Source organism: Pantoea eucalypti, from assembly GCF_009646115.1.
Classification (GTDB): Bacteria; Pseudomonadota; Gammaproteobacteria; order Enterobacterales; family Enterobacteriaceae; genus Pantoea; species Pantoea eucalypti.
This window is the reverse complement of the sequence record NZ_CP045720.1, coordinates 57,672-115,342: the sequence shown is the minus strand read 5'-3', so window position 1 is coordinate 115,342 and position 57,671 is coordinate 57,672. Positions and strand designations below refer to the sequence as shown.

Below are 57,671 nucleotides of genomic sequence, written 5' to 3'. Positions count from 1 at the left end.
GATTATTCATCCCGAGTACCGCATCCAGGGCGAGCAGAGCAATGTGACGCTGGAAGAGACCTTAACACCGGTTTATCCCACGACCGAAGGCATTCGACAGGCCACGCTGCGTAATCTCACTGACCAGGCGCTGACGCTGCTGGAAAGCTGCCCGATTGCCGAGCTGTTGCCGAAAGAGTTAAGCGGCGGCTTAATCAGCCTGCCAGATGCGCTGCGCACACTGCATCGTCCGCCACCCGATCTCCGGCTCAGCGAGCTGGAAAGTGGCCGTCATCCGGCACAACGCAGATTAATTCTGGAAGAGCTGCTGGCGCATAATCTCAGCATGCTGGCAGTGCGCGCCGGCGCTCAGCGCTATTATGCGTTACCGATGCCGCCGCGACACAATCTCAGTGACCAGCTGCTGGCCGCGCTGCCTTTCTCGCCGACCAATGCGCAGAAGCGCGTGGTGGCGGAGATAGAGAAAGATCTGGCCAATGATTTCCCGATGATGCGGCTGGTGCAGGGCGACGTCGGCTCGGGTAAGACACTGGTGGCTGCGCTCTCTGCACTGAACGTTATCGCCCATGGCAAGCAGGTTGCGCTGATGGCACCGACCGAACTGCTGGCTGAACAGCACGCCAGTAACTTCCGCCAGTGGTTTGCGCCGCTGGGGATTGAAGTCGGCTGGCTGGCCGGAAAACAGAAAGGCAAAGCCCGCCAGGCACAGCAGGAGGCGATAGCCAGCGGTCAGGTAGCTATGGTCGTGGGCACACACGCTCTGTTTCAGGAGCAGGTGCAGTTCAATGGTCTGGCGCTGGTCATTATTGATGAGCAGCACCGCTTCGGCGTCCACCAGCGTCTGGCCTTGTGGGAAAAAGGTGAGGAGCAGGGTTTCCATCCGCATCAGCTGATCATGACCGCCACACCGATTCCGCGCACCCTGGCGATGACCGCGTATGCCGATCTCGATACCTCAACCATCGACGAACTGCCGCCGGGACGTACCCCGGTGACCACCGTGGCTATCCCCGATACGCGACGCGAGGAGATTGTGGCGCGGGTTGAGCATGCCTGCCGGGAGGGACGTCAGGCCTACTGGGTCTGCACGCTGGTTGAAGAGTCAGAGCTGCTGGAAGCACAGGCGGCAGAAGCCAGCTGGGAATCCCTGAAAACCGCGCTGCCCGACTTAAATATCGGACTGGTGCATGGCCGCATGAAACCCGCTGAAAAACAGGCGGTCATGCAGGCGTTTAAAGCGAATGAACTCCAGCTGCTGGTAGCGACGACCGTCATTGAGGTCGGCGTGGACGTGCCGAATGCCAGCCTGATGATTATCGAAAACCCTGAGCGGTTAGGGCTGGCACAGCTGCATCAGTTGCGAGGCCGTGTGGGTCGTGGTGCCGTGGCATCACACTGCGTACTGCTCTATAAAGCGCCGCTGAGCAAGACGGCGCAGAAGCGTTTACAGGTACTACGCGACAGTAATGACGGCTTTGTTATTGCCCAGTTCGATCTGGAGATTCGCGGACCGGGTGAACTGCTGGGCACACGTCAGACCGGCAACGCCGAATTTAAAGTGGCTGACCTGCTGCGCGATGCAGCGATGGTGCCCGAAGTTCAGCGTGTGGCGCGCCACATCCACCAGCACTATCCCGAGCAGGCCAGCGCCCTGATTGAACGCTGGCTGCCAGAGAACACCCGTTTTACCAACGTCTGAATGAGACCCCTTCAAGTCGGCTTTTATATCCACGCCGGGCAAACGATTGCTTTTGCCCGGCGGATGATTACAATCGCCACATTATTTTTTGGGAAGAACAGAAGATGTCCACCAATCCTCAGCCAGACCAGCCTTCCGCCACGCAAAGCGAACTGATTTATCGTCTTGAAGATCGTCCACCTCTGCCGCAAACGCTGTTTGCCGCTGGTCAGCATCTGCTGGCGATGTTTGTCGCGGTCATCACGCCCGCCATTCTGATCTGTCAGGCGCTGGGCCTGCCCGCAGAAGATACCCGGCACGTTATCAGCATGTCGTTGTTTGCTTCAGGTGTGGCATCGCTGCTGCAAATCAAAACCTGGGGACCGGTGGGTTCGGGTCTGCTGTCGATTCAGGGCACCAGCTTTAACTTTGTGACGCCTTTGATCATGGGCGGGATGGCGCTGAAGAATGGCGGCGCTGACGTGCCCACCATGATGGCGGCGCTATTTGGCACGCTGATGGTGGCCTCCTGTACCGAAATGGTGCTGTCACGCGTATTGCATCTGGCTCGCCGGATTATCACGCCGCTGGTTTCCGGTATCGTGGTGATGATTATTGGGCTGTCGCTGATTCAGGTAGGACTGACCTCGATTGGCGGCGGTTTTAGCGCGATGAGTGACCATACCTTTGGCGCACCAAAGAATCTGATGCTGGCTGGCGCCGTGCTACTGGTGATCGTGCTGCTTAACCGGCAGAAAAACCCCTATTTGCGCGTCGCCTCCCTGGTGATTGCGATGGCCGTGGGCTATCTGCTGGCCTGGGCGATGGGCATGCTGCCGGCAGCCGGTATTCCTGCTGATCAGCCGCTGATCGTGGTGCCGACCCCGCTTTATTACGGGCTGGGCTTCGACTGGAACCTGCTCGTTCCGCTGATGCTGGTATTTATGGTGACCTCCCTGGAGACCATCGGCGATATCACTGCCACCTCGGATGTGTCGGAACAGCCGGTCAGCGGCCCGCTCTATATGAAACGCCTGAAAGGCGGCGTGCTGGCAAATGGCCTCAACTCCTTTGTCTCCGCGCTGTTTAACACCTTCCCTAACTCCTGCTTCGGTCAGAATAACGGTGTGATTCAGTTGACCGGCGTGGCCAGCCGCTACGTGGGCTTTGTTGTCGCACTGATGCTGATTGTGCTGGGGCTGTTCCCGGCGGTCAGCGGTCTGGTGCAGATGATTCCTGAGCCGGTACTCGGCGGCGCAACCATTGTGATGTTCGGCACCATTGCCGCCTCAGGTGTTCGCATCGTGTCACGCGAGCCGCTTAATCGTCGCGCCATCATGATTATTGCGCTGTCGCTGGCGGTGGGTCTGGGCGTGTCTCAGCAGCCACTGATCCTGCAGTTTGCCCCCGACTGGCTGAAAACGCTGCTCTCTTCCGGCATTGCCGCAGGCGGTATTACCGCAATCGTGCTCAACCTGATTTTTCCGCCAGAGAAGTAAGGCCACAGGCAGGCTTCGGCCTGCCTGCTAATTATTCGGATTTACATCCAGTCTGTTGAGCTGTAACGGTAATTCAGGCATAACAACCTCTCACCGGATTTAACTCGGGAAGGATGCTATGAAATTTATTGGAAAGTTTTTCCTCACCTTACTTTTACTGCTGCTTTTTACCCTGGTCGTGATCTATGTACTGCTGCAGACACAGTGGGGTGCAGGCTGGTTTAGCCGTTGGGTGAGCGACAAAACCGAATGGCATCTCTCCCTGAGTAAAATTGAACACAATTTCTCTTCTCCCTCTCATATCATTCTGGATGACTTCAGCTTTGGTCACGATGGTCAGCCTGCGGTGCTGGTCGCGAAACGGGTTGATCTCGGCCTGGCGCTGATTCAGTTCAGCGATCCGCTGCATTTCAGCAGCCTTGAGCTGCGCGATGGGGAAGTGAATCTGGCTAATCTGGCGCAGGGCAGCACGCTGCCGATTCAGGCCGATCGCCTGCAACTCAATAATATGCGTATCGACAGTCCCAAGAGCGCGTTACCGCTGTTTGCTCAGCAGGTTAATGGCGGCATCCTGCCGTGGAAGCCCACGGGGCTGGATATGCTGGGTCGCGATGCCCGCTTCCAGATGAGCGCAGGCAGCATGACGCTGAATAATGTGCCGGGTGAAAACGTCCTGATTCAGGGCAGTGTTTCCCAGGGTCGGATGCGCTTTGACAATATTGGTGCCGACCTGGCGCGTGGCTCCATGACCGGTAACGGTGAGCGCGATGCCCAGGGCAACTGGAAAATTAATCAGCTGCGACTGAACGACATCCGTCTGCAGACTACCAGCAGCCTGAAAGATTTCCTGCATAGCCTGCAGGTTGTTCCGTCAATTGCCATTACCCGCCTCGACATGACCGATGCCCGTCTGCAGGGGCCTGACTGGGCGGTGACAGATCTGGATCTGACGCTGAGAAACGTTAACTGGCAGGGAGATGACTGGCAGAGTAACGACGGTTCACTGGCGCTGAATGCCAGCAATTTTATCGACGGTGGATTCGAGCTTAATGACCCTATCCTTAACCTGGATTTCTCACCGCAGGGTGTGGCGCTGACACAATTCAGTTCACGCTGGGCGAACGGGGTGATTCGGGCTGACGGTGACTGGTCGCGCAGCAATAAGCGCCTGACGCTGAAAAATCTGGCCGTTGCCGGACTGGAATACACGCTGCCGCAGGACTGGCGTGACCGCTGGCAGGCGACACTGCCCGCGTGGCTGGAGAGTGTAGAGGTAACGCGTTTCACCTCTAACCGTAACCTGATTATCGATATTAATCCGGCGTTTCCCTTCCAGCTGACTTCACTGGATGGCGCTGGCGAAAACCTGCTGCTGGCTCAGCAGCATCAGTGGGGGATCTGGTCGGGTAAGCTCAGCCTGAACGCGGCAGAATCGACCTTTAACCGCACCGATCTGCGTCATCCGTCGATTGCGCTAAGTGCTGACCCGCAGCAGATTCAGGTTACTGAACTGAGTGCGTTCAGTAACAAGGGCCTGCTCGAAGGAACCGCCACCGTAGGTCAGCAGCCAGCGCGTCCTCTGACACTGCAACTGACGGGTCGGGCAGTGCCGGTGAATGTGTTGCAGAACTGGGGATGGCCCGTATTGCCGTTAACCGGTGACAGTAATATGCAGCTGCAACTAAGCGGTGCATTACCCGCAGGCCAGCCACTGCGCCCGACCGTGAATGGCACTCTGTCGGTGACGACGGACAGTCAACAGTTACAGCAGACAATGCAGGCCGGTCAGGTGCGTTAACAGGATCAATAAGGGCCGCGGAGGCGGCCCTTATGATTAGTTGATACGTGCGCCGGAACCGCCCTCTTCCAGCGGCCCGTCAGGATCGGCAGGCAGAACAATATAGACCCCCTCAAACACAGCGCCACACTCATCGTCGCCAAAAAGCTCAACTTCAAGCTGCACACGTGCTTTACGTCCGCGCGCCAGACGGTCGAGATCGCCGCTTAATGAGCCGAGGTCAGCAATCGCGCCAGGCCGGCCACTAATCGGGTGGCTGTAGCGAATGTGCGCATCCGCCAGAATAATGGTGCCGCCCAGATGGCGCTCGCGCAGCAGTAACCAGATCAATCCCCAGCCGGTCAGCGTGGCCAGCGAGAACAGACTGCCAGCAAACAACGTCTGATGTGGATTCTGATTTCCCGCTTCCGGCATGGTGGTGATAAATTTCTGCCCGGTAAACTGCAGAATACGGACACCCATCTTCTCGCTGAGCGGAATATGATCATACCAGGCCTGCTGCAGCTGTCCGCACCAGTCGGCACGATGCAGGATATCATCGAGCGTAACGACAGGCTTGATCATCAGAAAGTGGCGAACCGGCGTCGTCTGGGGCGCGGTAATCTCGCCCTGGTTGACGTAGCCGAGCTTAGCGAAGAATGCGACAGCATCTTCGCGGGCACTACAGGTTACCCGTTTAGCTCCTTCCTGACGCGCTACCGACTCCAGCGTCATCGCCATTAGCGTTCCCAGCCCTTTACCCTGCACCGAAGGATGAACGGCCATGAAGCGGATAGCAGCCTCATTGTCGGCATTAATGTAGAGACGGCCGATAGCGACCGGATTTCCCTGTTCATCAACCACCATCTGATGATGTGCCAGGGCATCCCAGGCGTCACGTTCTGACCCCTGCGGTTGACGCAGAGGTTTACGTAACATCTCCCAGCGGAACTGATAATAGATATCCAGCTCTTCCGCCGTCTGTGGCACGCGAAGGTGATACATGTAATGTTTCTCCCGCTCGGATGTATGGCCTGTTCCCTGCCGCTCAGCTGACGATCTCACACCTGCAACCAGAACGTCACAGGACCATCATTCACCAGCGAGACCTGCATATCTGCAGCAAAACGGCCATTCGCCGTAGTAATCCCCTGCTGGCGACAGCAGTCGCTGAAGTATTCATACAGACGTTCGGCTTCAGCAGGTTCAGCGCCACCCGAAAACGAGGGGCGCATCCCTTTTTGCGTATCCGCGGCCAGCGTAAACTGCGACACCACCAGCACACTTCCGCCCGCCTGGCGGACACTCAGGTTCATCTTGCCCTGCTCATCGCTAAAGATGCGATAGCCCAGTACACGTTCTGCGAGACGTTCCGCTCGCGCGTTGTCATCGCCTTTTTCTACGCCCAGCAGAACCAGTAAACCCGCGCCAATTTCACCGGTCACTTCCTGATCGACGCTGACGCTGGCGCGCTGCACGCGCTGAATCAATGCAATCATGTTTCCTCGCGTTGCTCTTCTTGTTGGTGTTGCTGCTTCAACTGCCGATAGTCAGCTAACGCGACGGTTATTTCAGCGCCCAGCAACACAATACACCAGGTCCAGTAGACCCAGAGAAACAGAATGGGGATCACGGCCAGTACGCCGTAGATCAACTGATATGAAGGGAACATAGTAACATAGAGCGCAAAGCCCTTTTTACCCAGCTCAAACAACGCCCCGGCAACGAGCGCGCCAATCAGCGCATCACGCGGTGGCACCCGTTGAGTGGGAACAATGCTGTAGAGTAACCAGAAGGCGAACCACGACAGCAGAAGCGGGAAAATGCGCAGCATCTGATCGACCAGACTGGTTACGCCAGTGGCATTAATCCAGCGCAGGGAAAGCAGATAAGAGCTGATTGCCAGGCTGGCACCGGCCAGCAGCGGACCGAGCGTCAGGATCATCCAGTAGACGGCAAAGGAGTAAACCATCGGTCGCTTTTTGTTGCTGCGCCAGATGGTGTTTAACGCCGTATCGACCGAATGCATCAGCAGTAAGGCGGTCACGATAAGACCGACTGCCCCGACCGCCGTCATCCGGTTTACGTTAGCAACAAACTGTTCAAGATAGCGTTGCAACGTGTTACCTGCAGCAGGCATCAGATTGTTGAAGACAAACTGTTTTAACTGCACGCTGATGTCAGAGAAAACCGGAAACGCCGCAAACAGGGCAAAGACCACTGCAATAAGCGGCACTAACGCCAGTAATGAGACATAAGCCAGATTACCGGCCTGGGTCGTCATGCCATCCTCATCAATGCGTTTCCATAACAGCCTGAGCCACAACCAGAACGCATGCAGCCTGGGGCGAAATTTACGTGACATCATGAGTTACTGTAGACCCGCAAACCAGTTGGGTACCGTTTTACTGTCAGTAACCAGTACACTTTCAATACCCAGGGCACGGGCCGCCTCAATGTTCTCTGGATTATCATCAAAGAACACCGCCTGATCGGCAGTCACACCTTCTGCATCCAGCACATGCTGATAAATCCGCGCTTCCGGTTTGCGCATACCTATCTCCTGTGACAGGTAGATTTTATCCGCTGCCTGCTGCACGTCCGGATACTGCGTTGGCCAGAATTCGCAATGCAGCTTGTTCGTGTTAGAGAGGATTACCACCCGATGACCTTCCAGCCGCAGCCGGTTCATTAGCGCCAGGGTTTCCGGACGCACGTCAACGAAGACCGCCTGCCAGCCAGCCGCAAACTGCTCATAGCTCAGTGCGATCTCCAGCTTTTCGCACAGCGCCAGTGCGAAATCTTCATCACTGATCTCGCCACGTTCGTGTTGCTCAAACGCTTCGTCCATCTGGAAATGGCCTTGTAGCGAAGCCAGCGGTACACGACTAAAATCACTCCAGACACCCAGCACGCGGTTGAAGTCGATATCAATAATCACATTGCCCAAATCAAAGATATACAGCATGGTGTGTCTCCTTCTGTTCCCTGGAGTATTCACTCTAGCGGCAAAAGTGCAGGCTGAACAGGCACGGGCTGAGAGAAAAGCGTAAACGCCAGAAGGTGAGTAAAGCGCGACATCATTCACACAAATATTCGCTGGTCCGGCTGAGTAAATCCGAATTTCAGGCAAAAAAAAGCCCCGCATGCGGGGCTTTTTATTCTTTAAAGGCGCAATTATGCGTCTTTAGGACCACGTGAAGCACGTTTACGGTCGTTTTCAGTCAGGTGACGCTTACGGATACGCACTGACAGTGGAGTCACTTCGACCAGTTCGTCATCATCGATGAACTCGATCGCCTGTTCCAGCGTCATTTTCTGCGGTGGTACCAGTGTCGTTGCTTCATCAGTACCTGAAGCACGCATGTTGGTCAGCTTCTTACCGGTCAGACAGTTTACGGTCAGGTCGTTAGAACGGCTGTGAATACCGATGATCTGGCCTTCATAGACTTCTGCACCATGACCCAGGAACAGCTTACCGCGATCCTGCAGACCGAACAGAGCGAACGCTACAGCTTTGCCCTGACCGTTAGAGATCAGAACGCCGTTCTGACGCTGGCCCACTTCGCCTGGACGGATATCGTCGTAGTGGCTGAAGGTAGAGTAGAGCAGACCGGTACCGGAAGTCATCGTCATGAATTCGTTACGGAAGCCAATCAGGCCACGGCTAGGAATCACGTAGTCGAGACGTACGCGGCCTTTGCCATCCGGATCCATGTTTTTCAGATCGCCTTTACGCTCACCCATGGCTTGCATAACGGAACCCTGATGCGTCTCTTCGATATCCAGCGTAACGTTCTCGAATGGCTCTTGTTTACGGCCATCGATCTCGCGGAAGATAACTTTCGGACGGGATACCGCCAGTTCGAAACCTTCACGACGCATGTTTTCGATCAGAACTGACAGGTGAAGCTCACCACGACCTGACACGCGGAACGCATCAGAATCTTCGGTTTCTTCAACGCGCAGAGCCACGTTGTGAACCAGTTCTTTGTTCAGACGCTCAAGGATCTGACGTGAAGTCACGTACTTACCTTCTTTACCGCAGAACGGTGAGGTGTTGACGTTAAAGAACATGGTTACGGTTGGCTCATCAACGCTCAGTGCTGGCAGCGCCTGCACATTCTGTGGATCACAGATGGTGTCAGAGATGTTCAGCTCGCCCAGACCGGTGATAGCAATGATATCGCCCGCTTCAGCCAGATCGCTGTCGATACGCTCAAGACCCAGGTGAGTCAGGACTTTACCGACTTTACCGTTACGGGTTTTGCCTTCGCTATCAACGATAGTGACTTGCTGGTTCGGCTTAACTTTACCGCGCTTGATGCGGCCAATGCCGATCACGCCCAGGTAGTTGTTGTAGTCCAGCTGAGAGATCTGCATCTGCAGTGGCGCATCAGCCTCAACCTGCGGAGGCGCAACGTGGTCAACGATTGCCTGATACAGCGGGGTCATATCGTCAGCCATGTCGGTGTGCTCAAGACCCGCGATACCATTCAGCGCAGAGGCGAAAATGATAGGGAAGTCGAGCTGCTCGTCAGTCGCATCCAGGTTAACGAACAGGTCAAATACCTGATCCACAACCCAATCCGGACGCGCACCAGGGCGATCTACTTTGTTGATAACCACAATCGGCTTCAGACCATGCGCGAACGCTTTTTTGGTCACGAAGCGGGTTTGCGGCATAGGGCCATCCATCGCATCTACAACCAGCAGCACCGAGTCCACCATGGACATGACGCGCTCAACTTCACCACCGAAGTCGGCGTGTCCTGGGGTATCAACGATGTTGATACGGTAGTCATTCCACTTAATGGCGGTGTTTTTTGCGAGGATGGTAATCCCACGCTCTTTCTCCAAATCATTGGAGTCCATCACGCGCTCTGTTGCTTCGGTACGGGCATCAAAAGTACCGGATTGTTGCAGCAGTTTGTCAACCAGGGTGGTCTTTCCATGGTCAACGTGCGCGATGATGGCGATGTTACGCAAATTTTCGATCACAGCTTTGCCTCAGGCATTAGAAATAGCGCGTTATTGTACACTGATTAAGCGGAAGACTGAACACCATCACACTTTTCACTGAAAGTTTATTAGATAGGTGCAAATTTGCCCTGTTCCCGGTGCAGAAAATGCACTAAGTTGGTCTTATGCACCAAAATGGTGCTAATAAATCGTCACAAAGCACCACTTTAGTGCACCAGGACCATCCTGGTGCAGGTGCTTTATGACAAAAAGGTGCATCACAAGGCGATTTAAGCAGCATCAGAAAAGTTGGCACAGAATTCGCTTTATCTAAATCAAGCGTAATCGCCAGTCAGATGTCGGTTGAAGAGCGTGCCGGAAGCGGGTAGTCAGGGAGTTGTTTTCCCGCTGCGAATTCCGGAAACGACGTTTCCTCGCCATGTAGATAATGAAAGACCATTTCCAGGAGAGTTGAGTATGTCCGCTGAACACGTTCTCTCGATGATGAACGAGCATGAAGTTAAGTTTGTTGACCTGCGTTTTACCGATACCAAAGGTAAAGAACAGCACGTTACTATCCCTGCTCACCAGGTTAACGCTGACTTCTTCGAAGAAGGCAAAATGTTCGATGGTTCGTCTATTGGCGGCTGGAAAGGCATTAACGAATCAGACATGGTGCTGATGCCTGACGCTACCACGGCAGTCATGGATCCTTTCTTCGAAGATTCTACGCTCATTATCCGTTGTGACATCCTTGAGCCAGGCACTATGCAGGGCTACGACCGCGATCCACGTTCTATCGCAAAACGCGCTGAAGATTACCTGCGCTCTTCCGGCATCGCGGATACCGTGCTGTTTGGACCAGAACCAGAATTCTTCCTGTTCGATGACATCCGTTTCGGTTCATCGACTTCCGGTTCACATGTGGCTATCGACGATATCGAAGCGGCATGGAACACCGGTAAAGAGTACGAAGGCGGTAACAAAGGTCACCGTCCAGGTCTGAAAGGCGGCTACTTCCCGGTTCCACCAGTCGACTCATCACAGGACATCCGTTCTGCCATGTGTCTGACCATGGAGCAGATGGGCCTGGTTGTTGAAGCGCATCACCACGAAGTGGCGACTGCGGGTCAGAACGAAGTGGCTACCCGCTTCAATACCATGACCAAAAAAGCTGACGAAATTCAGATCTACAAATATGTCGTCCATAACGTTGCTCATGCTTACGGCAAAACCGCGACCTTTATGCCGAAGCCAATGTTTGGCGACAACGGTTCAGGCATGCACTGCCATATGTCACTCTCTAAAGGTGGCCAGAACCTGTTTGCCGGCGATAAGTACGGCGGCCTGTCTGAAATGGCGCTGTTCTACATCGGCGGCATCATCAAGCACGCTAAAGCAATTAACGCACTGGCGAACCCGACCACGAACTCTTACAAGCGTCTGGTTCCGGGTTATGAAGCACCGGTTATGCTGGCTTACTCTGCCCGTAACCGTTCAGCTTCAATCCGTATTCCGGTGGTTGCCAGCCCGAAAGCCCGTCGTATCGAAGCGCGCTTCCCGGACCCAGCGGCTAACCCATACCTGGCGTTCACCGCACTGCTGATGGCTGGCCTGGATGGCATCATCAACAAAATCCATCCTGGTGATGCGATGGACAAGAACCTGTATGACCTGCCACCGGAAGAAGAAGCTGAGATTCCAAAAGTTGCGGGCTCTCTGGAAGAAGCGCTGAATTCACTGAACGAAGATCGCGAGTTCCTGACCCGCGGCGGTGTATTCACTGACGAATCGATCGATGCTTACATCGAACTGCGTAAAGCAGAGATGGATCGCGTTCGCATGACGCCACACCCGGTTGAGTTCGAGCTTTACTACAGCGTTTAACTGGTCAAACGATTTTGTTGCCGTGGAAACTTTTAGCCCATCTTCGGATGGGCTTTTTTCTCCGCGAATTTACCGTTCATTCGCCCTCCTTACGGCTTTAAGACTAAAATGCACCTGATTGGTGCAGAGGTACGTTTTATGGCAACTGGCTCTCTGCCCGATGCAGGGCAGATTCTCAATGCTTTAATCAACAGTATTTTGTTGGTGGATAACGATCTGGTTATCCATTACGCCAACCCGGCGGCGCAGCAATTACTGGCGCAAAGCTCACGCAAGCTGTTCGGCACGCCGTTACCGGAATTGACCGGCTACTTTTCGCTGAATATTGAGGTGATGCGCGAGAGTCTTGAGGCTGGCCAGGGATTCACTGACAGTGAGGTTACGCTGGTCGTTGATGGTCGCGCACACATTATGTCGCTGACCGCCCAGCGATTACCCGATGGCTTAATTCTGATGGAAATGGCGCCGATGGATAATCAGCGTCGGCTCAGTCAGGAGCAGTTACAGCACGCTCAGCAGGTGGCCGCTCGCGATCTGGTTCGTGGTCTGGCTCATGAGATTAAAAATCCGCTGGGAGGGTTGCGCGGCGCGGCACAGCTTTTATCCCGCGCCCTGCCCGATCCCTCGCTGAACGAATACACCAAAGTCATTATTGAACAGGCCGACCGGTTGCGGAATCTGGTGGATCGTCTGTTAGGGCCGCAGCAGCCGGGTATGCACATCACGCAGAGCATTCATCAGGTGGCTGAACGCGTAGTTAATCTGGTCTCGATGGAGCTGCCGGAGAATGTCTCGCTGGTACGGGATTATGACCCCAGCCTGCCGGAACTGCCGCACGACCCCGATCAGATTGAACAGGTACTGCTTAACGTGGTGCGCAATGCGCTTCAGGCGCTGGGAGACGATGGCGGCACCATCATTATCCGCACCCGCACCGCTTTCCAGCTCACGCTGCACGGCACGCGTTATCGCCTGGTAGCACGTATTGATATTGAAGATGATGGCCCCGGCATTCCGGCCCAGCTGCAGGATACGCTGTTTTATCCGATGGTCAGCGGACGTGAAGGCGGAACCGGTTTAGGCCTCTCCATCGCCCGTAGCCTGATTGATCAACATTCAGGAAAAATAGAATTTAACAGTTGGCCGGGACACACCGAATTTTCGGTTTACCTGCCTATTCGCCAGTGAGGTTTCTATGCAACGAGGGATAGTCTGGATCGTCGATGACGATAGCTCCATCCGCTGGGTGCTTGAACGCGCGCTCACTGGAGCCGGTTTGAGCTGCGCGACTTTTGACAGCGCAAGCGAGGTGCTGGATGCCCTCTCAACCAAGACCCCGGACGTTTTACTGTCAGACATTCGCATGCCCGGTATGGATGGCCTGGCGCTACTGAAGCAGATTAAACAGCGTCATCCCATGCTTCCGGTCATCATAATGACGGCGCATTCGGATCTGGATGCTGCCGTCAGCGCCTATCAGCAGGGCGCATTTGATTACCTGCCTAAGCCGTTTGATATCGACGAAGCCGTTGCACTGGTAGAGCGAGCGATCAGCCACTACCAGGAACAGCAGCAGCCACGTAATCAGCCGGTCAGCGGACCAACTACCGATATTATTGGTGAAGCGCCTGCGATGCAGGATGTGTTTCGTATCATCGGGCGCTTATCGCGCTCTTCGATAAGCGTGCTGATTAACGGTGAGTCCGGAACCGGTAAAGAGCTGGTGGCCCATGCGCTACATCGCCACAGCCCACGCACCAAAGCGCCCTTTATCGCACTGAACATGGCTGCAATACCCAAAGATTTGATTGAGTCAGAGCTGTTTGGTCACGAGAAAGGGGCCTTTACCGGCGCGAACCAGATCCGTCAGGGCCGTTTTGAGCAGGCGGATGGCGGCACGCTGTTTCTGGATGAGATCGGTGATATGCCGCTGGATGTGCAGACCCGACTGCTGCGCGTGCTGGCCGATGGTCAGTTCTATCGCGTCGGTGGTTATGCACCCGTCAAAGTGGATGTGCGTATTATTGCGGCAACCCACCAGAACCTGGAATTGCGTGTGCAGGAAGGCAAGTTCCGTGAGGACCTGTTCCACCGCCTGAATGTGATTCGTGTGCATCTGCCGCCGCTGCGTGAGCGTCGTGAGGATATCCCACGTCTGGCGCGTTATTTCCTGCAGGTGGCGGCTCGTGAGCTGGGTGTGGAAGCGAAGATTCTGCACCCGGAAACCGAAACAGCCTTAACCCGGCTGCACTGGTCCGGTAACGTACGTCAGCTGGAAAACACCTGTCGCTGGCTGACGGTCATGGCTGCGGGTCAGGAAGTGCTGATTCAGGATCTGCCCAGCGAACTGTTTGAGTCCAGCACCCCGGAAAATCCGGTGCAGTCGCTGCCTGACAGTTGGGCAACGCTGCTGGCACAGTGGGCCGACCGCGCACTGCGTTCCGGTCATCAGAATCTGCTGTCGGAAGCACAACCGGAGATGGAGCGAACGCTGCTCACCACTGCGCTGCGTCATACGCAAGGCCACAAACAGGAAGCCGCTCGTTTGCTGGGCTGGGGACGAAACACGCTGACACGCAAGCTGAAAGAGCTTGGCATGGAATAAGCGTTTCGGTGCGGGCTGGCATGTCATGCCAGCCCGTTTCGTCAGATAACGCGGGAGAATTGCTGCTGACGCACTTTCTGACGCAGATAGCGATCAAAGCACATGCAGATATTGCGGATCAGTAACCGGCCAATGCCGGTCACCTCAAGCCCTTTAGCAGTTTGTACCACCAGCCCGTCAGCAATTAACGGTTTCAGCAGCGCCATGTCCTCAGCAAAATAGTCGCTAAAGCGAATGCCCCATCGCGCTTCAGTCGCGGCAAAATCCAGCGAGAAGTTACAAATCAGCGTTTTAATCACGTCACGCCGCAGGCAATCATCGTCGGTTAAGGCGATGCCGCGCCACAGGCCATTTCCCTGCTGTTCCACACATGCATACCAGGTGTTGAGGTCTTTCTGATTCTGCGCATAACTGTCGCCAGTCATGCTGATGGCTGAGACGCCAAGCCCCAGTAAGTCACTGTCGCCCTGCGTCGTGTATCCCTGGAAATTGCGATGCAACTGCCCTTCACGCTGCGCGATGGCCAGCTCATCCTGCGGCTTTGCAAAGTGATCCATCCCGATAAACTGGTAGCCCTGCTGAGTCAGCGTCACAATGGTCTGTTGCAGGATATCCAGCTTTTGCTGCGCGGAGGGCAGTTCATCCTCTTTAATTTTACGCTGAGCCGCGAACATTGACGGCAGATGCGCATAGTTAAATACACTAAGCCGGTCCGGGCTCAGTGCCAGTACCCGCTCCAGCGTCCAGGCAAAGCTGGCGGGCGTTTGCAGGGGTAAGCCATAGATCAGATCGATGCTGACAGAGCTGAAGCCCTGCTCACGGGCGCGCGCCATCAGGCCGAAAATCACCTCTTCATCCTGCACCCGATTAACCCGTTCCTGCACCGATTTATTAAAATCCTGTACGCCCATGCTCAGACGATTGAACCCCAGCGATCGCAGGTGATCAATCACATCCAGCTCAATTTCCCGCGGATCAACCTCGATCGACATTTCGGCGTCCTCAGCCACGCTGAAGTGCTGCTTCAGTAAACCCACCAACCGTGAAATCTGCGTATTGTCGAGAAAGGTTGGCGTGCCGCCGCCCCAGTGAAGCTGCGTGACTTTACGCTCGCGAAACAGCGGCGCGCGCTGAATGATTTCCTGCTCAAGCACGTCCAGATAGCGGTCCGCTTTGTGGCGCTGACGCGTCACGATCTTGTTGCAGCCGCAGAAGTAGCAGAGACGATGGCAGAAGGGAATATGAACATAGAGCGACAGCGGACGATCAGGATAACGCGCGACGGCACGCTGGAAATCAGTTTCCGCGTACTGCTCGCTGAACTCCAGCGCGGTGGGATAAGAGGTATAACGCGGACCAGCGTAATTGTACTTTTCAATTAACGCCTGATCCCACTCAATCTGCTGCGATGGCATGCTCACTCCTTCCGGTGACGGCGTCTGAGAGAAGGTCGCGAAGAAGAGGAGATGAAAGGTGAGCGGGTTGTGACCCGACGTAAACGTTGCTTCAGCCGCGACAGGCGTCGTAGTTTAAACAATAACCACAGCAGATAACATGTCGCCAGCAGCGCGAAAATTGATCCAGGCCAAAACATTGTCGTTTACCTGATAAGCGCGGCATGCGCAGACCGCATGCCGATCAAATTTGCTTAGTTGCCCTTCAGCAGACGGTACATATCTTCTTCAGCCTGCTCATCTTCAGCATCATCCATCACAATGCCTAACTGCTCCATCAGTTCGTCAATACGGTCCAGCGAGGCATCCAGCCAGCCCTGATCTTCAGCCGACAGGGTTTCGCCATTTTCCAGTCGATCCAGCAGCGCATCAAGACGCTCATCATTTTCCAGCTTTGCCAGCTCTTCTTCTGGCGTCAGGCGTGCTTTTTTCTCAGCTGCAGGTTTTTCCACGCTTTTCTTTGGCTTAACGGCTGCGGTTTTTCCGTCAGCGATCAGGGCCACCGGCTTTTTACTGCCGATGCGCGGATCTTTCACGTTATTAGCCTGACTCCCGCCATTGCTTTCGGACGCCGCTGGATTAGCACGGCTGCCAGAAGCATGTCCACGATGCTTTTTATCACGTTTGCGATCGCGTGCTTCGTTGTTGATATCATCACGCGATTTGCGTTTGGCTTTGGCGGCAGGTTTGCCGTGAACAGCTCGTGCAGGTTGCTTCATAGTATTCGGTCCCGGCTTTTTTATTCAGTATACAATTGCGGCGAAATCTAGCAGAAACCAGACAAAGAAAAAAGGCGACAGCTCAAGCTGTCGCCTTATTTCATACCTTCATAAGAAGGAATCATGTTTTAAATCCTTTTCGGCTCGTAACATCCCGGTCAATCCCGCGCCTGCTCAGCTCCTGAGCTTTTCCTTATCCCTGTCTGAGCGTATCCCTGACTCATTTCCATTCCATCGCTCTCTACCCTCCTGGTATCCCTGAGCGCATCATCCTGATGGGTGCTGCCGTGCACTGCACAATAATGTAGACCATCTGGTAAAAGCCTCAAGTCAGCGCCACAAATAGTTAGTTCAAAAAAAGAACCATTCTAGATAAGATATTAAATAATAAGATTTTTTATTTTTAGTAATTAAAGTAAAAAGCGAAATAACTCGCAGTGGTAATGGCAAATCTCTTACAAATCTGACTAATCAGACGCGGTTGAGCACTTTCGCGCCATAACGCGTATAATCGGCCGCATTGCCTTAATGCGTTTTCTGGAGTGTCACCTTGTCTGAATTGAATTATCACGTTACCCACTTTGTCATGAGCGCGCCGGATATCCGCCATCTGCCTGCCGATACCGGAATTGAAGTGGCTTTTGCTGGCCGCTCGAACGCGGGAAAATCGAGTGCGCTGAATACGTTAACCAATCAGAAGGGTCTGGCGCGTACCAGTAAAACGCCGGGACGTACGCAGCTGATTAACCTGTTTGAAGTGAAAGAAGGTAAGCGTCTGGTCGACCTGCCCGGTTACGGTTATGCCGAAGTCCCGGAAGAGATGAAGCTGAAGTGGCAGCGTGCGTTAGGTGAATACCTGCAAAAACGTCAGGCGCTGAAAGGCCTGGTGATCCTGATGGATATCCGTCATCCGCTGAAAGATCTCGATCGACAGATGATTAACTGGTCCGTTGAAAGCGGCATTCCGGTGCTGTTGCTCCTCACCAAGGCAGACAAGCTCGCCTCAGGTGCGCGTAAAGCACAGCTTAATGTTGTGCGTGAAGCTGCACTCGAATTTGTGGGTGATGTGCAGGTAGAACTTTTCTCATCGCTTAAGAAAATCGGCGTAGATAAGGTTCGTCAGAAACTGGACAGCTGGTTCACAACGTTTGAACCGGCAGAGGTGGATCAGGACGCGGAAGAGTGAGTGGCAGCCCTGTGCCGCTGAAACCGGCGGTGCAAAAAGCCCAATAAAAAACGCCCCAGTCACAGAATGACTGGGGCGGCTAAATTCAGCCAAATCCGATTACGTGAAGTAAAAGGTCTGAAAGATAGAACATCTTACCTCTGTACCCTACGCGACGAACTTTACCTGATTTTCTGTGCGTGACAAAGGCTTTTTTGTTGCTTACTTACATCAAACAAGGCTTTTTTTACCACGTGCGTCACAAAAACAACGTTGCAATGTAGTTAAATGACGGAAAAAGTGTTTAGCCGATAAGTAGTTAGAAAAACGCTTTATCTCAGTACCAGCATTGACCGCGCTGAGCCCGTTAACTAAACGATTTACTTATGCCTGATGACAGGCCAATTCCATTTTACGGAACCGGCCTCAGACGCTGAATCAGTGGGCTTCATCCCAGTTATTACCCACTCCGACTTCAACCAGTAAAGGCACGTCGAGCTGCACGCTACCTTCCATTAGCGCACGGATTTTCTGGCTGGCCTCTTCAACGGCCTCCGCTTTCACTTCGAATACCAGTTCATCGTGAACCTGCATGATCATTCTGACGGCATTGTCGTTTTGCTGTTCAAGCCATTCATCCACCGCAATCATTGCCCGCTTGATAATATCCGCTGCGGTTCCCTGCATTGGCGCATTGATCGCGGCGCGTTCTGCGGCTTTCCGGCGAATGGCGTTGCTGGATTTAATATCTGGCAGCCACAGCCGACGACCTTCCAGCGTTTCAACATAGCCGTTACTCGCCGCCAGCTGACGGGTGTTCTCCATATAGCGCAGTACGCCCGGATAACGTTCAAAGTAGAGATCCATATACTTTTTCGCTTCGCCCGCACCGATATTCAGCTGACGCGACAGGCCAAAGGCGCTCATACCATAAATCAGACCAAAGTTGATCGCTTTGGCACTGCGACGCTGTTCGCCGCTGACCTTATCCAGCGCCACACCAAACACTTCGGATGCCGTGGCACGGTGAATATCTTCGCCCTGGGCAAACGCGTCCAGCAATCCTTTATCCTGAGAGAGATGCGCCATGATACGCAGTTCAATTTGTGAATAGTCTGCCGCCACAATGCGATGGCCTTTGGCCGCGACAAATGCCTGGCGGATCCGGCGTCCTTCGTCATTACGCACCGGGATGTTTTGCAGATTCGGATCGGCAGAAGATAAGCGTCCGGTAGCGGTAACAGCCTGATGATAAGAGGTATGCACGCGCCCGCTTATCGGATTAATCATCAGCGGTAATTTATCCGTATAAGTCGACTTAAGTTTGGATAAACCGCGATGCTCCAGGATCACTTTTGGAAGTGGATAGTCGAGTGCCAGTTCAGCTAACACCTCTTCGCTGGTTGACGGCGCACCGCCTGGTGTTTTCTTTGTAGGTTTAATGCCCTGTTTTTCAAACAGGATCACCTGAAGCTGCTTAGTGGATGAGAGGTTAAAAGGCTCTCCCGCCAGCTCATGCGCTTTCAACTCAAGCTCAGCCAGTCGGGCAGTCAGCTCTTTGGAGTGTTGCGCCAGGATCGATTGATCGATTAGCACGCCATTGCGTTCTATCCGGGAGATGACGGTCAGTAACGGCATCTCAATCTGTTCGAACACTTTTTTCGGGCCCGCTTCTTTCTCCAGCTCTGGCCACATCTTCAGATGCAACTGCAGAGTCACATCGGCATCTTCGGCAGCATAATGAGCGGCCTGCTCTAACGCGATTTGATTGAACGTCAGCTGATTTTTGCCTTTACCGGCGATCTCCTGGAAGGTGACCGTTTTATGGTTAAGCCAGCGAGCGGCCAGGCTATCCATGTCATGTTTACCCACCACGCTGTTGAGAATATAGGACTCAAGCATGGTGTCGAATTTGATACCGGCCAGTTCAATATCGTAGTTCTTCAGTACGCCACGATCGTATTTCAGGTTCTGGCCCACTTTCCAGGCGTTTTCATCCTCAAGCAGAGGCTTGAGCTGTGCCAGAACGGCTGCACGATCCAGTTGATCAGGCGCATCAAGATAGTCATGAGCAACCGGCAGATAGGCGGCTTCACCGGGCGCTACTGCGAAGCTGATACCCACGATGTTAGCGCTCAGGGTATCCAGCGCGTCGGTCTCCAGATCAAAGGCAAACACTTCGCTGTTTTTCAGCTTCTCCAGCCAGCTATCAAAGTGTTCCTGATCCAGGATTGTGACATAACCTTCGCTCGGCAATACGCTGCTGGTTTCAACGACCACAGCTGGCTCATCAGACAACGCTTTTTGCGCCTGAGTATTGTTCTTCTTGCCCTGCAGCCATTTACCGTCCTGCAGGTCACTCAGCCAGCGTTTGAACTCATAGCGACTGAACAGGGTCTGCAGTGCCTCGACATCAGGTTCAGTAACGTTGAGCTCTTCACAGGGCAGCGCCAGCTCAACGTCCGTCTTGATGGTCGCCAGCTGATAGGAAAGAAACGCTACATCACGATTCTGCTCAAGTTTGGTCGCCATGGTTTTGGCACCCCGAAAGCCGAGATCGGCCACCTTGTCCAGATTGTCATAGATCGTCTGCATGCTGCCCAGTCCCTGCAGCAGAGCCTGCGCGGTTTTTTCACCCACACCCGGCACGCCTGGGATGTTATCTGAGCTGTCGCCCATCATGGCCAGAAAATCGATGATTAAGGCGGGCGGCACACCATATTTTTGCTCAACCTCTTCGGGGCCCAGAATGGTGTTGCTCATGGTATTTATCAGCGTGATAGCTGGGGTGACCAGTTGCGCCATATCTTTGTCGCCGGTGCTAATCAGCACTGAGAGGCCTTTTTTCTCTGCTTCCAGCGCCAGCGTACCGATGACATCATCAGCTTCAACGCCGCTCACCGCCAGTAACGGCAGCCCCATCGCCCGTACCATCTCATGCAACGGCTCGATTTGCGCACGTAAGTCATCAGGCATCGGTGGACGATGAGACTTGTAGTGTTCAAACAGCTCGTCCCGGAACGTTTTGCCTTTGGCATCAAACACCACAGCAACATGACTCGGATTGTATTGCGCCAGCAGGCTTTTCAGCATGTTGAGCACACCGTACATGGCACCAGTGGGTTCACCTGCACTATTGGTCAGCGGCGGAAACGCGTGATACGCGCGATAAAGATAGGATGAGCCATCAACCAGAATGAGGGGATTTTCTGCTATTTGCGCCATAAGTCTGTGTTGTCTTCGTTGCTATGGGTTGGTCTATAAGGATGCCACAACCTGGCAGAAAGGGTGAACTAAGGCGTAGGATATGTCGCGTTTTTGACGGTTCTGGAGATAAGATCGCAACGATCATTCTGTGGATAACTTTGTGCGTAAAAATTATAACGCGCTGTTTTTCAGGATCTTAAATGATTAAACCTCAAATAAAAACCATCTATTTCATAGACTTATTTAATTTCCGTGACCCGATCGGCAATTTTAATTATGTGATCCCTTGTGTGGATATTAAATTTATGCCCTGGAGATGGACAAAATTTATGTCTCTGTTCAATAGCATAAAAAAACGCCAGCTGAGCTGGCGTTGAATGAGATGACAAAGCCTGTTACTTCTGGCTTACAAGGAATTTAACCACGTTCGCGTAGTCAGCAACGAAATTGTCCATAGAGCTGGTATCAAGGCCGCCGTTGTTCACCATATATTTGCCATTAACGAACATCGCTGGTACACCGCGCAGATCAACATCCGCAGCCGCTTTCTGCTGTTGTGCAACCAGCGCTTTTACGGCGAAGCTGTTCCATGCAGCATCATAGTCAGCAGCGGAGATACCGGCCGCTTTGACAAACGTCTCTTTCAGACTGGCAGGATCGGTGATGGTCTGTGTTTTCTGGATGCCATCAAAGATCGGTACTGTCACCTTATCTTCAACGCCCAGCGCCATCGCCACAGCCCAGGCCTGGGTCACAACCGGTCCCAGATCGCCACCAAGGAAATCGACGTGGTATTTCACCAGTTTAGTGTCAGCAGGCAGATTCTTTTTCACCGCGTCATTGACGTGATAAATACGTTCAAACTGATAGCAGTGCGGGCAGAAGAAGGAGAAGAACTCCATCACCTGAGGTTCGCCGGCCACGGGTTTCGGCAGACTGACATATTGTTTACCTTCAGTGAACTGGGCAGCGGACGCGCTGAATGCCAGCACTAAACCCATCAGAGCAAACCAAATTTTTTTCATCGTGAAAAATTCTCCTGACTACGTCATTAATATTGCGGTGTCAGCTGCAGAGGAGGTTCCTGCAACAGCTTCTCCTGCTCGGTAAAGAGTGAAATTTGCCTGCGCCAGAAATCTTCATCTGTTATCCAGGGGAAAGCGCGAGGAAAAGCGGGATCCTGCCAGCGTCGGACAACCCAGGCCAGATAATAAACCATGCGCATAGCGCGTAAAGGCTCAATCAGTGACAATTCATTAATATCAAAATCACTGAATTCACTGTAAGCCTCCAGCAGAATATCCCACTGAATACGCTGTTCCTGTCGATCGCCGCTAATCAGCATCCACAGATCCTGTACTGCCGGGCCATTACGGGCATCATCCAGATCGACAAACAGCGGTCCGTCACGCCACAGAATATTACCCGGATGGCAGTCGCCATGTAATCGTAGCGGCTGCCACGTAGTGTGCCACCGTTGCTGCAGCGTATTGCCCAGCTTATCAAGCGCCTGCAGCAGTGCGGCCTTAAGTGATGCAGGCACTAAGAGTGATTGTTCCAGAACCTGACGGGGTTCATGCAGATATTCATCCAGGCCTATGGTCGGTCGATTGCCGAATAACGTTTTGCGCCCGGTCTGATGAATGCGCCCCAGGAAGCGGCCTACCCATTCCATCTGGTCTTCATTGTCTGTCTCATATTGTCGTCCGCCCAGGCTGGGAAAGACGGCAAAGAAGAAGCCAGCGTGGCTGTGCAGTGTTTCACCCTTTAACCGCAGTGGTGCTGCGATGGGCACCTCGTCAGCCAGCAGATCGAGTGCATACTGATGCTCTTCAGCAATCTGTTCGGCACGCCAGCGCTGTGGACGATAAAACTTCGCTACATAGCGTCGTTTTTCATCATCGCTGAACTGATAAACCCGGTTCTCATAGCTGTTCAGGGCTGTCAGACCCGACTCGACGCGAATTCCTGTCTCCCAAAGCGCATCAAGCAGCACATCGGGATTCAAGGTCTGGAAGTTAAAAGCAGCGTCGCTCATCATGTTACCTGTAGTCACCCTTACATTTAACTGCCAAGGATAACACTACTCGTCCTGTTTAATGACACCCCGTGCGCGGAGCAGTGCTGTTTTGAAATCAACTTCATAGTCTTTTTTAAGGCCGGGAATTTCATCATCGCTGGCAGAGTCACGCATTTTAAGATGGTAAATTAATACATCGTCGGTTAATTCACTTAACGGGCCACGGAATCCAGATTCCTGAGCCAGTTTCTGCAAAAATGTGACCAGATTAATGTCAGGTTCTTTTTGCCAGGCGGGTTGCAGCAACGCGATCAGCTCGTTTAAACGATGGCATTTCATTCAGGATTCTCCCGTATTCACAGTGCGTCATTAGCGAGGACACTCTCATGACAATATTAACCGGCGTCATTCTGGCCGGTGGTCAGGGCCGCCGCATGGGTGGTCAGGACAAAGGATTAGTGCACCTGAATGGCAGGCCACTTTATCAGCATGTGCTTGAACGGCTCAGGCCACAAGTGGACATTGTCATGATTAATGCCAATCGCAATATTGATCGCTATCAGTTAAGCGGGTGTCGGGTTGTTCAGGATGTTTTTGATGATTATCCGGGTCCACTGGCCGGTATCTACAGTGCGTTGATCGCCATTGACGGTGAATGGGCCGCTTTTTGCTCCTGTGATACACCTGCAGTGCCGCTTAACGTCGTGGAAAAACTGGTTGAGCAACGTGGAGACGCGCCAGCCGTCTGGGTTCGCTCACAGTCGCGCGATCACCCCACACTGGCTCTGATTCATCGTGATATGGCTGCACCTCTTTATGCCTATCTGCAGGCTGGTGAACGACGTCTTATGCACTTCCTGCGCGATCACGGTGGTCATGCAGTACTTCTGACTGACGATGAGTCTGCCTTTCGCAATATTAATACGCCCGATGATCTCAATGAGAGAGGTTGATATGTCCTTACCCTTACTTGCGATTGCGGGCTGGAGTGGAACCGGTAAAACGACGCTGTTACAGCAGGTGATACCGATTCTCAGCAGTAAAGGGATTCGTGCCGGGCTGATTAAGCACACACATCATCAGATGGATGTGGATACGCCAGGTAAAGATAGCTATCTGCTCAGAAAAGCGGGTGCCCATCAGGTGATGGTGGCCAGTTCGGAGCGATGGGCATTGATGTGTGAAACACCGGAAAAGCCGTCGATTGATCTGCCTTATCTGCTCAGCCGTATGGATCACTCTGCGCTGGAGATCGTACTGGTTGAGGGCTTTAAAGAGGAATCCGTACCTAAAATTATTTTATGGCGTGCAGGGATCAAGGGCGGAATTGATGAACTGCTTGATGAGCATGTGATCGCTGTCGCCAGCGACCAGAAACTGGCCCTGCACGTGCCGGTTCTGGATATAAATTGCCCAAATAGCGTTGCAGATTTCATTGTGGATTGGATGGGAAAGTGCTGAAGCCGGTAAATTCAGCGTGTTTTTCACGATCTGCAGACGTAAAAAAGCCCCGCACTTCCGTGCGGGGCTTCTTCACTTATTTAATGCCTGGCAGTTCCCTACTCTCGCATGGGGAGACCCCACACTACCATCGGCGCTACGGCGTTTCACTTCTGAGTTCGGCATGGGGTCAGGTGGGACCACCGCGCTAAAGCCGCCAGGCAGATTCTGTTCTCCGCGCCGCCCCTTAAGGCCGCGCAGATATATCCGGTACAGGCTGAAAATCGTGTCTCTCAAAAACGCCTCTGGCGTTGTAAGGTTAAGCCTCACGGGTCATTAGTACCGGTTAGCTCAACGCATCGCTGCGCTTACACACCCGGCCTATCAACGTCGTAGTCTTCAACGTCCCTTCAGGACTCTCAAGGAGTCAGGGAGAACTCATCTCGGGGCAAGTTTCGTGCTTAGATGCTTTCAGCACTTATCTTTTCCGCACTTAGCTACCGGGCAATGCCATTGGCATGACAACCCGAACACCAGTGGTGCGTTCACTCCGGTCCTCTCGTACTAGGAGCAACCCCCTCAATTCTCCAGCGCCCACGGCGAGATAGGGACCGAACTGTCTCACGACGTTCTAAACCCAGCTCGCGTACCACTTTAAACGGCGAACAGCCGTACCCTTGGGACCTACTTCAGCCCCAGGATGTGATGAGCCGACATCGAGGTGCCAAACACCGCCGTCGATATGAACTCTTGGGCGGTATCAGCCTGTTATCCCCGGAGTACCTTTTATCCGTTGAGCGATGGCCCTTCCATTCAGAACCACCGGATCACTATGACCTGCTTTCGCACCTGCTCGAGCCGTCACTCTCGCAGTCAAGCCAGCTTATGCCATTGCACTAACCTCACGATGTCCGACCGTGATTAGCTGACCTTCGTGCTCCTCCGTTACTCTTTAGGAGGAGACCGCCCCAGTCAAACTACCCACCAGACACTGTCCGCAGCCCGGATCACGGGCCTACGTTAGAACATCAAACATTAAAGGGTGGTATTTCAAGGTTGGCTCCACGCGAACTGGCGTCCGCGCTTCAAAGCCTCCCACCTATCCTACACATCAAGGCTCAATGTTCAGTGTCAAGCTGTAGTAAAGGTTCACGGGGTCTTTCCGTCTTGCCGCGGGTACACTGCATCTTCACAGCGAGTTCAATTTCACTGAGTCTCGGGGTGGAGACAGCCTGGCCATCATTACGCCATTCGTGCAGGTCGGAACTTACCCGACAAGGAATTTCGCTACCTTAGGACCGTTATAGTTACGGCCGCCGTTTACCGGGGCTTCGATCAAGAGCTTCTCCTTGCGGATAACCCCATCAATTAACCTTCCGGCACCGGGCAGGCGTCACACCGTATACGTCCACTTTCGTGTTTGCACAGTGCTGTGTTTTTAATAAACAGTTGCAGCCAGCTGGTATCTTCGACTGGCTTCGGCTCGGGGAGCAAGTCCCTCCACCTACGCGCCAGCGTGCCTTCTCCCGAAGTTACGGCACCATTTTGCCTAGTTCCTTCACCCGAGTTCTCTCAAGCGCCTTGGTATTCTCTACCTGACCACCTGTGTCGGTTTGGGGTACGATTCTGTGTTACCTGATGCTTAGAGGCTTTTTCACGGAAGCTGGGCATTTTATCACTTCAGCACCGTAGTGCCTCGTCGTCACGCCTCAGCGTTAATAAGGGACCGGATTTACCTGGACCCTCCGCCTACACGCTTAAACCGGGACAACCGTCGCCCGGCTGATATAGCCTTCTCCGTCCCCCCTTCGCAGTAACACCGAGTACAGGAATATTAACCTGTTTCCCATCGACTACGCCTTTCGGCCTCGCCTTAGGGGTCGACTCACCCTGCTCCGATTAACGTTGAACAGGAACCCTTGGTCTTCCGGCGAGCGGGCTTTTCACCCGCTTTATCGTTACTTATGTCAGCATTCGCACTTCTGATACCTCCAGCATGCCTCACAGCACACCTTCGACGGCTTACAGAACGCTCCCCTACCCAACAACACATAGTGTCGCTGCCGCAGCTTCGGTGCATGGTTTAGCCCCGTTACATCTTCCGCGCAGGCCGACTCGACCAGTGAGCTATTACGCTTTCTTTAAATGATGGCTGCTTCTAAGCCAACATCCTGGCTGTCTGTGCCTTCCCACATCGTTTCCCACTTAACCATGACTTTGGGACCTTAGCTGGCGGTCTGGGTTGTTTCCCTCTTCACGACGGACGTTAGCACCCGCCGTGTGTCTCCCGTGATAACATTCTCCGGTATTCGCAGTTTGCATCGGGTTGGTAAGCCGGGATGGCCCCCTAGCCGAAACAGTGCTCTACCCCCGGAGATGAGTTCACGAGGCGCTACCTAAATAGCTTTCGGGGAGAACCAGCTATCTCCCGGTTTGATTGGCCTTTCACCCCCAGCCACAGGTCATCCGCTAATTTTTCAACATTAGTCGGTTCGGTCCTCCAGTTAGTGTTACCCAACCTTCAACCTGCCCATGGCTAGATCACCGGGTTTCGGGTCTATACCCTGCAACTTAACGCCCAGTTAAGACTCGGTTTCCCTGCGGCTCCCCTATACGGTTAACCTTGCTACAGAATATAAGTCGCTGACCCATTATACAAAAGGTACGCAGTCACCCCCCATAAAGAGGGCTCCCACTGCTTGTACGTACACGGTTTCAGGTTCTGTTTCACTCCCCTCGCCGGGGTTCTTTTCGCCTTTCCCTCACGGTACTGGTTCACTATCGGTCAGTCAGGAGTATTTAGCCTTGGAGGATGGTCCCCCCATATTCAGACAGGATACCACGTGTCCCGCCTTACTCATCGAGCTCACAGCATATGTGCTTTTGTGTACGGGAGTATCACCCTGTACCCTGCGACTTTCCAGACGCTTCCACTAACACACATGCTGATTCAGGCTCTGGGCTGCTCCCCGTTCGCTCGCCGCTACTGGGGGAATCTCGGTTGATTTCTTTTCCTCGGGGTACTTAGATGTTTCAGTTCCCCCGGTTCGCCTTGCAGCACTATGTATTCATGCTGCAATGATGCACAGAGTGCACCGGGTTTCCCCATTCGGACATCGACGGCTGTAGCGGTTCATATCACCTTACCGTCGCTTTACGCAGATTAGCACGTCCTTCATCGCCTCTGACTGCCTGGGCATCCACCGTGTACGCTTAGTCGCTTAACCTCACAACCCACAGGCGTTTTACAACGCTGCGAGCTGCAAGCATTTGAGAGACTCGAACGTGTCGCGCTTTTCATTCTTATTACGGAGAATGAAAACGACACGTCGTTTCAATTTTCAGCTTGTTCCGGATTGTTAAAGAGCAAATATCTCAAACGCGCCACGGCTGCTTACGCAACCAGAACGGTTTTGAGATACTGTATGGAGACACCTTTCACCTGTCACCAAGCAGGTGGCGTCCCCTAGGGGATTCGAACCCCTGTTGCCGCCGTGAAAGGGCGGAGTCCTAACCGCTAGACGAAGGGGACACGATAGTGTCACGACTTCGCAGCCGTCCTGCTCATTACTTTTTATCAGACAATCTGTTGTGGACACTGCGCGGGAAGGTATCTTCAGGTAAGGAGGTGATCCAACCGCAGGTTCCCCTACGGTTACCTTGTTACGACTTCACCCCAGTCATGAATCACAAAGTGGTAAGCGCCCTCCCGAAGGTTAAGCTACCTACTTCTTTTGCAACCCACTCCCATGGTGTGACGGGCGGTGTGTACAAGGCCCGGGAACGTATTCACCGTGGCATTCTGATCCACGATTACTAGCGATTCCGACTTCACGGAGTCGAGTTGCAGACTCCGATCCGGACTACGACGCACTTTGTGAGGTCCGCTTGCTCTCGCGAGGTCGCTTCTCTTTGTATGCGCCATTGTAGCACGTGTGTAGCCCTACTCGTGAGGGCCATGATGACTTGACGTCATCCCCACCTTCCTCCGGTTTATCACCGGCAGTCTCCTTTGAGTTCCCGACATTACTCGCTGGCAACAAAGGATAAGGGTTGCGCTCGTTGCGGGACTTAACCCAACATTTCACAACACGAGCTGACGACAGCCATGCAGCACCTGTCTCACGGTTCCCGAAGGCACTAAGGCATCTCTGCCGAATTCCGTGGATGTCAAGAGTAGGTAAGGTTCTTCGCGTTGCATCGAATTAAACCACATGCTCCACCGCTTGTGCGGGCCCCCGTCAATTCATTTGAGTTTTAACCTTGCGGCCGTACTCCCCAGGCGGTCGACTTAACGCGTTAGCTCCGGAAGCCACTCCTCAAGGGAACAACCTCCAAGTCGACATCGTTTACGGCGTGGACTACCAGGGTATCTAATCCTGTTTGCTCCCCACGCTTTCGCACCTGAGCGTCAGTCTTTGTCCAGGGGGCCGCCTTCGCCACCGGTATTCCTCCAGATCTCTACGCATTTCACCGCTACACCCGGAATTCTACCCCCTCTACAAGACTCAAGCCTGCCAGTTTCAAATGCAGTTCCCAGGTTAAGCCCGGGGATTTCACATCTGACTTAACAGACCGCCTGCGTGCGCTTTACGCCCAGTAATTCCGATTAACGCTTGCACCCTCCGTATTACCGCGGCTGCTGGCACGGAGTTAGCCGGTGCTTCTTCTGCGGGTAACGTCAATCGGTAAGGTTATTAACCTCACCGCCTTCCTCCCCGCTGAAAGTACTTTACAACCCGAAGGCCTTCTTCATACACGCGGCATGGCTGCATCAGGCTTGCGCCCATTGTGCAATATTCCCCACTGCTGCCTCCCGTAGGAGTCTGGACCGTGTCTCAGTTCCAGTGTGGCTGGTCATCCTCTCAGACCAGCTAGGGATCGTCGCCTAGGTGGGCCATTACCCCGCCTACTAGCTAATCCCATCTGGGTTCATCCGATAGTGAGAGGCCCGAAGGTCCCCCTCTTTGGTCTTGCGACGTTATGCGGTATTAGCCACCGTTTCCAGTGGTTATCCCCCTCTATCGGGCAGATCCCCAGACATTACTCACCCGTCCGCCACTCGTCACCCAAGAGCAAGCTCTCTGTGCTACCGTCCGACTTGCATGTGTTAGGCCTGCCGCCAGCGTTCAATCTGAGCCATGATCAAACTCTTCAATTTAAGTTTGATTTGCTTAAACAAGTTAAGCGGTGCTCATCTGTAAAACGTCATAATGAATTTCATTATGTGTTCACTCGTGAGGCTTTGATATTTTTTTGCGTCCTAAGACGCTGATATCAATCCTGCGAGTGCCCACACAGATTGTCTGATAAATTGTTAAAGAGCAGTGCGAACAGTGCGTTAGCGTCCTGTCGCGAGGTGGCGTATATTACGCTTTCCTCCTGCAGAGTCAACCTCTATTTCAGAAGTTTTTCTCCGGCGGCGCAGTCCCCTGTGCCTCTCAACCCGCTTCCCGTTGCCGGTGTTCCGTGTCGATGGAGGCGCATTATAGGGAGTTTCCTCAGGCTGACAAGTGTTTCTTCGAATTAATTTACTGAGCGCCTCTTTTTTAAACGAACGGCTTAAAAAGAGACGTTTCATGGCCGAATAACGCACAAAAGTGGCAACGAAACGTTGTAAAGAGACCTGCCGTTGCCGATTGCGGGTGCTATTATTTTGCTTCTTCTCGCAGGATAACCCCAGGAAGGACACTCAATGATAAAATCCGCGCGCAGCATGGCTGGTTTGCCATGGATAGCTGCTATGGCCTTTTTCATGCAGTCACTCGACGCCACCATACTGAACACTGCCCTGCCCGCTATCGCCACCAGCCTCGACCGTTCTCCCCTTGCCATGCAATCCGCCGTCATCAGTTACACCCTGACTGTCGCTATGCTGATTCCGGTCAGCGGCTGGCTCGCCGATCGCTTCGGCACGCGCAAAGTGTTTATTGTGGCGGTATCGCTGTTCACCCTTGGCTCACTGGCTTGTGCACTCTCACCGACGCTTTCGGTGCTGGTCATGTCGCGCATCGTACAGGGCGTCGGTGGCGCAATGATGATGCCGGTCGCGCGACTGGCACTGTTACGTGCCTATCCACGCAGTGAACTGCTGCCGGTACTCAACTTTGTGACCATGCCAGGTTTAGTCGGGCCGATACTGGGCCCGATGCTGGGTGGCGTACTCGTCACTTACGCCACCTGGCACTGGATCTTCCTGATTAATATCCCGATTGGCATTCTCGGCATTATCTACGCACGCAAATATATGCCGGACTTCACCACACCTAAGCGCCGCTTCGACTTTTTCGGCTTCATATTATTCGGGGCTGGACTCGTGATGATCTCGATTGGGATTGAGCTGTTCGGTGAGCGGATTGTTTCTGCCTGGCTGGCCGGCGGGATATTACTCAGCGGGATCGTGCTTTTACTCCTCTATATAGTGCATGCCCGAAATCACCCTTCACCGCTGATCAACCTGCCGATGTTTAAAACCCGGACCTTCTCAGTCGGCATCGTCGGCAACATTGCCTCTCGTCTCGGCACCGGCTGTGTGCCCTTTCTGATGCCGCTTATGTTACAGGTTGGATTTGGCTTTTCCGCGATTATTGCAGGCTGCATGATGGCGCCAACCGCCCTGGGTTCGATTCTGGCGAAGTCGACCGTGACACAACTCCTGCGCTGGCTGGGCTACCGCCGTCTGCTGGTCGGCATTACCGCCATTATTGGCATCCTGATCGCCAGCTTCTCCCTGCAGTCACCCGCTGAAAGTATCTTCGTACTATTGCTTCCACTGTTTATTCTCGGCATGGCGATGTCTACGCAATTCACCGCCATGAACACCATTACGCTGGCCGACCTGAATGATGATAACGCCAGCGGCGGAAATAGCGTGCTGGCAGTAACGCAGCAATTAGCGATCAGTTTTGGTGTGGCCGTCAGCGCTGCGGTGCTGCGCTTTTATCAGGAGTTTGAAACCAGCACCATTTCACAGTTCCATGCCACGTTTCTGACTATGGGTATCGTTACCGTACTTTCGGCGCTGACCTTTATGCTGCTGAAAAACGGGGATGGACGTAATCTGATCAGCAATCGTGACAAGAAGAAAAAGCGCTAAACCGACCCCCGCACCACCAGTTCCGGCGTCAGCACCAGCGTTTGCTGACTGGCGTCGGGATCGCTGAGACGATGAATTAAGGTGTCTATCGCCAGTTCACCCAGCGCATCTTTCGGCTGATGGATGGTACTCAGTGGTGGAGTGAGATAACGCGCCAGTTCAATATCGTCATATCCCATCACCGCCATCTGCTGCGGAATCCGCATCCCGGCCTGATAGAGCGCGTGATAAACGCCAACCGCCATTGCATCGTTGCTGGTAAAGACGGCTTCTGGCGGCGTTTCCAGCGCCAGCAGTTCGACCATCCCGTTGTAGCCCCCCTGAAATTCAAAATCACCATTCACCACATAGCCGGGCAGAATCTCCAGGCCACTCTTTGTCATGGCGTTGCGATAACCTTCCAGGCGCATACGCGCAGGGGTTTTATCCTGTGGACCGGCGATACAGGCTATACGGGTATAACCGCAGTCGATGAGATGCTGAGTAGCCAGTTCGCCGCCCAGCAGCGCGTTATCCTGAATAATGTCACCGCGGCCTTCAAAGGGTGCCCAGTCCATCATCACCGTAGGTATAGAAGGATAACGGTTCAGAATATCTGCCGAAGGCAGGTGACTTTCAGTGCACATCATCAGCAAACCATCGACACGCTTCTGCATCAACGTTTCCAGGCTGCGATTCATTCGCTCCTCGTCACCCGCCGTGTTACAGAGAATCAGGCTATAGCCACGCTGATAGCAGCTCTCCTCCACACCGCGCACCACTTCGGCATAAAAGGGGTTACTACTGGTGGTCAGCAGCATACCGATGGTGTGGGTCTGATTAATTTTCAGACTGCGTGCCAGCGCAGAAGGGGCATAGTTGAGATGACGTATCGCCTGCTCAACTTTTTCGCGCACGCCATCACTGACAAAGCGATTGTTATTGATCACGTGCGAGACAGTTGAGGTAGAGACGCCCGCCAGGCGAGCAACATCTTTCATGGTGCTCAAATGCTTAGCCCTGCTGCTGCAAAAAATCATCGATCTCCGTGCGCCACGGCACGGAGGGCTGTGCACCCGGTCGCGTAACGGCAATAGCGGCGGCGGCATGGGCAAATCGCACCGCGTCGTACATTGGCTTCTGCTCCAGTCGCGCGGTAATAAAGGCACCGTTAAAGGTGTCACCCGCCGCGATGGTGTCGATAGCTTTAACACTGAAGCCTGCAATACGCTGACCTTCTCCCCGCTCGCTCAGCCAGACGCCGCGGCGACCAAGCGTAATCAGTACCGTGCCTATGCCTTTGGCATGCAGCACTTCCGCAGCGCGTGCCGCATCTTCATCGCTGTTGACTGCAATGCCGGTCAGGCTCTCGGCTTCGGTCTCATTCGGCGTAATAATATCGACTAATGCCAGCAGTTCATCTGAAAGAGAGGTAGCGGGAGCCGGATTGAGGATAACCTGCGTATGATGCTGCCGGGCAAGCGTCGCAGCGGCCAGTACGCTTTCCAGTGGTGATTCCAGCTGCATTAATAGTGCATCAGCATCGGCGATGACATGCTGATGACGCGCCACACAATCGGGTGTTAACGCCGCATTTGCACCAGAGTAAATGCCAATGTTGTTCTCACCGTCACCGTTGACGAAAATCATTGCCACACCGGTCGACTCGCCCTCGACCACCTCGACTGGCGTGGTATCAATATTGTCCTGCGTAAGCTGATCACGAATACGTTTACCCATGTCGTCAGCGCCCACACAGGCGATAAATGCGATATCGGCACCGGCACGACCAGCGGCTACCGCCTGATTTGCACCTTTACCGCCAAACGCAATCTGATAATTCTGCCCGATCACCGTTTCACCGGGACGAGGAAAATGCGCCAGATTAAGGATGTGGTCAGCGTTGATGCTGCCAAGAACGGCCAGTTTTGCGTTTTTGCTCATTAGGGGAGTCCGGAATAAGTGCGCCACCGGGAGGGTGGCGCGGTGCCCTGCATTTCTTTGAGTTATTGAGTGACCAGCTTCAGGTCGACCGGATTGACCGCCTGCACTTTTTCACCCTTCAGCACTTTATCAGCGGTATCCACGCCGATCATGCCAATTTTTTCTGGCATCTGTGCCACAGTCGCAGACAGTTTGCCAGCTTCTACGGCTTTAACGCCATCAGCCGTGCCGTCAAAACCCACCACGATCACACCCGTTTTTCCGGCGGTCTGCAGTGCACGCAGTGCACCCAGTGCCATTTCGTCGTTCTGCGCGAATACCGCCTGAACATCCGGGTGTGCCTGCAGCAGGTTCTGCATCACGTTCAGACCTTTAGTACGGTCAAAGTCAGCAGGCTGGCTGGCGAGGATCTGGAATTTATGCGCATCAGCGGCCTGTTTGAAGCCTTCGCCACGTTCACGGGCAGCAGATGTGCCGGCAATGCCCTGCAGTTCGATAATTTTGGCGTTTTCGCCCACTTTTTTGGCGATGAAGTCACCGGCCATTTTGCCGCCGAAGCGGTTGTCAGAAGCGACATGGCTGACAACGGTGCCCTGAGCTGCAACACGATCCAGGGTGATAACCGGAATCTTCGCCTGGTTAGCCATCTTCACGGCGTTACCCACGGCATCAGAGTCGGTCGGGTTGATCAGCAGCAGCTTCGTGCCGCGAACGGTCAGATCCTGCACGTTCGCCAGCTCTTTCGCCGGGTTATTCTGTGAATCCAGCACCACCAGGTTGTAGCCCAGTTTATCGGCTTCTTTCTGTGCACCCTCTTTCAGCGAAACAAAGAACGGGTTGTTCAGGGTTGAGACCACCAGCGCGATGGTATCTTTTGCCATGGCGCTGGTACTGAGTGTGGCGCCGAGGATCATGGCCAGTGCGGTTAACTTTTTCATCTTGTTATCCTGTGTAAGGTCAGAGTTATTTACTGCTTTTATTATCCACCAGCACCGCCAGCAGGATGACTACCGCTTTAACGATCATCTGGTAGTAGGAAGAGACGCCCATCAGGTTCAGGCCGTTGTTCAGGAAGCCGAGAATCAGCGCGCCAATCAGGGTGCCGAAAATACGGCCTTTACCGCCGGCCAGGCTGGTTCCACCCAGCACGACCGCAGCAATTGCATCCAGTTCATAGCCGGTGCCCGCTGTCGGCTGTGCCGAAGAGAGACGCGCCACTTCAATGGTGCCCGCCAGCGCAGCCAGCATGCCACTCAGTGAATAGACGATAATTTTGACGCGATTCACATTGATGCCAGAGAGACGCGTTGCCGCTTCATTACCACCCAGTGCATAGATATAGCGGCCCAGGCGGGTGTGTTGCAGCATGTACCATGCGGCAATAAAGACCAGCGCCATCAGCCAGACCGGCGCAGGGATACCCAGTGGGCGACCAATACCAAACCAGCCCAGCAGATCGGCATTGGCACTGAAGCCGGTGTTAATCGGGCTGCCGTCTGTGTAGACCATGGTCACACCGCGCAGCAATAACATCATGACCAGCGTGGCGATAAAGGCCTGTACCTTGCCGCGTGCCACAATGGTGCCGGTCAGGCCACCGATTGCCGCGCCCAGTGCCAGCGAAGCCGCCACCGCGACCAGCGCATTGACTTCCATGCCCACCAGCGATGCACCCACTGCGCCCGTCAGGGCCAGCAAAGAACCCACAGAGAGGTCAATGCCTGAGGTCAGGATCACCAGCGTCATCCCGACGGCCATAATGGCGTTAACCGAGGTCTGCTGCAGAATGTTGAACAGGTTCGCCACGGTAAAGAAGTTCGGACTCTGGCTGGCCACCACGGCGATCAGCACCATCAGCGCAATCAGTGACTTCTGTTCCAGCAGCCAGCTTTTGCTAAACCAGCGACGGCTGGCCGGTAAAGTTTGGGTCGTCATACCACTAAATCCTCGCTGTGTTGCTTGCCTACGGCGGCTGCCATCAGGCTTTCCTGAGTGGCCTCTTCTCGGGTAAATTCGCCGCTGATACGGCCTTCATGCATCACCAGAATCCGATCGCTCATGCCCAGCACTTCCGGCATTTCCGAGGAGACCAGGATGATGCTCAGCCCTTCGGCTTTAAACTGGTTAATCAGTTGGTAGATCTCTTTCTTCGCACCGACATCCACACCGCGTGTCGGTTCATCCAGAATCAGCACGTTGGGCCGGGTCATCAGACCGCGGGCAATCGCCACTTTCTGCTGGTTGCCGCCCGAAAGCAGGCCAATCGGCTGCTCCATAGACGGCGTTTTAACATTGAACAGACGGATAAAATCGCCCACCGCCAGCTGCTCTGCTGCATGTTTCAGCGTGCCGCTGCCGTGACTGAAATAGCGCAAGGCCGTCAGAGACATGTTCTCTTTTACTGACATGCCCAACACCAGGCCATCACGCTTACGATCTTCGGAGATATAGACGATGCCATTCGCCAGTCCATCCTGCGGAGAACGCGTCACGACTTCCCGGCCATTGAGCCACAGATTGCCTTCGCGACGCGGCAATGCGCCGTACAGCACCTTCATCAGTTCGGTACGCCCCGCACCCATCAGGCCAGAAACGCCGAGGATTTCACCTTTGCGCAGGCTGAAGCTGACGTTCTCTACACCTGGTCCGCTCACGTTCTCCACTTTCAGTCGCACATCGCCTGGCGCCTGATCGATATGAGGATATTGATCTTCCAGCTTACGTCCGACCATCATCTCGATGAGGCTCTCTTCGGTCAGCTCGCTGACCGGACGTTCAGCAATAAACTGGCCGTCGCGGAACACCGTGACGTCATCGCAAATCTCAAAGATCTCTTTCATGCGATGCGAGATATAGACGATGCCGCAGCCCTGCGCTTTCAGTTCGTTGATCACGCGGAATAGAGACAGCGTCTCGGTATCGGTCAGCGCATCGGTCGGTTCATCCATAATGATGACCTGTGATTCGAAGCTCAGGACTTTGGCGATTTCGACCATTTGCTGATCGCCAATCGACAGATCCCCGACCAGCTTGTGGCTGTTGAAGCGCAGATTAAGACGTTTAAGCAGCGCATCCGCTTCGGCATACATACGCGGCCACTGAATACGGCCAAAACGACCTACATATTCGCGACCGAGAAAGATATTCTCCGCCACGGTTAACTGAGGGATCAGGTTCAGTTCCTGATGGATGATGCCAATGCCCGCTTCCTGAGACGCTTTCGGTCCACTGAAACGGGTCTCTTTGCCGAGCCAGCGCAGCGTACCGGCATCATATTGATAGATCCCGGTCAGCACTTTCATCATGGTGGACTTGCCTGCGCCATTCTCGCCCACCAGCGCCATCACGCGTCCTGCCCGAACATTCAGCGATGCACCCTTGAGGGCTTTCACACCCGGAAAGGATTTTTCAATGCCGTCGAGTTGCAGTAAAGGTTGCATAGCGGCCTCAGAAGGTCACACCGGCGCTGAGGATGACATTCGCAAACGGAGAACACTCTCCGCTGCGAATGACCGCCTGACTACGCTGCGTTTGTTGTTTGAATTGTTCATGACTGATGTAGCTGATGGTGATGATATTCCCCTGGTGCTGTTGCAAGGCTTCGAGCACAGCGACAAGCGCACTATGAAGTTGCGGATTATGCTGCTTAATCTCTTCCGCGATCAGGGCGCTCTCTACCTGCATCTCCAGTGCGACAGCATTCACCACCTGCATAAAATCGGGCGTACCCGGCGTGAGCGCTAAGTCGATACGCTGCGGTCCTGCCGGAATCGGCAAGCCTGCATCGGCAATCGTCAGCGTATCCGTGTGTCCCAGGCGGGCAATCACATGAGAGAGTTCAGCGTTTAACAAGCGACCTTTTTTCATCTTTTCACTCCACAGCGAAACGTTTCGCTGATGGGAGTGTATGAAAAGGCGCCATCAACTCAACGGGCAAAGAAGAAATCTGTGATCGCCATCGAAACGTTTCGCTCACGCGAGGGGAAATTTGCATTAAGGCGGGGAACGGGCAGAAAAAAGGGCCGCAAATGCGACCCTGAAGCAAAAGATTAAGGCAGCTTTTTAACCTGCTTAACGTCCATCTCAATGCTGTTGAAATCTTTATCCAGTTCGCCCGTGAGCTCTACGTTATCTTTGGGCGTGATTGTCTGGCCGTTCCAGTGCTTGTGGTCGATTTCGACTTTCATGGTGCCGGTCTGGTCGCGGAACAGATAATCTTCTTTGCCGGTCTGTTTCTCCAGTTTGCCGCGCACGGTGATCCAGCTGTCATCTTTCATTTCTTCAGCCTGCTTCACGGTCACCACACTGGTGTGGTCTGCACTAAAGCCACCCTGTCCGGCTGCTGACTGTGTCTGCGTGGCTGGCGCGCTGGGATCAACAAATCCGCCCTGCTGCGCAGCGAAAACCGGGGCGGAAGCCAGCATAACGACGGCCAGAATTGCAGCATGCTTTTTCATGGTGTACCTCTTTTCAGTGGTGTTTTCGGTTTGAATACGCCCAGTTGACCACAGAGTTCTTAACAGCTTCTTAAGCGTTAAAAATAAGCGATTTTCGCCGAAATCAGCTGTACACCAGGGAAGTTGCTTCGTATAAAGCGCTATCGGAACAGGGAGACGTGATGCGTATTTTACTGATTGAAGACGATCGCTTAATTGGCGACGGTATCAAAGCGGGGCTAAGTAAGCTGGGCTTTAGCGTTGACTGGTTTATGTCTGGTGAGTCCGGCTTTAACGCGCTGGAGGCCGCCCCCTGGGATGCGGTGATTCTGGATCTTTCACTGCCCGAGCGGGATGGACTCGATATCCTGCGGGAGTGGCGACAGCAGGGCAACGATGTGCCGGTACTGATACTGACCGCCCGCGATGCGCTCGATCAGCGGGTCAAAGGCCTGCAGCTGGGCGCTGATGACTATCTATGCAAGCCTTTTGCCTTAACCGAAGTGGCCGCTCGCTTACAGGCGCTGATCCGCCGCCGTCACGGCCAGCTGCAGCCCGAACTCCGTCACGGTAACGTGGTGCTGATCCCCGGCAGCCACAGTGTGATGCGCGAGGGTGAGACGATTGCGTTGAAAAGTCGTGAACTGGCGCTGCTGGAACTCTTTATGCGCAATCCAGGCCGGGTGCTGACGCGTAGCCAGCTGGAAGAGAAGCTCTACAGCTGGGACGCCGACGTCTCCAGCAATGCGGTGGAAGTGCATATCCATCATCTGCGTAAAAAGCTGGGCAGCACATTTATCCGCACGTTGCATGGCGTCGGTTATACGCTGGGGGCCGCCGAATGCGATCAATGAGTCTGTTTCTGCGGCTGGGCATCGGTTTTGTGCTGCTGCTCGGCCTCTGCTGGGCCAGTGCCAGCCTGAGTGCCTGGCATCAGACGCGTGAAACCCTGGATGAGCTCTTTGATACCCAGCAGATGCTGCTGGCTAAGCGTCTGCTGACGCTGGATTTCTCCTCGCTGGACAATACCACACTGCCCAGAACCAAAGAGATGCTGCGCCACCATCGTGGCGAACAGGATGATGATGCACTGGCCTTTGCTGTCTTCACGCGTGACGGCAGGCAGGTGATGAATGATGGCGACAACGGCCGTTATCTGCCGTTTGAGGCGGAGCATCAGGGATTTCATGAAGGGCAGCTCACCAATGACGACGATAGCTGGCGATTTGTCTGGCTGACCACGCCTGATAAGCAGTTCCGGGTGGTGGTGGGCCAGGAGTCGGAATACCGCGATGACATGACGCGGGATCTGATGAAGGCCAGCATGTTGCCCTGGCTAATCGCGCTGCCTTTAATGTTGCTTCTGCTTATCGGTCTGGTCTGGTCTGAACTGCGGCCGCTGAAGACGCTGGCAAAACAACTGGCGCAGCGTTCGGCCGATGATGATACGCCGCTACAGCCAGACCGCGTGCCAAAAGAGGTGCAACCGCTGATGGTCGCGCTCAATGGTCTGTTCAGCCGCATTAGCGCCATGATGCAGCGTGAACGCCGCTTTACCTCCGATGCCGCGCATGAACTGCGCAGTCCGCTGGCCGCGCTGCAGGTGCAAAGCGAAGTGATCCAGCTGACTGCAGATGACGAAGTCATGCGAACCCATGCGCTGCAGCAGCTGGATGCCGGGATTGTCCGCGCAACGCGGCTGGTGGATCAGTTGCTGACGCTCTCGCGGGTTGAAGCCGATGATGTGCGCAGCGCCTTCGAACCTGTGTCGCTGAAACGCACGGTGCAGGAGACGCTCGCCGCACAGCTGCCTCTGGCGGACAAAAACGGTGTGACGCTGCGCCTTCTCGCAGAGGCCGATCCGCTGATTCAGGGGCATCCGCTGTTACTGTCACTGCTGGTGCGGAATCTGCTGGATAACGCCATTCGCTACACGCCAGCAGGCAGTGAAGTTGATGTGCGGTTGCAGGCAAACAGCCTGTCGGTGGAGGATAATGGCGAGGGTCTGAGTGCAGCAGATCTGCAACGGCTCGGAGAACGTTTCTGGCGACCGCCGGGCCAGGAGAAGAGTGGTAGCGGGCTGGGATTGTCGATAGTCCGCAACATTGCCCAGTTGCACGGAATGCAGGTCACCTTCAGCCAGCGATCCGGCGGCGGATTATGCGTCACGCTGCGCTGGTCAGCGCCCGCCCCGTAAGGCGGACGCTGCAGATCAAATCTCGACCTGAGTGCCCAGCTCGATCACCCGGTTTGGGGGGATCTCAAACTGGTCTGGCGCACGGAGCGCATTGCGCTGCAGCGCCAGGAAGAGTTTGCCGCGCAGGCGCAGATACCACGGACGTTTGCCGATGATCAGCGATTCATGTGACATGAAGAACGACGTCTCCATCATGCGGCAGTTAAGACCTTCCAGACCGCAGCGGTGGAAAATCTCCTCGACGTTTGGCGTTTCGCGCCAGCCGTAGCTCGCCACCACGCGCCAGAAAGTCGGCGACAGCTGCTCAATAGTGACGCGACGCACGTTGTGCACGTAAGGCGCATCTTCAGTTCGCAACGTCAGCAGCACCACCCGCTCATGCAACACTTTGTTATGCTTGAGGTTATGCAGCATGGCAAACGGAATCACATTCAGTGCACGTGACATATAGACCGCCGTGCCCGGTACGCGAACCGGCGGCGATTTCTCCAGTGACGCGATCATTGCCTCCAGGGAGTTGCCATGTTCGTGCATACGGCGCAGCAGGCGGAAACGCTCGCTTTTCCACGTCGTCATAATGATAAACATCACCAGGCCGAGACAGAGCGGCAACCAGCCACCGGAGAAGATTTTCACCAGGTTGGCGGTAAACAGCGGCACGTCAATGCAGAGCATCAATACCAGGATGACGGCAACCGCCAGCTTGTTCCAGTGCCAGTTTTTAACCGCCACGGTGCAGGAGAGCATCGCCGTCAGCACCATGGTGCCAGTCACCGCAATACCGTAGGCGGCAGCCAGATTACTTGAATGCTCAAAGCTGATAATCACAATCAGCACCGCGAAATAGAGCACCCAGTTGATTACCGGAATATAAATCTGACCCGATTCACGCTCAGAGGTGTGGATGATGCGCATACCTGGCAGATAGCCCAGTCGCACCGCCTGACGCGTCAGCGAGAAGACACCAGAGATCACCGCCTGCGAGGCGATAACGGTGGCCAGAGTCGCCAGAATCAGCATCGGGATCAGCGCCCATTCCGGCGCCAGCAGGAAGAAGGGGTTTTTAATCGCTTTAGGGTCGCTGAGTAACAGCGCACCCTGACCAAAATAGTTCAGTGCCAGCGACGGCAGTACCACCGAGAACCAGGCCAGTCGAATCGGCACTTTACCGAAGTGCCCCATATCGGCATAGAGCGCTTCAACCCCGGTAATCGCCAGCACCACCGCGCCAAGCGCGAAGAATGAGACAGATTTATAGTGCACGAAGAATTCGACCGCATAAGCGGGATTCAGCGCATGCAGCACTTCCGGATTTTTCATGATGCCGCTGACCCCAAGGATCGCCAGCACAAGGAACCAGACCAGCATCACCGGCGCGAAGAGTTTGCCCACCATGCCGGTGCCATGTTTCTGAATCGCAAACAGCAGCGTCAGCACCGCAATCGACATCGGCACGATAAAAGGATCCAGCGACGGCGCGGCAATCTCCAGGCCTTCAATAGCGGACATCACCGAAATGGCTGGCGTGATCACCACTTCCCCATAGAAGAAGCTGCCTCCAATCAGGCCCATGATCACCAGTACTGCCGTGGCCCGCGCACCGGTATGGCGTCCAGCCAGCGACATCAGTGTCAGTATCCCGCCTTCACCGGCGTTGTCGGCACGCATCACATAGCTGATGTATTTCAGTGAGACCACCAGCACCAGAAGCCAGAAAATCAGCGACAGAAAGCCAAACACCGCTTCCCGCTCAACGCCGAAGCCAAACTGTCCGGAGAGACATTCACGCAAGGTATACAGCGGACTGGTGCCGATATCCCCGTAAACAACACCAATGGCGGCCAGCGTTAATCCGCGAAGTGACTGCTTATTATCCGAGCTCATAGAGTTATCTTTTGTTGGAGTCTAAGAGGCGCGAAAACCCCTCGCTCAGGCCATCAAAAAGCGCACAGTATGCACGGTTTAGCGAAAATTCCTATACCCGCTTCGCCTCGCTGGCAGGGTAACGGGGTCACTTCTGGCGATAAAGCGTTAATTAGCGTTGCTTTTAATCCAGGCAAACCTTCTGAAACAAAAAAGCTGACAGCTATCAACGCTTTCACGCATGATGATCTATAGAGTAAAGCGCTTGCTTAAGCGCGGCGGCCCGACGATCGTAAGGACAGTGAAGTGATTATGGCTCAACCCCATCTTTTGGCAGAAAGAATTTCTCGCCTCAGCAATGCGTTAGAAAAAGGATTGTATGAGCGGCATCACGCCATACGCCTTTGCCTGCTCGCGGCGCTGAGTGGTGAAAGCGTGTTCCTGCTGGGACCGCCAGGCATCGCCAAGAGCCTGATTGCCCGTCGCCTCAAATATGCCTTTCAGCACGCCCGCGCTTTTGAATATCTGATGACCCGTTTCTCCACACCGGAAGAGGTGTTTGGTCCGCTCTCCATTCAGGCGCTGAAAGATGAAGGGCGCTATCAGCGTCTGACCAAAGGGTATCTGCCCGACGCCGAGATTGTTTTTCTGGATGAGATCTGGAAAGCGGGGCCGGCGATTCTCAATACGCTGCTGACAGCTATTAATGAGCGCCGCTTCCGCAATGGCGACAGCGAAGAGACCATCCCGATGCGGCTGCTGGTCACCGCATCCAATGAACTGCCGGAAGCGGATAGCGGTCTTGAAGCGCTCTATGATCGGATGCTGATCCGCCTGTGGCTGGATAATGTGCATGAGAAACAGAACTTCCGCAGCATGCTGACGCACCAGCAGGATGAGCACACCAATCCGGTCGCGGAGTCCCTGCGCATCAGTGATGAAGAGTATGCACAGTGGCAGCTCGGCATCAGCCAGGTCAGTCTGCCCGATGCGGTGTTTGAGCTGATTTATCAGCTGCGTCAGCAGCTGGAGAGCCAGCCCGCCGCGCCTTACATTTCCGATCGTCGCTGGAAAAAAGCGATTCATCTGTTGCAGGCCAGCGCCTTCTATAGCGGTCGCAACACCATTGCACCGATAGACCTGATCCTGCTGAAAGATTGTCTCTGGCATGACGTGGCGTCCATGCAACTGCTGGAGCGCGAAATCGACCTGTTAATGACGCAGCACGCCTGGCAGCAGCAACCGATGCTGATGAAACTGCAGCAGATCAAAGCTCGCCGCATGGCCCTCCAGCAACAGCAGAGCATCGCGCAGGCAATCACCCTGGAAAAACACAGCGGCATGTTCAGCCGCAAACCCCATTACGATCTGCCAGAAAGCTTTACCGATGAGCAACTGACGCTGATGCTGCAAAAACCGCTGATGCTGCATGACATGCAGGTAAGTCATCTGGTGATCGCGCGTGATGCCCTGAATCAGTGGCTGCAAAAAGGCGGCGAGGTTCGCGGCAGGCTCAATGGGATTGGCTTTGCGCAGAGCCTGGATTTACACGTGGATGCACAGCATTGTCTGGCTATCCGTGATGTCAGCCTGCAATCGTCGCGCCTGACACTGCCAGGCGTCAGCAGCAGCGAGCCGCTGCCCGGTGAAATCACCGACGCGCTGGATGCACTGGAGAGTGAACTGCGGTCGCAGCGACATCAGTTCAGTCAGCATCAGCGCTGCCTGTTTATCAGTGATGACTGGCTGGCGCGGGTTGAAACCAGTCTGCAGGATGTGGCGGAACAGCTGAAACAGGCGCGTAAATGATCTCAGTGGAGACGCTCAGCACACTGCTCTCAGTGGGGGAAACCGAACTGATTGAAGAGCTGATCATTGCTCTGCTGGCGTCGCCCCAGCTTGCGCTGTTTTTTGAAAAGTTTCCCGGGCTGAAGAAAGCGCTGCTGCGCGATATACCGCGCTGGCGAGCCGAAATCACAGCCGATCTCAAAGCCACACCGGTTCCGGCCACGCTGGCCGAAGAGTTTCAGCTGTTCCAGCGGGTACAACTTCTCAGCGATCGTGACTTCAGCCACCAGCTGAATGCCACACTTCAGGCACTTGAAAGCCTGCCGTCCCCCTTTCTGGATGAAGCTAACCGGCTGCTGCAACATACCGATATCGCTCATCTCAGCAGCGCGCAGCACCAACTTTTTCTGCAGCGCTGGCGGCTGAGCCTGACCTTACAGACGCTGACGCTGAATCAGCAGTTGCTGGAACAGCAGCGCGAACGTCTGCTGGCGGAACTGCAGCAGCGCATGGCACTGAGCGGCCAGCTGGCACCGATTCTGGGCGACGATGATGAAGCTGCCGCGGGTCGGTTGTGGGACATGAGTAAAGCGTCACTGCAGCCTGGCGACTATCAGTTGATGCTGCAATATGGTGACTTTCTGGCTCAGCAGCCGGAGCTGCTGAAACTGGCCCAGCAGCTGGGTCGCAGCCGCGAGGCAAAATCGGTGCCGTCGCAGGATGCCCCGATGGAAGCTTTTCACCATCTGGTGCAGGAGCCTGCGTCCGTGCCGGAAGAGGTCAGCGGCATTCATCAGAGCGATGACGTACTGCGTCTGTTGCCGCCGGAGTTAGCGGCGCTGAGCATCAGCGAACTGGAGCTGGAATTTTATCGGCGGCTGGTCGAGAAACGACTGCTGACCTACAAGCTGCAGGGCGATGCCTGGCATGAAAAGGTGACGATGCGCCCGGCCAGCCACCAGCAACATGAAGAGCAGCCGCGCGGGCCATTCATCGTCTGTGTTGATACCTCCGGGTCGATGGGAGGCTTTAATGAGCGTTGTGCCAAAGCGTTTTGCCTGGCCCTGCTGAAGGTCGCGCTGGCCGATCGCCGTCGCTGCTACATTATGCTGTTTGCTCATGAGGTGATTGGCTATGAGCTGACCGGAGATGATGGGCTGGAGCAGGCGATTCGCTTTCTCAGTCAGCGCTTTCGCGGCGGCACCGATCTGGCGGCCTGCCTCTCTTCTGTTGTTACCCGCATGGAAGGCGCACTGTGGCAGGAAGCTGATGCGGTGATCGTCTCCGATTTTATTGCCCAGCGTCTGCCGGAAGAGGTGATCGGGGCAATCAAAAAGCGTCAGCGACATAATCAGCAACGTTTTCACGCCGTGGCGATGTCGGCCCACGGAAAACCAGGCATTCTGCGCATCTTCGACCATATCTGGCGCTTCGATACCGGCATGAAAAGCCGTCTGCTGCGGCACTGGCGCCGTTAAGTCATCTGACAGAAAAACTTCTTTGCTATAGTAAATTACCGTTTTAATTACTCAGCAATCTGGAGCTTCCTGTGACGCTTGCTCAACCTCACCGCGATTTGCCTGCACCGACGCGGACGTTATTGCTCTCCGGCCAGAATAGCGAACAAAAACGTGCCGAATTGCTGGCCTATTTTCATCAGACCTGGGAACAGTATGAAAGTCTGTTCACCTGTCTGGCCGATTCAAAGGCCTGGTTTACTAAAGCTATTCCCCTGCGCCATCCGTTGATCTTCTATTTTGGTCATACCGCCACCTTCTACATTAATAAGCTGATGGCCGGACGTCTTATCGATGCGCGTCTGGACGATCGCATCGAAGCGATGATGGCGATTGGTGTTGATGAGATGAGCTGGGATGATCTCAACGACAGCCACTATGACTGGCCGACCATTGAGGAAGTCCGTGCATACCGCGGACGCGTTAAAGCGCTGGTCAGCGATCTGATTCAGACCATGCCGATCACGCTGCCGATCGGCTGGGAGAGCCCGGCGTGGGTGATCCTGATGGGGATTGAGCATGAGCGTATTCATCTGGAAACCTCCAGCGTGCTGATCCGCCAGTTACCCGTTGAGTGGGTCAGACCACAGGCCGCGTGGCCGGCATGCCCGATGGCACGCCACCAGCGCGAGGCTGTTCCGGCCAATACCCTGCTGCCGATGCCCGGTGGCACCCTTACGCTGGGGAAAACCGACGACACCTACGGCTGGGATGTCGAGTATGGCCGCCAGCAGGTTACGCTGCAGCCGTTCCAGGCGAGCAAAATGCTGGTCAGCAACGCGGAATTTCTGGCGTTCATTGAGGCAGGCGGTTATCAGGATGCCCGCTGGTGGGATGACGAAGGCTGGGGCTGGTGTCAGTTTGCCAAAGCAGAAATGCCCACCTTCTGGGTCGGCACGCCTGCGATGCCCGATCAGCTTAAACTGCGTCTGATGTGTGAAGAGGTCGCAATGCCATGGGACTGGCCTGCCGAGGTCAATCAGCTGGAAGCGGCGGCCTTCTGCCGCTGGAAAGCGAATCAGACCGGCATGAGTGTTCAGCTCCCCTGTGAAGCGGAGTGGGCTCAGCTACGCGAACAGGTCGCGGGCGATCAGCCAGACTGGGATCGGGCGCCGGGCAACATCAACCTGGCGTACTGGGCTTCCTCCTCGCCGGTCGACCTCTTCGCCCAGGGCGAGTTCTTCGATATCGTCGGTAACGTCTGGCAGTGGACGACCACACCGACCAATGGCTTTGAAGGCTTCAACGTTCACCTGCTGTACGATGATTTCTCTACTCCGACCTTTGATGGCAAACATTCGCTGATCAAAGGCGGCAGCTGGATCTCAACCGGCAACGAAGCGCTGAAATCAGCCCGCTATGCGTTCCGCCGCCACTTCTTCCAGCATGCCGGTTTCCGCTACGTAGTTTCCAGCCATCAGGAGACGATGGCGCCAAACCCGTATGAATCTGACGCGATGGTGTCGCAGTACCTCGACTTCCAGTATGGCCCGCGCTATTTCGGTGTGGACAACTATGCCGAAAGCCTGGTGAAGCTGGCGCTGGACTACACAACGGCACGTGGCGAAGCCCTTGATATCGGCTGTGCCACCGGACGCGCCAGTTTTGAGCTGGCTCGCCACTTTGAACGCGTCACCGGGATGGACTACTCGGCGCGCTTCATTGATGTGGCGCTGCAGCTGGCCAGCGGCGAAGACTTCCGTTATCTGCTGCCACAGGAAGGCGACCTGGTGGAGTATCGTCAGGTTCGCCTGAAAGATTTCGCACTGGAGAGCGAACTGGCGCAGCGGATTCAGTTTGTTCAGGGGGATGCCTGTAACCTCAAACCTCAGCCTGGCCGTTACGACCTGGTACTTGCCTCCAACCTGATTGATCGTCTGCGCCAGCCTGCGCGCTTCCTGCGTGATGTCACGCCGATGCTGCGTCAGGGCGGTATTCTGCTGCTCTCATCCCCTTATACCTGGCTGGAAGATTTCACACCGAAAGAGAACTGGCTGGGCGGTGTACGTGAGAACGGTGAGGCACTGACGACGCTGCAGGCACTGCAACGTCTGCTGGCGGCCGACTTCGACCTGGTCGATGAACCGCAGGATAAACCGTTTGTGATCCGCGAAACGGCCCGCAAGTTCCAGCATACGCTGGCGCAGGTCACCGTCTGGCGCAAACGCTAAGTGAACCGGCAGCGGCGCCCGTCGCTGCCGGGAGTTGCCTGAACCGTTATTTTGCTGCACATTCACCGTTGTTTACTTAAGCAGACCCATAACGAGGATGGCCATGGCCGAACATCTGCAGCTCGATAACCTGGATCGCGGCATTCTGAATGCCCTGCTGGATAATGCGCGCACCGCTTACGCCGAGCTGGCAAAACAGTTTAATGTCAGCCCGGGCACCATTCATGTGCGCGTGGAAAAAATGAAGCAGGCGGGCATCATCCTGGGAACACGGGTTGATATCGATCCGCGCCAGCTGGGGTTTGATGTCTGCTGCTTTATTGGCATTATCCTTAAGAGCGCGCGTGACTATCCGGCGGCGCTGAGCAAGCTGGATGCGCTGGATGAAGTGGTTGAAGCCTGGTACACCACCGGCCACTACAGCATTTTTATTAAAGTGATGTGCCGCTCAATTGACGCCCTGCAGCAGGTCCTGATCAATAAGATCCAGACCATCGATGAAATTCAGTCCACAGAAACGCTGATCTCCCTGCAAAACCCGATCATGCGCACCATCAAGCCCTGATCCTCTTTTCCTTGTGCATAATCTTATCCCTGACGAATGTGGCGGCTGACAACAGCTGCATTCGCTTCTTCTGATCTATTAACCCTGTTGTCCACAGGTGGATCACCGCTTGATCACAGCGTACAATGCTCGCCTTAATGTCCGGGAGAGCAAGATGGCCGATATTACCTTAATCAGTGGCAGTACTCTGGGTAGCGCAGAGTATGTGGCTGAACATCTCGAAGAAAAATTACAGGAAGCGGGCTTCTCAACCCAGATGCTGCATGGTCCGGCGCTGGATGAGGTGCCGCACGAGGGTATCTGGCTGGTGGTCTGCTCAACCCACGGTGCTGGCGATATTCCTGACAACCTTCTGCCCCTGTTCGAGGCCATCACGGAAAGCAAACCCGATCTCTCGCAGGTGCGGTTTGGTGCTGTCGGACTCGGCAATCATGAATATGATCTCTTTTGTGGCGCGATCCGCCAGATTACAGCGCTGTTAATTGCTCAGGGTGCCCGTCAGATCGGCGATCGCCTTGAGATCGACGTGCTGGAGCATGAGATTCCTGAAGATCCCGCAGAAGCCTGGCTGGAAAGCTGGAAAAACGCGATCTGAAGGGGGCTGGGGATCGCGAAATAGTCACGATCCCCAGTGGAAGATGCTGATTTTATCCTTTTCCCTCCTTTTATTTTGTGGATAACTACCCTGTTTTGTTGCGTATAACCGGTAGTTATCCAGATAACAACGGGAGAACGATTTTTGAGCTGTGGATAACAGTCCATTTTGATCCCAGCTTATACGGATCAGGATCACCGATCACTCACAGGTAGTGATCCTCTCTATCCTGTTGTTTCTGAGGTGCTTCTGGCACATATCCACAGAAAAGCGGGATCCTAATAAGAGATCTAACAGAAAGATCATATACAGATCTAAGATCCTTTCTTTTAAAACCGGACGATCCCGCGGCTTTCACCCCAGACGGAATTTGAGTAGAATCCACGCCCCAGGACGACGATCCTGCAAGTTCATCAACCGAGGTACCACTTCATGTTTTATCAGGATCCTTTTGACGTCATCGTAATTGGTGGTGGTCATGCGGGCACCGAAGCCGCAATGGCGGCAGCCCGAATGGGTCAGCAAACCCTGTTACTCACCCATAACATTGATACGCTTGGACAAATGTCCTGTAACCCGGCGATTGGTGGTATTGGCAAAGGACATCTGGTGAAGGAAGTGGATGCCCTGGGTGGTCTGATGGCCAGCGCAATTGACCAGGCCGGTATCCAGTTTAGGATACTAAACGCCAGCAAAGGCCCGGCGGTACGGGCGACCCGTGCTCAGGCTGACCGCGTGCTCTATCGGCAGGCGGTGCGAACGGCACTGGAGAACCAGCCTAATCTGATGATCTTCCAGCAGGCGGTTGACGATCTCATCGTGGAAAACGATCGTGTGGTCGGTGCCGTCACGCAAATGGGACTGAAGTTCCGTGCCAAAACGGTGGTCCTCACCGTCGGTACTTTCCTTGATGGCAAAATTCATATCGGTCTGGACAATTACAGTGGCGGTCGCGCTGGCGATCCCCCGTCCATTCCGCTGGCAAAACGACTGCGTGCGCTGCCGCTGCGGGTAAACCGCCTCAAGACCGGTACGCCACCGCGTATCGATGCGCGCACCATCGATTTTTCAGTGCTTAGCCCGCAGCATGGCGATGACCCCATGCCGGTGTTCTCGTTCATGGGCAATGCGTCTCAGCATCCACAGCAGGTGCCTTGCTGGATCACGCACACCAATGAGAAAACCCATGAAGTGATCCGCAATAACCTGGATCGCAGCCCGATGTATGCCGGGATCATCGAGGGGATCGGCCCACGCTACTGCCCGTCGATCGAAGACAAAGTTATGCGTTTTGCCGATCGTAACTCGCATCAGATCTTCCTGGAGCCGGAAGGGCTGACCAGTAATGAGATCTACCCGAACGGTATCTCAACCAGTCTGCCGTTTGATGTACAAATTCAGATCGTCCGATCGATGCAGGGCATGGAGAATGCAAAGATCGTGCGTCCGGGGTATGCCATTGAGTATGACTTCTTCGATCCGCGCGATCTAAAACCGACGCTGGAGAGCAAGTTTATTCATGGCCTGTTCTTTGCCGGACAGATCAACGGCACGACCGGTTACGAAGAAGCGGCAGCGCAGGGGATGCTGGCGGGTCTGAACGCGGCTCGTCAGTCTGCTGACAAAGAGGGCTGGGCACCGCGTCGCGATCAGGCTTATCTGGGCGTACTGGTTGACGATCTCTGCACGCTTGGCACTAAAGAGCCGTACCGGATGTTTACCTCCCGTGCTGAATACCGTCTGATGCTGCGCGAAGACAACGCCGATCTGCGTCTGACCGAAACCGGCCGTGAACTGGGTCTGGTGGATGATGCGCGCTGGGCGCGTTTCAACGAGAAGCTGGAAGCGATTGAACAGGAGCGTCAGCGTCTGCGGGATATCTGGGTTCATCCAAAGTCTGAGCACGTGACCGAAGTGAACACGGTTCTCAGCGCGCCGCTGACCAAAGAAGCCAGCGGTGAAGATCTGCTGCGCCGTCCTGAGCTGACCTATCTGAAGCTGATGACACTGGATGCCTTTGGTCCGGCTCTGGCTGATGAGCAGGCCGCTGAGCAGGTTGAGATTCAGGTCAAATATGAAGGTTATATTGCGCGTCAGCAGGAAGAGATTGATCGCCAGCTGCGTAATGAGAACACACTGTTGCCAGTGGAGCTCGACTACCGCCATGTGAACGGGCTGTCGAATGAGGTGATCGCCAAACTGAACGATCACAAACCCGTGTCAATTGGTCAGGCGACACGTATCTCCGGCATAACACCGGCGGCGATCTCAATTCTGCTTATTTATCTGAAAAAACAGGGTCTGCTGCGTAAAAGCGCCTGATCTGAAACGGGGCGTGGCGACACGCCCCCGCTGAATGGAATTATGTTGTGATCAACACACTCACATCGCTGCTAAAGGCAGCCAGTATTTCCCTCTCCGATCAACAAAAACAGCAGCTGGTTGCCTATGTCGGCCTGCTGGATAAGTGGAACAAAGCCTACAATCTGACATCTGTGCGCGATCCTGAGCAGATGCTGGTCCGTCATATCCTCGATAGCATCGTGGTGGCACCGCATCTGAAAGGCTCACGTTTTATTGATGTGGGAACCGGTCCCGGACTGCCGGGTATTCCGCTGGCTATCGTAATGCCTGATGCGCACTTTACGCTGCTCGACAGTCTGGGCAAACGGGTGCGCTTTCTGCGTCAGGTTCAGCATGAGTTAGGACTCACTAACATTACTCCGGTCCAGAGTCGGGTTGAAGCGTTCCTGGCTGAGCCGCCTTTTGATGGCGTTATCAGCCGTGCATTTGCGTCACTGACCGATATGGTGAACTGGTGTCATCACCTGCCAGGAAGGGAAGGGCGCTTCTTCGCGCTTAAAGGCGTGCGTCCGGACGATGAAATTGCGGAATTACCGGCTGGCTATGTTTCTGATGACGTCATTAAGCTGCAGGTGCCGCAGCTGGAAGGTGACCGTCATCTGGTCATCATTCGTCATCAGTAGCCCTTCAGTTAGCAGGGGCTTTTATCAGGGTTCTGATGAAAAAAGTGCAGATAATGCGCTATCGATAAAAGATTTTGTTTAAGCCCTGGCGGAATGAAGGTTAAAAACAGCGACGGAAATTATCCGAAAAGCTCTGTTACATTTAACGATTGGTTCACATTTAATTATCAGAAATATCACTTGTATAGGTGGGCCGCGGAATAAAAGTAGTCACGCCAGAAAATATATCGCGGTAATAACTTTGCGTGCGTAATATCAATTTCACGTTTCTTAAGCATACTTCGATGTCAATAGCGTGTTTTTGATGAAAATAGACTTGCACACGCAATTTTATATTTTCAAGACAATGATTTTTAAGGATTAATCTGTTTTACAGATTGTTCTTAAATAGGTTGAAGATAAAACTCAGTGTAGTGTGAGTGCTTATTATGTGATCTAAAGCACGCTTTAAAAGCAAGTTGCGCGTGAAATTTCAGTCAGATTAGTGCGAATCTCCGCAGGGTAATCTTTGGAAAAATAGCCCTCCGGAAAGAAATTTAAATAATTGTTCACCTTTTCGCTACTTACCGATTGAAATCGCAGGTGCGGCCCGTATAATTTGCACGGCTTTTGCTGCTTGACTCAACTGCGCAAAGGCAGTCTTATACGACACGCGACATACCCCTAACGGGGCAGGAGAGTATCAGCGTCATGTCAGTGTCTCTTTACAGTTTAAAATTCGCCCGAACGGTGCTGATGATTCAGCTGGTGACGATAGTCATCATCGGCGCACTCTTTACTGTTAAAGATGTCACCTGGGGTGTCTCTGCTCTTGCGGGTGGAGCGGCAGCCTGGCTGCCAAACGTAATGTTTTTGTTTTTAGCCTGGCGCCTGCAGGGGCAATCCCCCACTTCGGGGCGAGTCGCGTGGAGCTTCGCTTTAGGTGAAATAGCTAAAGTGTTTGCGACCATCATTTTGCTCATTGTGGCGTTGGGTCTGTTCGGCGCGGTTTTCTGGCCGGTCGGAATAACCTGGTTATCGGTGCTGGTGGTACATATTCTGGCACCGGCGGTAATTAACAACAAAGGGTAAGAGGCATCATGGCTGCAGGAGAAATCTCTACTCCGCAAGAGTACATTGGTCACCACCTGACACATCTTCAGTTGGACCTGCGTACCTTCGAGTTAGTGAATCCGCACGACGCTCCCGCGACGTTCTGGGTATTAAATATCGATTCCATGTTTTTCTCTATGGTGCTGGGAATCATCTTCCTGGTGTTGTTCCGTAGCGTGGCGAAGTCTGCCACCAGCGGTGTGCCAGGGAAAATGCAGGCGGCTATCGAACTGGTTGTCGGTTTCGTTGATAGTAACGTGCGCGACATGTATCACGGTAAGAGCAAACTTATCGCCCCGCTGGCTCTGACAATTTTTGTCTGGGTCTTCCTGATGAACTTCATGGATCTGCTGCCAATCGACCTGCTGCCATATATTGGTGAGCATGTGTTGGGGTTACCGGCGCTGCGCGTCGTACCGTCTGCAGACGTGAACATCACGCTATCTATGGCGTTGGGCGTATTTATTTTGATTCTGTTCTACAGCATCAAAATGAAAGGCATTGGCGGCTTCACGAAAGAGCTGACGCTGCAGCCTTTTAACCACCCGATCTTCATCCCGATCAACCTGATTCTGGAAGGTGTGAGCCTTCTGTCTAAACCTGTATCACTGGGTTTACGACTGTTCGGTAACATGTATGCGGGTGAACTGATCTTTATCCTTATTGCCGGTCTGTTGCCGTGGTGGTCGCAGTGGGTGCTGAATGTGCCGTGGGCCATTTTCCACATCCTGATCATTTCGCTACAGGCTTTCATTTTCATGGTCCTCACGATCGTCTATCTGTCGATGGCATCTGAAGAGCATTGATTTTTTTCTCAACACTACTTTCCCGCTTGATTCCGGGTGGCAGCGCACCACGCTAAGGCCCGGAAGATTAAGGGAGCATTTAACTGAAACAAACTGGAGACTGTCATGGAAAACCTGAATATGGATCTGCTGTACATGGCTGCCGCTGTGATGATGGGCCTGGCGGCAATCGGTGCTGCGATCGGTATCGGCATCCTCGGAGGAAAATTCCTGGAAGGCGCTGCTCGTCAGCCTGACCTGATTCCTCTGCTGCGTACGCAGTTCTTTGTTGTAATGGGTCTGGTGGATGCAATCCCGATGATCGCTGTTGGTCTGGGTCTGTACGTGATGTTTGCTGTCGCCTAAAGCCCTGTGTTCACTCAGCGCACAATGTGCAAGGGTGAACGGATTCTGCCGCTTATCACGTTGATAACGGCAGAAAAGTTAAATACTCAATCTAGAGGCATTGTGCTGTGAACATTAATGCAACAATCCTCGGCCAGGCTATCGCGTTCATCCTGTTTGTCGCGTTCTGCATGAAGTACGTATGGCCGCCGCTGATGGCTGCTATCGAAAAGCGCCAGAAAGAAATTGCTGAAGGCCTTGCTTCTGCTGAACGTGCCAAGAAAGATTTGGATCTCGCGCAGGCTAATGCGACCGACCAGCTGAAAAAAGCCAAAGAAGACGCTCAGGTCATTATCGAGCAAGCGAACAAGCGTCGCGCGCAGATTCTGGATGAAGCCAAAACCGAAGCTGAAAACGAACGTAATCGCATCGTGACACAAGCGCAGGCTGAAATTGACGCCGAGCGTAAACGTGCACGTGAAGAACTGCGTAAGCAGGTTGCGTTGCTGGCTATGGCTGGCGCCGAGAAGATCATCGAACGCTCCGTGGATGAAGCTGCTAACAGCGACATCGTTGATAAACTGGTCGCTGAACTGTAAGGAGGGAGGGGCTGATGTCTGATCTGATTACTGTAGCTCGCCCCTACGCCAAAGCAGCTTTTGACTTTGCTGTTGAGCATCAAAGTATAGAACGCTGGCAACAGATGCTGGCGTTTGCCGCAGAAGTGGCTCGCAATGAACAGATGGCTGATCTTCTCTCAGGTGCATTAGCCCCTGAAGCGCTGGCAGCGTCGTTTAACGCAGTCTGTGGTGATCAACTGGATGAACCCGCACAGAACCTGATTAAGGTGATGGCGGAAAACGGACGTTTGACAGCGCTTCCGGCTGTACTGGCTCAGTATATCGAACTGCGTGACGCTCATGAAGCCACCGCTGAAGTCGATGTTATTTCCGCCAGTACGCTGAGTGACGACCAGCTGAATAAAATCAGCGCCGCGATGGAAAAACGTCTGTCACGCAAAGTTAAGCTGAATTGCAAAATTGATAAGTCTGTGATGGCAGGCGTGATCATCCGTTCGGGTGATCTGGTTATTGACGGCAGCGTACGCGGCCGTCTTGACCGTCTGGCTGACGTCTTGCAGTCTTAAGGGGACTGGAGCATATGCAACTGAATTCCACCGAAATCAGCGAACTGATCAAGCAGCGCATTGCTCAGTTCAATGTCGTGAGTGAAGCTCACAACGAAGGTACGATTGTTTCTGTAAGTGACGGTATCATCCGCGTACACGGCCTGGCCGATGTCATGCAGGGTGAGATGATTGCCCTGCCGGGTAACCGTTACGCTATCGCCCTGAACCTCGAGCGTGACTCGGTTGGTGCAGTGGTGATGGGTCCGTACGCTGACCTCGCCGAAGGCATGAAGGTTAAGTGTACTGGCCGTATTCTTGAAGTACCGGTAGGCCGTGGCCTGCTGGGCCGCGTCGTGAACACCCTGGGTGCACCTATCGACGGTAAAGGCGCAATCGACAACGACGGTTTCTCACCGGTCGAAGTGATTGCACCTGGCGTTATCGATCGTCAGTCAGTCGACCAGCCGGTTCAGACCGGTTATAAGTCGGTCGATGCGATGATTCCAATCGGCCGTGGCCAGCGTGAGCTGATCATCGGTGACCGTCAGACCGGTAAAACCGCGATGGCGATCGATGCGATCATCAACCAGCGTGACTCAGGCATCAAGTGTGTCTACGTTGCGATTGGTCAGAAAGCCTCAACCATCTCTAACGTGGTTCGTAAGCTGGAAGAGCATGGCGCACTGCAGAACACCATCGTTGTTGTGGCGTCTGCTTCTGAATCTGCTGCACTGCAGTATCTCTCTCCGTACGCAGGTTGTGCGATGGGCGAATACTTCCGTGACCGTGGTGAAGATGCGCTGATCGTATACGATGACCTCTCCAAGCAGGCTATCGCTTACCGTCAAATCTCTCTGCTGCTGCGCCGTCCACCAGGCCGTGAAGCATTCCCTGGCGACGTGTTCTATCTCCACTCTCGTCTGCTGGAACGTGCATCACGCGTAAGCGCTGATTATGTTGAGCGTTTCACCAATGGCGCAGTGACAGGTAAAACCGGTTCACTGACCGCGCTGCCGATCATCGAAACCCAGGCGGGCGACGTTTCTGCGTTCGTTCCGACCAACGTAATCTCGATTACTGATGGTCAGATCTTCCTGGAATCGAACCTGTTCAACTCCGGTATTCGTCCGGCTGTTAACCCAGGTATTTCGGTATCCCGCGTAGGTGGTGCTGCACAGACCAAGATCATCAAGAAACTGTCCGGTGGTATCCGTACCGCGCTGGCACAGTATCGTGAACTGGCGGCGTTCTCGCAGTTCGCCTCTGATCTGGACGATGCAACCCGCAAACAGCTGAGCCATGGTCAGAAAGTGACCGAGCTGCTGAAGCAGAAACAGTATGCGCCGATGTCTGTCGCGCAGCAGGGTCTGGTTCTGTTCGCTGCAGAGCGTGGCTACCTGAACGACGTTGAACTGGCAAAAATTGGCAGCTTCGAAGCTGCGCTGCTAGCCTTCGCCGATCGCGACCACGCTGAGCTGATGGCTGAAATCAACCAGTCGGGTAACTTTAACAACGATATCGAAGCGAAGCTGAAAGGCCTGATCGATACGTTTAAAGCAACCCAGTCCTGGTAATGTCTGGCGGCTTGTCTGAAAAGGCAGGCCGCAAGGCTTTGAGGAGAAGCTAATGGCCGGCGCAAAAGAGATACGAAGCAAGATTGGAAGCGTGAAAAACACGCAGAAGATCACCAAAGCGATGGAAATGGTCGCCGCCTCCAAGATGCGTAAAACGCAGGAACGCATGGCGGCCAGCCGTCCGTATGCAGACACCATGCGCAAAGTGATTGGTCACCTTGCGTTGGGTAATCTGGAATACAAGCACCCTTACCTGGAACAGCGCGACGTGAAGCGCGTCGGCTACCTGGTCGTTTCTACAGACCGCGGGCTTTGTGGTGGTTTGAACATTAACCTGTTCAAAAAATTACTGGCGGATATGAAGTCCTGGTCCGATAAAGGCGTGCAGAGCGATCTGTCGATTATCGGTTCAAAAGGGGCGTCATTCTTCAGTGCAGTAGGTGGCAACATCGTGGCGCAAGTCAGCGGCATGGGCGATAAACCTGCCCTGTCTGATCTGATTGGCCCGGTAAAAGTGATGTTGCAGGCGTATGATGAAGGCCGCATCGACAAACTGATGATCGTCAGTAACAAGTTCAATAACACCATGTCTCAGACTCCGACCATCACCCAACTGCTGCCGTTAGCGCCAGCGGAAGGTGAAGAAGAGATGAAGGCGAAGACCTGGGATTACCTGTACGAACCCGATCCGAAAGCGCTGCTGGATACCCTGCTGCGTCGTTATGTCGAATCGCAGGTTTATCAGGGTGTGGTGGAAAATCTGGCCAGTGAGCAGGCCGCACGTATGGTAGCGATGAAAGCCGCAACCGATAACGGCGGAAATCTGATCAAAGAGCTGCAGTTGGTTTACAACAAAGCTCGTCAGGCCAGCATCACCCAGGAACTTACCGAGATCGTCTCGGGGGCCTCCGCGGTTTAACCAGGTTTGGAATTAGGTAGAGGATTCAAGATGGCAACTGGAAAGATTGTCCAGATTATCGGCGCCGTTGTTGACGTCGAATTCCCTCAGGACGCGGTACCGCAAGTGTACAGCGCCCTCGAGGTTATGAATGGTGATGCGCGTCTGGTGCTGGAAGTACAGCAGCAGCTGGGCGGCGGCGTAGTACGTACCATCGCAATGGGTACGTCTGACGGCCTGAAGCGTGGTCTGAACGTCAACGACCTGCAGAAACCGATTCAGGTACCGGTCGGTAAA

General features: G+C 54.2%; 47 protein-coding genes, 1 tRNA gene and 3 rRNA genes (2 of these 51 cut by a window edge). 27 read left to right on the top strand and 24 right to left on the bottom strand.

Translation table 11 applies throughout. From position 1 onward, the window contains the following. The 3 genes from recG to EE896_RS00490 form a co-directional block, all read left to right on the top strand. Window positions 1-1,699, top strand: partial view of an ATP-dependent DNA helicase RecG gene (gene recG / locus EE896_RS00500; RefSeq protein ID WP_003851349.1) — the 3' portion only. It extends 380 nt beyond the left edge of the window; the window shows 1,699 of its 2,079 coding nt (coding positions 381-2,079); its start codon lies off the left edge, out of view; the stop codon is at window positions 1,697-1,699. Between the two features lie 104 nt (window positions 1,700-1,803). Then, window positions 1,804-3,177: a nucleobase:cation symporter-2 family protein gene (locus tag EE896_RS00495; protein ID WP_008926968.1), complete on the top strand. Its 1,374-nt coding sequence runs from the start codon at window positions 1,804-1,806 to the stop codon at window positions 3,175-3,177. Between the two features lie 118 nt (window positions 3,178-3,295). After that, entirely contained in the window at window positions 3,296-4,975 is a 1,680-nt protein-coding gene (locus EE896_RS00490; protein WP_008926969.1) for an AsmA family protein, read from the top strand. 36 nt (window positions 4,976-5,011) lie between these two features. Here the strand turns inward: EE896_RS00490 and fabY are convergent, their stop codons facing one another. The 5 genes from fabY to typA all read right to left on the bottom strand — a co-directional run bounded on the left by fabY (window position 5,012) and on the right by typA (window position 9,955). Further along, window positions 5,012-5,959 (bottom strand): fatty acid biosynthesis protein FabY, encoded by a 948-nt coding sequence (fabY, locus tag EE896_RS00485; RefSeq protein ID WP_003851352.1) that lies wholly within the window; start codon window positions 5,957-5,959, stop codon window positions 5,012-5,014. A 56-nt stretch (window positions 5,960-6,015) separates the two neighbouring features. Beyond that, window positions 6,016-6,453 carry a D-aminoacyl-tRNA deacylase gene (gene dtd / locus EE896_RS00480; protein ID WP_003851353.1) on the bottom strand — a complete coding sequence of 146 codons (438 nt, stop codon included), beginning with the start codon at window positions 6,451-6,453 and terminating at the stop codon, window positions 6,016-6,018. Beyond that, window positions 6,450-7,322, bottom strand: a complete 873-nt coding sequence (locus EE896_RS00475; protein ID WP_003851355.1) for a virulence factor BrkB family protein — start codon at window positions 7,320-7,322, stop codon at window positions 6,450-6,452. Before EE896_RS00475 ends, dtd begins: the two co-directional genes overlap by 4 nt. A 3-nt stretch (window positions 7,323-7,325) precedes the next feature. Beyond that, the gene (gene yihX, locus EE896_RS00470) at window positions 7,326-7,922 is read right to left on the bottom strand and encodes a glucose-1-phosphatase (protein WP_003851357.1); all 597 of its coding nucleotides are present in this window, start codon (window positions 7,920-7,922) and stop codon (window positions 7,326-7,328) included. A 209-nt stretch (window positions 7,923-8,131) separates the two neighbouring features. Further along, complete coding sequence (gene typA / locus EE896_RS00465; protein WP_003850742.1) at window positions 8,132-9,955, bottom strand: ribosome-dependent GTPase TypA; 1,824 nt, start codon at window positions 9,953-9,955, stop codon at window positions 8,132-8,134. Window positions 9,956-10,393: 438 nt separating this feature from the next. Here typA and glnA point away from each other — a divergent pair, with 438 nt between their 5' ends. The 3 genes from glnA to glnG all read left to right on the top strand — a co-directional run bounded on the left by glnA (window position 10,394) and on the right by glnG (window position 14,408). Then, window positions 10,394-11,803 (top strand): glutamate--ammonia ligase, encoded by a 1,410-nt coding sequence (glnA, locus tag EE896_RS00460; protein WP_003850740.1) that lies wholly within the window; start codon window positions 10,394-10,396, stop codon window positions 11,801-11,803. 138 nt (window positions 11,804-11,941) lie between these two features. Further along, the gene (gene glnL / locus EE896_RS00455; RefSeq protein WP_008926971.1) at window positions 11,942-12,991 is read left to right on the top strand and encodes a nitrogen regulation protein NR(II); all 1,050 of its coding nucleotides are present in this window, start codon (window positions 11,942-11,944) and stop codon (window positions 12,989-12,991) included. Window positions 12,992-12,998: 7 nt separating this feature from the next. After that, window positions 12,999-14,408 carry a nitrogen regulation protein NR(I) gene (gene glnG / locus EE896_RS00450; protein WP_008926972.1) on the top strand — a complete coding sequence of 470 codons (1,410 nt, stop codon included), beginning with the start codon at window positions 12,999-13,001 and terminating at the stop codon, window positions 14,406-14,408. Between the two features lie 41 nt (window positions 14,409-14,449). On the opposite strand, the gene hemN is transcribed toward glnG, so the two are convergent. Together hemN and yihI are read right to left on the bottom strand one after the other, a co-directional pair. Further along, on the bottom strand, window positions 14,450-15,823 hold the full coding sequence (gene hemN, locus EE896_RS00445; RefSeq protein WP_003850737.1) for an oxygen-independent coproporphyrinogen III oxidase: 1,374 nt from the start codon (window positions 15,821-15,823) through the stop codon (window positions 14,450-14,452). A 233-nt stretch (window positions 15,824-16,056) separates the two neighbouring features. Beyond that, window positions 16,057-16,581 carry a Der GTPase-activating protein YihI gene (yihI, locus tag EE896_RS00440; protein ID WP_039660549.1) on the bottom strand — a complete coding sequence of 175 codons (525 nt, stop codon included), beginning with the start codon at window positions 16,579-16,581 and terminating at the stop codon, window positions 16,057-16,059. 550 nt (window positions 16,582-17,131) lie between these two features. Between yihI and yihA the strand changes: the two genes are divergently transcribed. Beyond that, window positions 17,132-17,767 carry a ribosome biogenesis GTP-binding protein YihA/YsxC gene (yihA, locus tag EE896_RS00435; RefSeq protein ID WP_039660548.1) on the top strand — a complete coding sequence of 212 codons (636 nt, stop codon included), beginning with the start codon at window positions 17,132-17,134 and terminating at the stop codon, window positions 17,765-17,767. Between the two features lie 85 nt (window positions 17,768-17,852). On the opposite strand, the gene spfP is transcribed toward yihA, so the two are convergent. The 5 genes from spfP to EE896_RS00415 all read right to left on the bottom strand — a co-directional run bounded on the left by spfP (window position 17,853) and on the right by EE896_RS00415 (window position 23,312). After that, a complete protein-coding gene (spfP, locus tag EE896_RS22930; protein WP_071892919.1) occupies window positions 17,853-17,900 on the bottom strand; it encodes a small protein SpfP in 48 nt (15 codons plus the stop codon). Between the two features lie 284 nt (window positions 17,901-18,184). Further along, window positions 18,185-20,971 (bottom strand): DNA polymerase I, encoded by a 2,787-nt coding sequence (gene polA / locus EE896_RS00430; RefSeq protein ID WP_039660546.1) that lies wholly within the window; start codon window positions 20,969-20,971, stop codon window positions 18,185-18,187. A 377-nt stretch (window positions 20,972-21,348) separates the two neighbouring features. Beyond that, the gene (dsbA, locus tag EE896_RS00425; protein ID WP_003850731.1) at window positions 21,349-21,978 is read right to left on the bottom strand and encodes a thiol:disulfide interchange protein DsbA; all 630 of its coding nucleotides are present in this window, start codon (window positions 21,976-21,978) and stop codon (window positions 21,349-21,351) included. 26 nt (window positions 21,979-22,004) lie between these two features. Further along, window positions 22,005-22,991 (bottom strand): serine/threonine protein kinase, encoded by a 987-nt coding sequence (locus tag EE896_RS00420; RefSeq protein WP_140916512.1) that lies wholly within the window; start codon window positions 22,989-22,991, stop codon window positions 22,005-22,007. A gap of 45 nt (window positions 22,992-23,036) precedes the next feature. Next, on the bottom strand, window positions 23,037-23,312 hold the full coding sequence (locus EE896_RS00415; RefSeq protein ID WP_140916511.1) for a YihD family protein: 276 nt from the start codon (window positions 23,310-23,312) through the stop codon (window positions 23,037-23,039). A gap of 47 nt (window positions 23,313-23,359) precedes the next feature. Here EE896_RS00415 and mobA point away from each other — a divergent pair, with 47 nt between their 5' ends. Beyond that, window positions 23,360-23,926, top strand: a complete 567-nt coding sequence (gene mobA, locus EE896_RS00410; protein WP_003850725.1) for a molybdenum cofactor guanylyltransferase MobA — start codon at window positions 23,360-23,362, stop codon at window positions 23,924-23,926. 1 nt (window position 23,927) lies between these two features. Next, a complete protein-coding gene (gene mobB, locus EE896_RS00405; RefSeq protein WP_008926976.1) occupies window positions 23,928-24,434 on the top strand; it encodes a molybdopterin-guanine dinucleotide biosynthesis protein MobB in 507 nt (168 codons plus the stop codon). 85 nt (window positions 24,435-24,519) lie between these two features. Here the strand turns inward: mobB and rrf are convergent. The 4 genes from rrf to EE896_RS00385 form a co-directional block, all read right to left on the bottom strand. Beyond that, a 5S ribosomal RNA gene (gene rrf, locus EE896_RS00400) occupies window positions 24,520-24,635 on the bottom strand. 93 nt (window positions 24,636-24,728) lie between these two features. Beyond that, window positions 24,729-27,640: ribosomal RNA gene (locus tag EE896_RS00395) — 23S ribosomal RNA — on the bottom strand. 230 nt (window positions 27,641-27,870) lie between these two features. Continuing rightward, window positions 27,871-27,945, bottom strand: a tRNA-Glu gene (locus EE896_RS00390). 89 nt (window positions 27,946-28,034) lie between these two features. Further along, a 16S ribosomal RNA gene (locus tag EE896_RS00385) occupies window positions 28,035-29,574 on the bottom strand. The 16S, 23S and 5S rRNA genes sit together here with 1 tRNA gene alongside, the layout of an rRNA operon. Window positions 29,575-30,108: 534 nt before the next feature. On the opposite strand from EE896_RS00385, the gene mdtD reads away from it, so the two are divergent. Beyond that, on the top strand, window positions 30,109-31,509 hold the full coding sequence (mdtD, locus tag EE896_RS00380) for a multidrug transporter subunit MdtD (protein ID WP_003849472.1): 1,401 nt from the start codon (window positions 30,109-30,111) through the stop codon (window positions 31,507-31,509). On the opposite strand, the gene rbsR is transcribed toward mdtD, so the two are convergent. The 7 genes from rbsR to EE896_RS00345 form a co-directional block, all read right to left on the bottom strand. Further along, window positions 31,506-32,489 (bottom strand): ribose operon transcriptional repressor RbsR, encoded by a 984-nt coding sequence (rbsR, locus tag EE896_RS00375; protein ID WP_003849474.1) that lies wholly within the window; start codon window positions 32,487-32,489, stop codon window positions 31,506-31,508. The two genes, mdtD and rbsR, sit on opposite strands and share 4 nt — an antisense overlap. Window positions 32,490-32,502: 13 nt before the next feature. Then, the gene (gene rbsK / locus EE896_RS00370; protein WP_003849475.1) at window positions 32,503-33,432 is read right to left on the bottom strand and encodes a ribokinase; all 930 of its coding nucleotides are present in this window, start codon (window positions 33,430-33,432) and stop codon (window positions 32,503-32,505) included. A 62-nt stretch (window positions 33,433-33,494) separates the two neighbouring features. Next, complete coding sequence (rbsB, locus tag EE896_RS00365) at window positions 33,495-34,370, bottom strand: ribose ABC transporter substrate-binding protein RbsB (protein ID WP_003849477.1); 876 nt, start codon at window positions 34,368-34,370, stop codon at window positions 33,495-33,497. 25 nt (window positions 34,371-34,395) lie between these two features. After that, window positions 34,396-35,367, bottom strand: coding sequence for a ribose ABC transporter permease (rbsC, locus tag EE896_RS00360; protein ID WP_003849479.1), 972 nt, complete (start codon window positions 35,365-35,367; stop codon window positions 34,396-34,398). Beyond that, window positions 35,364-36,872: a ribose ABC transporter ATP-binding protein RbsA gene (gene rbsA / locus EE896_RS00355; protein ID WP_003849481.1), complete on the bottom strand. Its 1,509-nt coding sequence runs from the start codon at window positions 36,870-36,872 to the stop codon at window positions 35,364-35,366. The genes rbsC and rbsA overlap by 4 nt, the downstream gene beginning before the upstream one ends. 7 nt (window positions 36,873-36,879) lie before the next feature. Continuing rightward, the gene (gene rbsD / locus EE896_RS00350) at window positions 36,880-37,299 is read right to left on the bottom strand and encodes a D-ribose pyranase (RefSeq protein ID WP_140916038.1); all 420 of its coding nucleotides are present in this window, start codon (window positions 37,297-37,299) and stop codon (window positions 36,880-36,882) included. 182 nt (window positions 37,300-37,481) lie between these two features. Then, entirely contained in the window at window positions 37,482-37,889 is a 408-nt protein-coding gene (locus EE896_RS00345) for a YgiW/YdeI family stress tolerance OB fold protein (RefSeq protein WP_003849484.1), read from the bottom strand. A gap of 161 nt (window positions 37,890-38,050) precedes the next feature. Here EE896_RS00345 and qseB point away from each other — a divergent pair, with 161 nt between their 5' ends. Beyond that, window positions 38,051-38,722, top strand: coding sequence for a quorum sensing response regulator transcription factor QseB (qseB, locus tag EE896_RS00340; protein ID WP_003849485.1), 672 nt, complete (start codon window positions 38,051-38,053; stop codon window positions 38,720-38,722). Then, window positions 38,710-40,065 (top strand): quorum sensing histidine kinase QseC, encoded by a 1,356-nt coding sequence (gene qseC, locus EE896_RS00335; RefSeq protein WP_105099986.1) that lies wholly within the window; start codon window positions 38,710-38,712, stop codon window positions 40,063-40,065. Before qseB ends, qseC begins: the two co-directional genes overlap by 13 nt. A 15-nt stretch (window positions 40,066-40,080) precedes the next feature. Here qseC and kup read toward each other — a convergent pair whose 3' ends face one another. Further along, the gene (kup, locus tag EE896_RS00330) at window positions 40,081-41,949 is read right to left on the bottom strand and encodes a low affinity potassium transporter Kup (protein ID WP_003849489.1); all 1,869 of its coding nucleotides are present in this window, start codon (window positions 41,947-41,949) and stop codon (window positions 40,081-40,083) included. A 291-nt stretch (window positions 41,950-42,240) separates the two neighbouring features. Here kup and ravA point away from each other — a divergent pair, with 291 nt between their 5' ends. From ravA to atpD, 15 genes are all read left to right on the top strand, one after another. Then, window positions 42,241-43,737 carry an ATPase RavA gene (gene ravA, locus EE896_RS00325; protein WP_033743354.1) on the top strand — a complete coding sequence of 499 codons (1,497 nt, stop codon included), beginning with the start codon at window positions 42,241-42,243 and terminating at the stop codon, window positions 43,735-43,737. Then, entirely contained in the window at window positions 43,734-45,194 is a 1,461-nt protein-coding gene (gene viaA, locus EE896_RS00320; RefSeq protein ID WP_008926370.1) for an ATPase RavA stimulator ViaA, read from the top strand. The genes ravA and viaA overlap by 4 nt, the downstream gene beginning before the upstream one ends. A gap of 71 nt (window positions 45,195-45,265) precedes the next feature. Further along, window positions 45,266-47,404: a 5-histidylcysteine sulfoxide synthase gene (gene ovoA / locus EE896_RS00315; RefSeq protein WP_140916040.1), complete on the top strand. Its 2,139-nt coding sequence runs from the start codon at window positions 45,266-45,268 to the stop codon at window positions 47,402-47,404. Window positions 47,405-47,507: 103 nt separating this feature from the next. Beyond that, window positions 47,508-47,969 (top strand): transcriptional regulator AsnC, encoded by a 462-nt coding sequence (gene asnC / locus EE896_RS00310; protein ID WP_003849496.1) that lies wholly within the window; start codon window positions 47,508-47,510, stop codon window positions 47,967-47,969. 154 nt (window positions 47,970-48,123) lie between these two features. Beyond that, window positions 48,124-48,564, top strand: coding sequence for an FMN-binding protein MioC (mioC, locus tag EE896_RS00305; RefSeq protein WP_003849498.1), 441 nt, complete (start codon window positions 48,124-48,126; stop codon window positions 48,562-48,564). Window positions 48,565-48,996: 432 nt separating this feature from the next. Then, window positions 48,997-50,886, top strand: a complete 1,890-nt coding sequence (mnmG, locus tag EE896_RS00300) for a tRNA uridine-5-carboxymethylaminomethyl(34) synthesis enzyme MnmG (RefSeq protein WP_003849500.1) — start codon at window positions 48,997-48,999, stop codon at window positions 50,884-50,886. A gap of 47 nt (window positions 50,887-50,933) precedes the next feature. Next, window positions 50,934-51,551 (top strand): 16S rRNA (guanine(527)-N(7))-methyltransferase RsmG, encoded by a 618-nt coding sequence (gene rsmG / locus EE896_RS00295; protein ID WP_105099987.1) that lies wholly within the window; start codon window positions 50,934-50,936, stop codon window positions 51,549-51,551. A gap of 690 nt (window positions 51,552-52,241) precedes the next feature. Then, window positions 52,242-52,622 (top strand): F0F1 ATP synthase subunit I, encoded by a 381-nt coding sequence (atpI, locus tag EE896_RS00290; protein WP_003849503.1) that lies wholly within the window; start codon window positions 52,242-52,244, stop codon window positions 52,620-52,622. A gap of 8 nt (window positions 52,623-52,630) precedes the next feature. Then, window positions 52,631-53,449, top strand: coding sequence for a F0F1 ATP synthase subunit A (gene atpB, locus EE896_RS00285; RefSeq protein ID WP_003849506.1), 819 nt, complete (start codon window positions 52,631-52,633; stop codon window positions 53,447-53,449). A gap of 105 nt (window positions 53,450-53,554) precedes the next feature. Then, window positions 53,555-53,794, top strand: a complete 240-nt coding sequence (gene atpE / locus EE896_RS00280) for a F0F1 ATP synthase subunit C (RefSeq protein ID WP_003849523.1) — start codon at window positions 53,555-53,557, stop codon at window positions 53,792-53,794. Between the two features lie 107 nt (window positions 53,795-53,901). Continuing rightward, complete coding sequence (gene atpF / locus EE896_RS00275) at window positions 53,902-54,372, top strand: F0F1 ATP synthase subunit B (RefSeq protein ID WP_003849528.1); 471 nt, start codon at window positions 53,902-53,904, stop codon at window positions 54,370-54,372. A 14-nt stretch (window positions 54,373-54,386) separates the two neighbouring features. Then, window positions 54,387-54,920, top strand: coding sequence for a F0F1 ATP synthase subunit delta (atpH, locus tag EE896_RS00270; protein ID WP_003849530.1), 534 nt, complete (start codon window positions 54,387-54,389; stop codon window positions 54,918-54,920). Window positions 54,921-54,934: 14 nt separating this feature from the next. Continuing rightward, entirely contained in the window at window positions 54,935-56,476 is a 1,542-nt protein-coding gene (gene atpA / locus EE896_RS00265; RefSeq protein ID WP_003849532.1) for a F0F1 ATP synthase subunit alpha, read from the top strand. 52 nt (window positions 56,477-56,528) lie between these two features. Next, on the top strand, window positions 56,529-57,395 hold the full coding sequence (gene atpG, locus EE896_RS00260; RefSeq protein WP_003849534.1) for a F0F1 ATP synthase subunit gamma: 867 nt from the start codon (window positions 56,529-56,531) through the stop codon (window positions 57,393-57,395). A gap of 30 nt (window positions 57,396-57,425) precedes the next feature. Next, on the top strand, window positions 57,426-57,671 hold the 5' portion of the coding sequence (gene atpD, locus EE896_RS00255) for a F0F1 ATP synthase subunit beta (RefSeq protein WP_008926373.1). Its footprint extends 1,152 nt past the window's final position; 246 of the gene's 1,398 nt are visible here — the first part of the coding sequence; it begins with the start codon at window positions 57,426-57,428; its stop codon lies beyond the right edge, outside the window.

Excerpts from the sequence above, each read along its gene's own strand:
- EE896_RS00495 (WP_008926968.1), top strand. The coding sequence starts at position 1,804 with ATGTCCACCAATCCTCAGCCAGACCAGCCTTCCGCCACGCAAAGCGAA.
- EE896_RS00490 (WP_008926969.1), top strand. The coding sequence starts at position 3,296 with ATGAAATTTATTGGAAAGTTTTTCCTCACCTTACTTTTACTGCTGCTT.
- fabY (WP_003851352.1), bottom strand. The coding sequence starts at position 5,959 with ATGTATCACCTTCGCGTGCCACAGACGGCGGAAGAGCTGGATATCTAT.
- dtd (WP_003851353.1), bottom strand. The coding sequence starts at position 6,453 with ATGATTGCATTGATTCAGCGCGTGCAGCGCGCCAGCGTCAGCGTCGAT.
- EE896_RS00475 (WP_003851355.1), bottom strand. The coding sequence starts at position 7,322 with ATGATGTCACGTAAATTTCGCCCCAGGCTGCATGCGTTCTGGTTGTGG.
- yihX (WP_003851357.1), bottom strand. The coding sequence starts at position 7,922 with ATGCTGTATATCTTTGATTTGGGCAATGTGATTATTGATATCGACTTC.
- glnA (WP_003850740.1), top strand. The coding sequence starts at position 10,394 with ATGTCCGCTGAACACGTTCTCTCGATGATGAACGAGCATGAAGTTAAG.
- glnL (WP_008926971.1), top strand. The coding sequence starts at position 11,942 with ATGGCAACTGGCTCTCTGCCCGATGCAGGGCAGATTCTCAATGCTTTA.
- glnG (WP_008926972.1), top strand. The coding sequence starts at position 12,999 with ATGCAACGAGGGATAGTCTGGATCGTCGATGACGATAGCTCCATCCGC.
- hemN (WP_003850737.1), bottom strand. The coding sequence starts at position 15,823 with ATGCCATCGCAGCAGATTGAGTGGGATCAGGCGTTAATTGAAAAGTAC.
- yihI (WP_039660549.1), bottom strand. The coding sequence starts at position 16,581 with ATGAAGCAACCTGCACGAGCTGTTCACGGCAAACCTGCCGCCAAAGCC.
- polA (WP_039660546.1), bottom strand. The coding sequence starts at position 20,971 with ATGGCGCAAATAGCAGAAAATCCCCTCATTCTGGTTGATGGCTCATCC.
- dsbA (WP_003850731.1), bottom strand. The coding sequence starts at position 21,978 with ATGAAAAAAATTTGGTTTGCTCTGATGGGTTTAGTGCTGGCATTCAGC.
- EE896_RS00420 (WP_140916512.1), bottom strand. The coding sequence starts at position 22,991 with ATGAGCGACGCTGCTTTTAACTTCCAGACCTTGAATCCCGATGTGCTG.
- EE896_RS00415 (WP_140916511.1), bottom strand. The coding sequence starts at position 23,312 with ATGAAATGCCATCGTTTAAACGAGCTGATCGCGTTGCTGCAACCCGCC.
- mobA (WP_003850725.1), top strand. The coding sequence starts at position 23,360 with ATGACAATATTAACCGGCGTCATTCTGGCCGGTGGTCAGGGCCGCCGC.
- mobB (WP_008926976.1), top strand. The coding sequence starts at position 23,928 with ATGTCCTTACCCTTACTTGCGATTGCGGGCTGGAGTGGAACCGGTAAA.
- mdtD (WP_003849472.1), top strand. The coding sequence starts at position 30,109 with ATGATAAAATCCGCGCGCAGCATGGCTGGTTTGCCATGGATAGCTGCT.
- rbsR (WP_003849474.1), bottom strand. The coding sequence starts at position 32,489 with ATGAAAGATGTTGCTCGCCTGGCGGGCGTCTCTACCTCAACTGTCTCG.
- rbsK (WP_003849475.1), bottom strand. The coding sequence starts at position 33,432 with ATGAGCAAAAACGCAAAACTGGCCGTTCTTGGCAGCATCAACGCTGAC.
- rbsB (WP_003849477.1), bottom strand. The coding sequence starts at position 34,370 with ATGAAAAAGTTAACCGCACTGGCCATGATCCTCGGCGCCACACTCAGT.
- rbsC (WP_003849479.1), bottom strand. The coding sequence starts at position 35,367 with ATGACGACCCAAACTTTACCGGCCAGCCGTCGCTGGTTTAGCAAAAGC.
- rbsA (WP_003849481.1), bottom strand. The coding sequence starts at position 36,872 with ATGCAACCTTTACTGCAACTCGACGGCATTGAAAAATCCTTTCCGGGT.
- rbsD (WP_140916038.1), bottom strand. The coding sequence starts at position 37,299 with ATGAAAAAAGGTCGCTTGTTAAACGCTGAACTCTCTCATGTGATTGCC.
- EE896_RS00345 (WP_003849484.1), bottom strand. The coding sequence starts at position 37,889 with ATGAAAAAGCATGCTGCAATTCTGGCCGTCGTTATGCTGGCTTCCGCC.
- qseB (WP_003849485.1), top strand. The coding sequence starts at position 38,051 with ATGCGTATTTTACTGATTGAAGACGATCGCTTAATTGGCGACGGTATC.
- qseC (WP_105099986.1), top strand. The coding sequence starts at position 38,710 with ATGCGATCAATGAGTCTGTTTCTGCGGCTGGGCATCGGTTTTGTGCTG.
- kup (WP_003849489.1), bottom strand. The coding sequence starts at position 41,949 with ATGAGCTCGGATAATAAGCAGTCACTTCGCGGATTAACGCTGGCCGCC.
- ravA (WP_033743354.1), top strand. The coding sequence starts at position 42,241 with ATGGCTCAACCCCATCTTTTGGCAGAAAGAATTTCTCGCCTCAGCAAT.
- viaA (WP_008926370.1), top strand. The coding sequence starts at position 43,734 with ATGATCTCAGTGGAGACGCTCAGCACACTGCTCTCAGTGGGGGAAACC.
- asnC (WP_003849496.1), top strand. The coding sequence starts at position 47,508 with ATGGCCGAACATCTGCAGCTCGATAACCTGGATCGCGGCATTCTGAAT.
- mioC (WP_003849498.1), top strand. The coding sequence starts at position 48,124 with ATGGCCGATATTACCTTAATCAGTGGCAGTACTCTGGGTAGCGCAGAG.
- mnmG (WP_003849500.1), top strand. The coding sequence starts at position 48,997 with ATGTTTTATCAGGATCCTTTTGACGTCATCGTAATTGGTGGTGGTCAT.
- atpI (WP_003849503.1), top strand. The coding sequence starts at position 52,242 with ATGTCAGTGTCTCTTTACAGTTTAAAATTCGCCCGAACGGTGCTGATG.
- atpB (WP_003849506.1), top strand. The coding sequence starts at position 52,631 with ATGGCTGCAGGAGAAATCTCTACTCCGCAAGAGTACATTGGTCACCAC.
- atpE (WP_003849523.1), top strand. The coding sequence starts at position 53,555 with ATGGAAAACCTGAATATGGATCTGCTGTACATGGCTGCCGCTGTGATG.
- atpH (WP_003849530.1), top strand. The coding sequence starts at position 54,387 with ATGTCTGATCTGATTACTGTAGCTCGCCCCTACGCCAAAGCAGCTTTT.
- atpA (WP_003849532.1), top strand. The coding sequence starts at position 54,935 with ATGCAACTGAATTCCACCGAAATCAGCGAACTGATCAAGCAGCGCATT.
- atpG (WP_003849534.1), top strand. The coding sequence starts at position 56,529 with ATGGCCGGCGCAAAAGAGATACGAAGCAAGATTGGAAGCGTGAAAAAC.